We start from the raw sequence: 55,936 nt of genomic DNA, 5'->3' as shown, positions 1-55,936 counted from the left end.
AAGCTCACCGAAACCGGGCTGGCGCTCGTCGACGAGGCCCGCGCCGTCAAGAACGAGGTCGACCGCTTTCTCCTCAAGGCCGCCGGCCATGATGAGCGTATCTCTGGCACGGTGCGAATTACTGCGAGCCGGGTCGTCTCCATCTACATCCTGCCTGCCATGCTGGCGCGGCTCAAGCAGGCGGAACCCGCGATCGAAATCGAACTGGTGCCGGACAACGCCGTCGCCAACCTGATCGCCCGCGACGCAGATATCGCCATACGCATGGTGAGGCCGCTGCAGAATGACCTGATCGCCACCAAGATCACCGAGATACCGTTGGGGGCCTATGCCCATCAAAGCTACATCGCCCGGCGCGGCAGACCCGAGACCATTGACGATCTGAAACATCACGACGTGATTGGCTACGACCGCGAGGACCGAATGCTGGTGGCGATGCGAGAACTCGGCATTCCCGCCGAACGCTCCTTCTTCTCCATCAGGACCGACGATGAGGTGGCCGCCTGGGAAATGGTCAAGGCCGGCGCCGGTATCGGATTTGCGCAGCAACATCTGGCAGCCGACGCCCCGGGAATCGTCAGGGTAGTGCCTGACCTGCCGATCCCCACCCTTCCGGTCTGGCTTACTGCCCACCAGGACCTGCGGACGAGCCGCCGCATCCGACGGGTGATGGACTTCCTGACCGAAGAACTGAAGGCGCTGGCCGCAAGGATCTGAGGATCAGGCCTCGCCGGCCTGCGCCTCGATCGCTTCGATATCGTCGTCAGACAGACCGAAATGGTGGCCAATCTCATGGATCAGCACATGGGTGATGATATCGCCCAGCGTTTCTTCGTTTTCGGCCCAATAATCGAGAATCGGTCGCCGATAGAGCGAAATCCGGTTCGGCAATTCACCATTCTCCACCGAAAACCGCTCGGTTACGCCGCGACCCTCGAAAAGTCCCAGAAGGTCGAATGGCGTTTCGAGCGCCATGTCTTCGAACACGTCGTCGGATGGAAAATCGGAAATCTCGATGATGAGATCATTGCAGAGCGCACGAAAATCCTCGGGCAGCTGCCCATAGGCTTCGCGCGCCAGCTGTTCGATCGCTTCGAGCGAAGGGGAATAGCGGTCGCGCCATTCGTCGGTTTGGTCAATACTGGCCATGCAAACTCCTGTCGCGCCCTATATAGAGCGTGTTTCAGGTCTTTGCGAGAGCCGAATTTCGAGTTTTCCGCCGACTTTGGCCCTCAGGACTGTTTGATGATCCTGAGCAGGACCAGCAGGATCACCGCGCCGATCGTGGAATGCAGGATAGCCCAGAAAAAGCCGCCGCCAACCCCGAAGCCGAGCCGCGGAAACAGCCAACCAGCGATGAAGGCGCCAATGATGCCGACAACGATGTTGCCCAGCAAACCAAATCCGTAACCCTTGACGAGTTGCCCGGCGAGCCAGCCGGCAATCGCACCGACGATCAGAAAAACGAGCAGGCTTTCGATACCCATTTGGGTCTCCCTTTGAAACGCGTGGGCCGCCAGTATCGGCAAGCCCGTACGGCCCTGTTAATCTAGGCATTCAAGTTTCATTTGTGAACGCAGAACTTGGCCTTAGGTTCCATCATCGTTCATTTTGCAACCTTCCAACGGGACACCACCTCTGATATTGACCTTTGCCAACTTGAAGAAGCAAGACGACCGAGACAGCAATGACCGATCCATTGGAAATGCGCCCCGTTACCGCTGAAGGCGAGACATTCGAGATATTCGATGTCGGCGCAGGACGACCGGTGCTCCTCTTGCATGGGGCTGCCGGAGACTGGCGCACCCTTGCCCCGCACTGCCGCATCCTGTCGGCCGACCGCCGCGCCATGACCTATACCCAGAGGCATTTCGGCACCCGCGCCTGGAAAGCGGAGAGCCATCCTTTCGGCATCGAAACACATGCCCGCGATCTCATCGGGATCGCCGAAGCGCAGGCGCTCGGTCCCATTCACATTGTTGCCTGGTCCTATGCGGGTCATGCGGCCCTGCGCGCCGCCCAGTTGCGTCCCGATCTTTTCAAAGCGATGTTGATTTACGAGAGCGGCTTTCAGACCTTCATGACCGACCCGAAGGAGATCGATGCTTTCAAGACATCGATCGAGAGCATGTTCGGGCCCGTGTTCGAGGCCTACAGAACCGGCGACCATGTGGGTGCTCTCAAGGCGCTCGTCGATGGATCGGCAAATCGCCACGGCTTTTTCGATACCCAACCCGAAGAAAGCCGGAAGATCCAGCTCGACAATGCCCATACGATGGCACTCTTGTTGTCGCAGACGCCGCCGCCACGCATCACAGCGGAAGATCTGGGCAAGCTTGAAGTTCCCGTGACCATCGTCACCGGTGAACAATCGCTTCTGGCCTACCAGCTGGTCGCAGCCGCGGCGATGCGGGCAATCGGCGGCGATCATCACAGGAAATTGCCGGGCAAGAACCACTTCTGGCCTGATGAAGATCCCGAAGGCTTTGCGCGCTTCATCGCTGAATGGATGGACAGCAACTGAACGACGGACCCATCCTTACCGGGATTTTAACAATCAGCATCACATGGTTAATCGTCGTTTAACCCCTCGCCGATAATCTTCCGCCAACATGTCCGCAATCCACGCGGACCATCGGCAGCATGAATGGCGGGTTGAACGAACATGGCAAGAAGCATTTCGACGGATTATCAGGCGCATTCCGTCCGCTTCACGGTGACCAGCTTCCTGTGGCGGCAGGCCAAGGTGATTCTCGGGATCGGCCTGATCGGTCTTCTCGGGCTGGCAATCGCGGCGCTTTCGACCTGGAGCGTCCTCGATCCGTCCTATTCCAACGCAACATCGCGTGAACCCGATAACATCCTGGGCACCGGCGGCGCCTATTTCGCCGATCTCATGATGCAGTTCTTTGGCCTTGGCGCCGTTCTCGCCCTGCTGCCGGTATTCTCCTGGGCCCTGATGATGATCCTCAATGTGCCCGTCTATCGGCCGCTGCAACGTGCCGGCGGCTGGTTTGCCGGCTCCGTACTGGCTTCCGCTGCCCTGTCCTGCTTTGCCCCGCCGGCAACCTGGCCGATTCCGAATGGGCTTGGCGGCGTCTTCGGCGACCTCATCCTCAAGTTTCCGGCCCTTTTTCTCGGCAGCTATCCGGAAGGCATCGCCGCGATCGTTATCGGCTCTGTTCTGAGTGTCCCCGCACTCGGCCTGCTTGCCTTTGCCGCCAACCTGATTGCAACCTCCGAACCGCCGCGTCGCGAAGTGCCGCGCGAAGGACCGGTGATGCCGATCCGCACTGTCCGGACACAGGCTGCTGTGCCTGAGCCGGAGGAGGAAGAGGAACGCGATTCTCCCTTCGCGTTCGTGGCCGGCTATGCGACCCATGCATGGTATTCAGCGCAGGCGCGGCTGCGCCGCCTTACGGGTATAAAGGCCCGCCAGCCCGCCAGTCGTCATTTCGAGGCGCCTTACGACCTGCATGACGACGAATTCGGTCTTCGCAGCGAGGAGCCGACCGAAGATTACGACGACGATATCGACATCGATGATGGCGAAGCGCCCGTCGTGATGGCAGATCCGCGCCCGGTACAGGCGGCGCAGCCGGCGACACGCCGTATCGTGACCGCTCCCCCGATCGCGACGCACGATTTCGATGACGATCCGCCATTCGATATCGATGAACCGCTTCCGTCCGGTATCTTGCCGGAAGACGATGATGACGGCTGGATGGTCAAACCGGAAATCCGCAGCCCGCGCCGTCCCGCACCGAGCTTGCGTGCGCCGGTCGAAGCTCCGGTTCCGCCGCCCGTGGCCGGCGCCATGCCGCAGCCCGCCCGCCCGGGTGCCATGGTTGCGCGGCCGAAACCTGCCGCCGTTGAGCCGCCGCGCCAGGAACGCATTGCCGCACCGCGACGCGACGGCGGCTTCGACCTGCCTCCGATCGAACTCCTGAGCGAACCAAAGAAAGCCGCCAAGGATATGAGCCTCAGCAATGAGGCGCTCGAACACAATGCCCGCATTCTCGAGGGCGTGTTGGACGATTTTGGCGTCAAGGGCTCCATTCTGCATGTCCATCCGGGCCCGGTCGTCACGCTCTATGAGCTTGAGCCGGCCCCCGGCATCAAATCCTCGCGCGTCATCGGCCTTGCCGATGATATCGCCCGTTCGATGAGCGCGATCGCCGCCCGCGTCGCCGTCGTGCCGGGCCGCAATGCGATCGGTATCGAACTGCCGAACAAGAACCGCGAAATGGTGTTCCTGCGCGAAATGTTCGCATCGCGCGATTTCGACGGTTCGAAAGCCAAGCTGGCCGTGGCGCTCGGCAAGACGATCGGCGGCGATCCCGTGATCGCCGATCTCGCCAAGATGCCGCATCTGCTCGTCGCCGGCACCACCGGTTCGGGTAAATCGGTCGCCATCAACACCATGATCCTGTCCCTGCTCTATCGCATGACGCCGGAACAGTGCCGCCTCATCATGATCGACCCGAAAATGCTCGAACTCTCGGTCTATGACGGCATTCCGCATCTTCTGTCGCCGGTCGTCACCGACCCGAAAAAGGCAGTGGTCGCGCTCAAATGGACCGTCCGCGAGATGGAAGAGCGCTACAAGAAGATGTCGAAAATCGGCGTCCGAAACATCGATGGCTTCAATACCCGCGTCAACCAGGCGCTCGAAAAGGGCGAGGTGATCACCCGCACGGTCCAGACCGGCTTTGACCGGCAGACCGGCGAAGCGATCTACGAGACCGAAGAATTCGACCTGCAGCCGTTGCCCTATATCGTCGTCATCATCGACGAAATGGCCGACTTGATGATGGTGGCGGGCAAGGATATCGAAGGCGCTGTCCAGCGCCTCGCGCAGATGGCGCGTGCGGCAGGAATTCACGTGATCATGGCCACCCAGCGCCCGTCGGTCGACGTCATTACCGGTACGATCAAGGCGAACTTCCCGACGCGCATATCCTTCCAGGTGACATCGAAGATCGATAGCCGCACCATTCTCGGCGAACAGGGCGCCGAACAGCTGCTCGGCATGGGTGACATGCTCTATATGGCCGGCGGTGGCCGCATCCAGCGCGTCCACGGCCCCTTTGTCTCCGACAACGAGGTCGAAGAAGTGGTCGCCTTCCTCAAGACTCAGGGCTCGCCGCAATATCTCGATGCCATCACCGCCGACGAGGATGAGGACGGTGAAGGCGGTGGCGGCGGTCCGGCCGGCACTTCCAACCTCGCCGAATCGGACGATCCTTACGATCAGGCCGTGGCTGTGGTTCTGCGCGACGGCAAGGCATCGACCTCCTACATCCAGCGCCGGCTCGGCATCGGCTACAACCGTGCGGCATCGATCATCGAGCGCATGGAGCAGGAAGGCATTGTCGGCCCGGCAAACCATGCCGGCAAGCGCGAGATTCTCGTGCCGACGGAAGAAGATGTGCTCGCCCGTTGAGTGGCCCAGGCTTGGAATTGCCTTGAAGCCGCCCCACTTGAAGGCCATGAGACGGCAAAGACAAAAGGAGACCGGAATGAGCAATTTGGCTGAGAACAAGACCGCGATGACCCGCCGCCACCTTCTGGCCTGCGCCGGTTCGCTCGTCCTGTCGGCGGCTCTTCCGGTTCCCGCCGTGCTGGCGCAATCCAACCAGGTTGCCCAGAAGATCGCCGACCATTTTTCCTCGGTGAAGACGATGGCCGGCGAATTCGTGCAGTTCGGCCCGCGTGGCGAACAGACCGGCGGCAAGTTCTTCCTCGAACGGCCCGGCAAGATCCGCTTCAACTACGATCCGCCGTCGCCGCTGCGCGTGATCGCCGATGGCAAATCGGTGGTTCTCGGCAACCAGAAACTCAAGACCTGGGATCTTTACCCGCTGTCCAAGACTCCGCTTGCCCTGCTGCTCGATGACAAGATCGACCTCAAGGGCAAGATGGTGCGCGAGGTGAAGGAAGAGCCGGATCTCATCACCATCACCCTTGGTGACAAGACGATTTTCGGTGACCAGACCATCACCATGCTGTTCGATCCGGCAACCTACGAGTTGCGGCAATGGACGATCACCGACAATCAGGGCAAGGAAACAGCCGTGATGATCACCAATGTCCGCACCGGTCTTGCCTTCGACAAGCGCGTCTTTGAAATTCCCTATGAGCAGGTTCGCAACCAGCATTCCAACCCGCGCTGAGGCAGGATGACCGGCGACAATTCGCCGGTGGATTCTTGCCCATGCACCGGTTTTCGGGTTCTTCCCCCGCCACGAACTTGCTAAGGTCCCGCCGCAAGAGCGGAGAGACCTGATGACGTTGAGCCTGGCCACCTGGAATATCAATTCGGTACGGTTGCGCATGCCGATCGTGGAAAAGTTCCTCGACGAAAAGCAACCGGATGTCCTGTGCCTGCAGGAAACCAAGTGCCAGGACGATCTCTTTCCCGCCGAGCCCTTCGCGCAGAGGGGTTATGTGCATCAGGCCATCCATGGCCAGAAAAGCTATAACGGCGTGGCCATTCTCTCCCGCCTGCCGCTGGCCGAGATCGATAGCCGCGATCTTTGCGGCGTCGGCCATGCGCGGCATATCTCCGCGGTTTTCGAAGCCGGCGGCAAGGTGATTCGCCTGCACAATTTCTATGTTCCGGCCGGAGGCGACGAGCCCGACCGCGAGGCAAACCCGAAATTCGGCCACAAGCTCGATTTCGTCGAGGAAATGAAGCTCCTGCATTCGGAGGCCGAGGCCGGCCGTTCCTCGATCCTGGTCGGCGATCTCAACATTGCGCCCCTTGAGCATGATGTCTGGTCACACAAGCAACTCCTCAAGATCGTCAGCCATACACCAATAGAAACCGAAGGGCTGACGGAGGCGATGCGCAAGGGCAACTGGCTCGATCTGATGCGGCAGCACACGCCAGAACCCACCAAACTCTATACCTGGTGGAGCTACCGCTCGGCTGACTGGTCAGCCGCCGACAAGGGCCGCCGTCTCGACCATGTCTGGTCCTCCCACGATCTTGGACCCCATCTTGAGGCAATCGAGATTCTCCGCGAAGCCCGCGGCTGGGACAAGCCCTCCGACCATGTGCCGGTGATGGCGCGTTTCGCATTCTGAACAGGAGAGCATCATGCTGACCGGACGCGTCGATGAGCTCAAGAACAACAAGATCTATGGCTGGGCCTTCAATGCCGACAATCCGGATGAGCATCTCATCATCCGGGTGATGCGCGGCACCCAGGTGCTGGCAAGCGGCGTCGCCAACATCCTGCGCAAGGATCTGCCCGAGGCTGGCGTCGGCAAGGGTGACCATGCGTTCGAATTCGCCATGCCACCGAACATCACCTCTTTCAGCGGCCTGATGGTGATTGCCCAGTCGGTGCGCGCCGGAGAGATTGCGCTGCCGATCGCCAGCAATGACGAGCGCATGCTGGACGAGCTTTTTTCGATCTTCTCCAACCGCTATGACGAGGCGCTGATTGCCTTCAAGAAAGAGGTTGATGGCTTGAAAGCGCAGGTGGCCGATATCGATGCCGCCGGTCCGGCCACGCAGGCCAGCATTCCCGATGATCTCGAGGAGCGCCTGGCAAAACTGGAAGCGCGAATGGAAGCCACCGAAATCTTCGTCATGCGCATCGATGAAACGATCCGCCGCCTGGAGGAGACGCAGAAGGCGGGAAAGCGCAAGCGGCTGTTCGGCCTGTTCTGAGGCGCGCCGATGAACATCCTTTTCGTCCATCCCTATTTTCCCGGCCAGTTCGCCTCCATCGCCCGCCATTATGTCCGCAGCGGCCAACACCGGGTCGTGGCGCTTCATCGCGATCTCAGGGATGGTCGGGAAAGTGCTCCGATCCCCGGCGTCGAACTCGTGCGCTATGGAACCGAAGTGGTGGCCGACCGTCCGTCACAGCATGTGCTCTATGGCACCGAGCAGGTAATCCGCGAGGCCGGCAGCGCAGCAATTGCCGCCGATGGCCTGCGCCGCTCCGGCTTCGAGCCTGATCTTGTCTATAGTCACAGCGGCTGGGGCCACGGCGCCTTCCTGCAGGATGTGTTTCCCAAGGCCCGCTTCGTCAAATATTGCGAATGGTTCTACAACAATGATCCTGCCAGCACGGAGTTCCTCGCCCCGGCGAAGGGTTTCGAGCAGCGGATCATGACCAGCCTTCTCAACTGGCCCGTGCTCGCCGATCTCGCCCGCGCCGACCGGATGATTGCCCCGACCGAATGGCAGCGAAAGCAGTTTCCGGCCGCCATCCAGTCCGATATCCGGGTCTGTCCCGACGGGATCGACACCGATCTCTTCTGCCCCGATAAAACTGCCCGTTTCGAACTGCCGGGCGGCCGGATCGTGACTTCGTCCGACCGTATGGTCACCTATGTCACGCGCGGCGCCGATCCGTTTCGCGGCTTTGGCCGGTTCATCGCGGCGCTTGGCCAGCTGCAGGCGGAAGATCCTTCACTGGAAGCGATCATCGTCGGCAGCCGCACCGCCTTTTACGGGCCGACCCATGGGTCCGAACGGCATTTCGAGACGGTGATGGCTGAGGCCAGGATCGACCCTGACCGCACCCATTTCACCGGCACCCTGGCCTACGAGGCCTATCGGAGGGTGCTGCAGATTTCTGCCGCGCATGTCTATCTCACGGTACCCTTCGTGCTCTCCTGGTCGGCGCTTGAGTCGCTCTCGACCGGCGTCGCCTTCGTCGGTTCCGACACCGCACCGGTGCGCGAATTCGTGACCCACGGCGACAATGGCCTGCTGGTGGATTTTTTCGACAGCGACGCATTGGCCGGTGCGATCCGCACTGCCCGTGCGGGTGGTCCTGCCATCGACGCGATGCGCGCGAAAGCGCGCCAGACGATCATCGAACGCTGGTCGCTCGACCACGCTCTGGCCATTCATCTCGCGCTGATCGATGACTTGATGAAGCCTCCTTATAGAGGGAGCTAATTTGGAAAATCTATCGAGTCTCGCCTTCAATCTATTTAGAGCAACGCATTGTAATTCACAAAAGGCGGGGCACTCAATATGCTAGGTATTAGGTTTTCTTTTTAGGTTCTCTTTTTAAAAAATTTCGTGGCGTTAAATATAAATAGTTGCTATTTCCACATAACATCACGAGGGTTTTTCTATGCCAGAAGATTTTGATCCAGAAAAATTCACAAAAGATGATCAAAAGGAGTTTTCGTCCGAAACTGCAATATTTATTGCACTCTCCGTTTCTTTTATTTGTTTTTTTGTTGTTCCTTTTGTTTCTAGCAAAGAATTATTCCCCTGGATTGAATTTTTAAATAAATATCAAACTTTAATTGGCGGGGTATTAGCCATTTTTGCAGCGATCCTTACAATTGGGCAAATGAGAAAAAGTGATGAAGTTAATCAAAAGCGACATGATCAACTAATCGAGTTAAGCCTGAGAGGCGAACATTTGCAGGTTGCGAGAGCGATAAACCCAAGCCTCCCGAGATTTTCTTCATCTCTGAGAGAGCTAAAGAACATATACCTAAAAATGGAAAATAACTTCGAAGGAATTGAAGGGATTATATATAGTTATTGCGAAGAAATTAGCGACCCACTGTTTGAGATGATTTATATATTTGAAAGCGAGTCATTTAAAATGGGGAAAATTCATCTATACGGAGAAACGTTGTTTTTGATTGATTTAGTAGAGAGAGGATCAAGACAAATTTTAGATTTAATGGGATTTAACAAAGAAAATTCCTACAACATAGATGATATGGACAAAAGAAACGCTTACATTATTTACCCTGTACTTCAGATATTGATAAATAATTTATCGAATTTGGTTGATGATTTAAATGATATAGAAAAAGAATTCAACTTAAAAAGATTTCGAAGGAAGCAATATGTTTTCAAACCGATAGAATAATATACATGAATACATTTATTTAATACCTGATATTATTTATCAAATCATAAACAGGCTCGTCTAGAACTGGAACTATTTTAGAACTTGCCAAACATCATAGCCGAAACGCTTGAAATCCTCGCCATAGATGGAACGGACGAGCGCTGCTTCCTCCGGACCGTAGTGGCTGGCGATCTGTTCGGCCGCGCAGGTCGAATGGGCCGGCGGGCTCGGCGTCCGGTCGATACCAAGCCGGTCGCAGACATACTCGAGATCGGCATCGAAACGCTCCATCCGACCGATGAAATCGTAGGGGACATGGTCAGGCTGGAGCAGCCAGGCCTGCGGCGCCCAATGCACATCATGGTCGGGAACGGGCGTTACGGCAATCGCTTCGAGGAAGGTCCTGAAATCGGGCACACCCGCTTTCGGGTCCAGTCCGAGAATCGGCAACAGACGCATGCGTTCGGGAATGGAGTTGACGATCTTGTCGAGATAGCAGGACAGAACCCGGACGAACGGATTGCGCACGAAGGTGAACCGGAACCAGCCCTCGCCACTGCCCGGTTGACCATTCATGACCGCATCAAAGAGGTCCGGATCATCCAGCGGCGCCAGCAGCGGCGACAGGACAGGATTGTGTTCGTCGCCGTAACGACGATAAGTGAGCCGTCCGCCCAGTTCGGCCTGCTGCAGCATATGCTTGATGGCGGTGCAGCCCACTTTCGGCGTCGCGACATAGAGCAGGCGGTGCCGGCGTGACAGGTGGCAGAGGTAATTGGCAAGCCGGAATGGCAGGTTCATCCGTTCGCCGACGGCCGCCCGAATGGCGATACCCTCCGCGGAACTCGCGTCGAGATAGGCAAAGTCGTGCGTCTGAACCGATTGCTGCAGGTCCCGCCGCGCGCCCAGCATCAGAAAGGCGTCAGCCAGATCGGGCTCACTGGAGAGTTCGCTCCGCAAAGTCAGAAAAACATCTTCGGCGGAGGGGCGTTCCTGCCCATTGAACAGGGCCAAAAGATTTGGGTATCGTTCGGCGAATGCCTCATCCCCCAGCGCACCGCGAACGCGGCGCATGATTTCTGTGATCTGAAGCAGCTCTATCATCGGCGCTCGCGAAACGTCACGGTCCGAAATAGAAGCGGCCATAGGCTTCGAAAAGATCGGCCACATCCGGTATCGGGCGAGAGGGGCGGAGTTCGAGCAGGCTCCGATCCGAAATCACCTTTGCCATAGCGTCCGCCAGCGAAGCGGGATCGGAACTGTCGGCCAAAATGCCAGTGCCGTAGCGGGCAAGGATTTCCGGGGCACCGCCATGCGGATAGGCGAGAACCTGGCGCCGATTGTAGAGCGCCTCATAGACGACGAGCGGGGCATTTTCCCACCAGATCGACGGAAAGACCAGGCAATCGGTGCGAGCGATCAGGCCCGCCATCTCGTGGGCCTGATACTGGCCGAGAAAACGGATCCGGTCACCAAGCGTCTGGCGCGATGCCTGCATGCGCTCGTAAAGCGGCGCATCCTCATAAAGCTGGGCGCCATGCACATGAATGCGAAAATTGTTGATCCCGCGCGCCTTGAGCAGATCTGCGGCATCGAGCAGATCCGGCAGCCCCTTCACTGCCGAGATATTGCCGAAATAGCCGAACACGACCGTATCCTCGTCGCGGAACGCGGCCTGATGACCGGCCTCCACCGGCTGGCCGATATAGCCGTTCTCCACCACCTCGATGCAGCCCAGTCCCGGCATGGCCTGCTCGAACTTCTGCTTGAGAAATTCCGATGGCGATACCAACCGGTCGACGCGTGAAAGCGCGTTCCGGATTGTCAGGGCCCGTTGGGCAAAATCATTCGGGCTGCGCTCGGGAAAGCATTTGAGACACTGATCGAGCGTCGGACCGGGACAACGCGTACGGCTCTCATGTTTGAAGAGCTGGCCGTGGTTGGCGCAGATCAGGTAGAAATCATGCAGCGTCATGACAATCCGCGCAGTCGGCAACATCTTGCGCAACGCAAACAGCCCTTCGAGGCCGAGGCCGAGCACATGATGGACATGGACGACATCGGGTTTCAGCCAGGCGAGATAATTCCGGAATTCCCTGAGAATGCCGTAATAATCGTCCTGTGCCAGTTCGAAGCGACGAAAGCCGCTGGCAAACAGGGCAGCCTCGCGCTGGTCGTCCGAAAGCGCCAGCATCTGGGTTCCCGCATTCGCCTTCGTCTGGCTGTCGTCGAGCGTGCCCAAAAACCAGCTGTCATGCCCAAGCGCCAGCGCCTGCCTGTGCAATGCCAGGGCTGTCAGTTCGGTCCCGCCGGGATGATAGCGGGGATGGTTGTGGGCAAGCTGCAGAATGCGCTTGCCGTCGCGCGCCGCCCCTCCCGTCTCCGCTATCGGCCCGCCAATCATATCAGCACCAGATCCTGGAACCATGGGCCGGGCCCGCCCCGCCAGCGGCCGGGACGGATATCGGCCTTGCGGCCGGTACAATCCTCGACCAGCGCCGCAAAATAGCTTTCCTTGAAACAGACGGCGGCAAGCGGCGGAAACCCGTCGACATGCCAACGGTGCGGATAGTTGGGATCGCTGATATTGAAGGCAAGATGCGGCCAGGCATTTTCAGCCGGAGCGTCGCCGTCGAAAAGATAGGCGGTGGCGAAGATGCGTCCCGTGGGCTTCACCACGCGCTTCAATTCCCGCAGATAGGCGGCGATTTCCGGTTCATAGAGATGGGTGAAGACCGAAGTAAGGACGGCAAGATCGGCGAACGCATCGTCCGCCGGAAAGCGGAAACGGGTGGCGAGCACACTGCCTTCCGGCCGGTAGAGTTCGTTATAGAGATCGACCCAATGGAAGGAAAAATTCGGCTTGTCGGCATAGGCTTTGACGCACCAGTCGATGCCCGGCCGCACGGGATCGAAGCCGATATAGCGTCCCTGCTCGGGATCGAGATAGCGGCTGAGACCCGCGGCCATGCGACCGATGCCACAGCCGACATCGAGCACGTTATGCGACGGTTCGAGACCGGCAATTTCGACGAAGTAACGCAGGAATTCCTGTGAAATCTGGAGATAGTCCCCGCCGCCCACAAAGGCTTCTTCGGGCGGTGGCGAAGGCGCCAGACCTGCGCGCAGATCGCTTTCGGCCTGTTTGAGACGGTCAAGCGACATCGATGACTTCTCCGAATTGGCGCATGAGTTCGACGATCCTCTCCGACCAACGGGCACTGTGGAGCGCCCGGTTGAAGACGGTGGATCCATTGTCACTCTGGGCCTGGTTGCTCGCCATGGACTGGCGCTCGAAATGAAACAGGGTAACCGAAGGCAGGTAGATGCAAACACCCCCGCGTTCGCGCAATTTGAGGCAAAGATCGCTGTCCTCGTAGTCTCCCACCACATAATCGGCGGTGAAGCCGCCAACATCGCGATAGGCGGCACGATCGAGGATCATCAGGGCGCCGGTCACTGCCGGCACCTCGCGCTCTGTCAATGCCTCTGGAAAATCGCGACCATAGCCTTTCCAGTAATGCATGTTCTGCCAGTAGCCCTGCGCGAGCTTGAAGAAGAACATGCCGGCATGCTGAAGCGAATGATCGGCATAGAGCAACCGGGCGCCGATGACGGAAGCATATGGAAGTTGGTCCAGACGCGAAAGCGCTGGTTCGAGCCAGCCCGGCGCCTCCGGCACCACATCGGAATTCATCAGCACCAGCCGATCGCCCGAAGCCGCCTCGACGCCGAAGTTATTGGCGAGCGCATAGCCGCCATTGCGGGCGAGCGTCACCATCAGGATGTCGAGCGCATGGAGATAATCCAGCCCGCCAAGAATATAGTCGACCTCGGACTGGATAAGCGGATCATCGACCACATAGACGATCTCGCAATCGGCTGCGACCATCGGATCGATGGCAAAGGCCATCAGCTGGGCGCGCATGAAAGCCGTCGTGCCATAAAGAGGAATGATGATCGAAACCTTGCGATTGCCCTCGCGACCGAACCGCTTTGTCGCGGCGATCGATTGCAGGCTGTTGATCCTGCTCTGAAGATCAGAGAGCGCCGGTCGATAGCAACGATCGCGCAAGGCATCGTCGAATGTGCTTTGCGAGAGCGCATTGAGGATCGCTTGCCGTTGCCCCAATCGGTCCTCGCGGGACTGGGGCAGACGGAACCGGTGTCGTTCGCCATTGACGAGCATGAGGTCCACGGCGGCGGTCAAGGGCGTGAGACCATCCGTCTTGCGCGGCAGAAAGGCCGTGAAATGCGTCGCCGTGGCCAAGGAATTGCGAAACTCCACCCGGCCCGGATGCGTGATCCAGCAGGCAGAAAGATCGGTCTCCACCAGCGTATGATGGATCACCCGAACCGTCTCGATCCGGTGGTCGGGATCGCGAAACCAGCCTTTGATGAAGGTGCCATTTTCGAGCGACACCGCTGTTTCGATCCAGAAATGGATATCGCTTCCTCGAAGACGCAGGCCACTTTCACCCGTCTCTCCGCGCGAAAGAACATCCAGCGCCGAACGCGCTTCGTTTGAATGGCGGTAGAAGAGCGAGAAAAGATCGGGCTCGTCGCGAAAAGTCGCGGCATGAAAGGCGGCGGGATCGGCGTGATGATCCACGGTGATCGCCATGGCTGCTAGCCCTGCGCCGGTGAGAGCCAGGCCCACGCCGGTTCGCGGCTGCCCCTGAAGCATGAGCGCCACGAGTTTGACACCGGCAAGACCGGGATCGATCGGGCGTACCGTTTCGGCGACGGACGCTACATCAAGACCCGCCTCGGTTCCCAGAACCAGGAGATCTCCGTCCTCGATCGGCATCCGCTCGGAGACGACCAGAACCGCGGTGGCCTGACCTGCCACCGAGACAAGTCGACCGGAGCCACGTGGCAGGTTTCCGCCTATAAGCAGGTCGCGCAACAGAGGCTCAAGCGTTGTCAGGCGCTGGCGCCCGAGCATCGGCAGGAAGGTTCCGAACAATGATTTGAGAAACGAAGCCTGTTCTTCAGGCGAAAAATTGCGAGCGGCAAAGAACTGCGCCAGCGCGGTAAAACCCCGATCTGCCCCCACAAGAGCCGCCGGATCACCGACATCATTCATAAGCCAGAGATGAAGCTTGCTGCCGGACCAATCGAAGGCGAGTGCCCGGCGCGATGCCTGATCGATCTCTGCGATCACACCTTTATCAGCAGGAGCGCCATCAAGACCCAGCAGGCAATCTTGCGCCAGTCGGCAAAGAAACAGAGGGCGAGCACCGCGTTTCATCGGTCGCGTCATTGCTCACGGAACGCGCGGTTGAAGCTGCGCCGCAACGGTTCGGCGAGATAGTCGAGCGCTGTCCGGTTGCCGCTGACCAGATAGACCTCGGCCGACATGCCCGGATAGAGGAAGAGATTGGGCTGCTTGGCCATCTCCTTCTCATCGATTGTCGCCCGGAAGGTAAAATAGGATTCCCCGGTCCGCTCGGAAACGACGCTGTCGGGTGCGATAAAGGTGATGTTGCCGTAAAGCGGCGCATATTCATCGGCGCCAAAGGCGGAGAGATGGATTTCGGCGCGCTCACCGACATGAATCGTATCGATATCCATGGCCCGAGCCTGCCCCTCGACGATCATCGGCTGGTCATCGGGAACGATGTCCATGATCGGCGATCCGGAAATAACCGCCGAACCGGGCGTCCGCACGCGGATATTGGCAACAAGACCGGTCTGCGGCGAGCGGATGACGGCTTTGGCAACGATATCTTCAGCAGACACAATCTGCTGGCGCAGACGTGCAATTTCAAGCTGCGCTGCCTGCGTCTGTTCGGAGATCTCGCGGAAATGCTCATTGCTGCGGTTGGTCAGCGCCAGTTCGAACTGCGCCTTCTTCTGCGCATTCTCAGCGATCGCTGCATTGGTCTCGGCAATCCGCGCCAGAACTTCCATCAGCTGCAGTTTGCGATCGTTAAGAGCGGCCTTGGTCGCCAACTGCTTGGCCTGCAACTGCGCAATGACATCGTGATCACGCTGGATGACGGCAGATTGCTCGGTATAGGAGCGCTGGCGTGCTTCCAGTGCCATCCGCTGGCTGTCGAGCTGGGAAATACCGGCGCGATCAGCCGCTATCTGATCCCTGTAGAGCCGCATTCGCTCATTGAAAAGGCGACGTTCGGTCGCCACCACATTGTCGGCATTCACCGGAGCAACGCCTTCCGGCACCGTCACATCGGGATCATATTGCTGCCGTTCGTCCTTTTCGGCGATCAGGCGTGACAGCCTCACGCTCGTGGCAAAGAACTGTTCGCGCAACTGGACGAGGCTGGATTGATTGCGCGTGGCATCGAGAAGGACGATCGGCTGGCCTTCGGTGACCTTTTCGCCCTCCTTCACCAGCAATGTCTTCAGCGAACCGCCATCAAGATGGGTCACCGTCTTGGTGTTGCTCTCGACGATAATCCGGCCATGCGCCAGCGACGCTGAGGAAACTTTCGTGGTCGATGCCCAGGCATAGAAGCCGCCAATACCGAAAATAAGCGTGAAAGCACCGAGCAGCATGGGGCCGCGCAGGCTGGCCACAGGCGCCTTTTGCTCCATAGATTGTTGGGTGCAGGCCTGATTGCTGGAGAGCCGGATATATTCGGCTGCCGAGAGCGTGACAGTGTCCTTCATCAAGTCTCACCCCTGCCGCGTGGCGCCCGTCGCCGCTTGTCGTCGGAGATCTTGGCGCGCGCATCCGGAGAGATCATCGAGATCACCTCCGTCTTCGGGCCGAACTGCTTCAGGACACCATTTTCGATCACCATAAGCTTGTCGGCGACGGCCATGACGGAAGGGCGATGGGCAATCATGATCACGATAGCACCCCGGGCCCGTGCCATCTCGATAGCGGCAATCAGGGCTTGTTCGCCAGCGGTATCGAGGTTGGAGTTCGGCTCATCCAGAATAAGCAGCTTCGGTTCGCCATAAAGAGCGCGCGCCAGCGCCAGCCGTTGCAATTGGCCGCCAGAGAGGAAGTGTTGCCCATCCCGCACCGGCGTATCATATCCGTGCGGCAGACGGCCGATCAGATCATGGATGCCGGCCTGCTGCGCAGCCCGGATCACATCGCGCGGATCGCCTTCCTGCATCCGCGAAATCGACTGGCGAATGGTTCCATCGAGCAGCGAAATCGCCTGCGGCAGATAACCCACCGCCTTGCCGAAGGATTCCCGCTCCCAAAGATAGGTCGAATGACCATCGAGATAGACGCCCCCAACCGTGGGCTTGATGATACCGGTAAGGCAGCGGGCCAAAGTGGATTTCCCCGCACCGGACGGTCCTGCTATGCCGAGGACTTCCCCCGGCGACAGCGTGAAGGAAATGCCGCGCAGAACCGGAATTTCACGCCCGTCCGGTACATAGGCAAGATTTTCCACCACGAGATCGCCGTCCGAAACCGGCGCCGGCATCGTCTGGCGACGCATGTCCCGGCTTTCGAGCAGGTCCCTGATCCGGCCCCATGCAGCGGCGGCATCCACCCATTCGCGCCAGCTCTCGATCATATTCGAATAGGGCGCAACAGCCTGCGAGGTCAGCACCATGCCGGCGAAAAGGACGCCCGAAGATATCTCCCCTGCCAGCACCAGAAAGGCACCCGTTGCCACGGTCGCCATCTGCAGCCCCTTCTGGACGCTTTTGGACAGGGCAAGGATCATTCGTGCACGCATGTCGGCTGCGTCCGAATAGGACAGCATGATGGCCTCGGACCGCCGCCACTGGGAGGCTAGCGCTGGCAACATGCCCATGGCCTCGATCACCTCGGCATAACGAAGGGAGCCTGCAACCTCCTGCGCATGCTTGAACTGCGCCTCGTTGGCCGCATTGATCGCAGGCCGGGTCAGAACGTCTGTGATGAAATTCAACACTAGCATGAACACGATGAAGCCGACGGCAACGATGGCATAGACCGGATGGATGAGGAGCAGCGCTGCAATGAAGACAATCGACCAGAGCGCATCGAGCGGCGTCGATATCGAGTGCCCCCCAATGAACCGGCGCAACTCGGTGATGTCCCGCATTACACCGCCGCCTGCGGTCGCCCCACCCTCGATCGACTTGAGAACGCCGGCCTGCAAGGCCGGCATATTGACCCGTTGCGCCAGGCCCTGCGCCATCACCGAATAAGCCCAGTTGCGCGTAAAATCGAGTAGGCCGAAAATGATGATGCCAACCACGCCGATCACGATCAGTCCATAAAGCGTATCGTAGCTCTTGGTCGGTATCACGCGCTGGTAAACCTGCAGCATGAAGATCGGGCTGATGAGAATGCTGAAATTCAGGAAGAAGCTCACGATCGCCGCAAAGCCGAAGCCACGCAGGAAGGACCTGCGGACATTCTGGAGCAGAATATGGGTCGGGGACAATGCGTTCATATGATTCTTGCCTTACGCGCTAGCCGTTTATAGCGTAACTGGCCTGTAGTTTTAAACCCGTTACCGGCGACGAATTCGCCACCCGAATCAATTTCTGTCTGAATCTGAAGCAGACAACCAGAACGGTAGCGGCGAATGGTAACGGGACAGCGCTGCATGTCACTGACGGCAATCGCAGCCGAATGACTTAACGGATTTACCAGCACGAATTCAGGACAAATTCCCAGGTGTTACTTTTTTGGTTCGTACGAATTTCAAATATTCATCCGAATAAACCTCCCATTCTGGATACTTAATTCCGCAGGATCTCTTCAAATGGAGCCGTTACAATAATTACGTTGTCGTTTTTCATTTTTTTACACAAAAGGAGATTTTTAAATTGTTATTACTCAGAGTTTTCTCGTACGACTAAGTTTATATCGAGCGAAAAAGAATTTTTTTCACGTCGAACTGAAGCGGAATCTCAATTTCGGACAGCGAATACAAATGATTTATTTCGATACATTCGAAAGGAGTATAAATATTGATTCTCTGAGAGGAAATAAAAAACAAATATGACTAAATTTGCCTTCGTATATTTGATGTTTTTAATAATTATATAATTTTTTAACCAAGGATAGAATCGATCTCTAGCCCATATGAGTCGTGTCAAGAGTTAATTAATCTTCATAGCAAAGCTACAAGAATTCACGGGTTGCGTGAATCAGTCGCGCATGAGAAAAGAGATTCGGCGTAATTTGTAAGTTCTACACTCTCAAGGGGTCCCCACATGGCAACGAATATTGGTACCAACGCAGTCGATACGATCAACGGCAAGTCCTTCGCGGATCTGCTGTTCGGTCGCGGCGGCAACGACATTCTCAACGGCAATAACGGCAACGACTATCTCGATGGCGGCAAGGGCAATGACAAGCTCTTTGGCGACGCTGGCAACGATGAAATTGAAGGCGGCGCTGGCAACGATACGATCGATGGCGGCCTGGGCAACGATATCCTCTCGGGCGATGGCGGCGCCGATACGTTTGTTTACAAGACCGGCTACGGCAAGGACACGATCGAAGATTTCGAAATCGGCACAGACAAGATCAAGCTGACTGCGGGTCCCAAGTTTGACAATCTCAAGGAAGTTGCGGCCAATGCCAAGCAGTCCGGCAAGGACGTCGTCATCAAGCTTGACGCCAACAACACGCTGACCATCAAGGGCATGACCCTCAAGGATTTCAAGGCCAACATCAAGGACATCATTTCGTTCTGATCGGTTTATATCGTACGAAAAAGGCGCCCTCGGGCGCCTTTTTTGTTTGGGAAGATCGGTTCGATCACATATGGCCGGCACAGAACATCGTATGCAGCGCCCGGACCACAGTGACGATCTCGGCACGCGCGATGGAATAGTAGATCTGCCGCCCTTCCCGCCGGGTCTTGACGATCTCCTCGGCACGCAACCGCGCCAACTGTTGGGATACGATCGCCTGTGGCTGCCTGACTTTCGCTTCCAACTCGCTCACGGTCTTCTCACCTTCTGAAAGAAGGCACAGAATCATCAGCCTTGTTTCGTGCGCCAGCGCCTTGAGAAAATCCGTCGCCTCCTGCACATGGCTGGAGAACTCACTGATGTCTTCTCGAGACAGACCATCGAGATCGATCGTTTCCTGCATCATCATCCTCGAAAACTACCCTGTCGCCTATATGTAGCAAAAACCATATATAGTGGCAAAGAGATGGCGATCCAATTGCGATCGTCAATTTCGACGATGGAATTTTCAGATCGCGTGCGCCGGAACTGATAAAGCAATGCCGGCGTTTCGAAAAGATGGGCGTTCAATCATTTCGCCAGACGCATAATGCGGTCGGCAAAAACAGCGATGTCAGCCTCGCTGACATCCCGAATCGTGGATCGCCGCATGGGCTGGTTTTCCGGCGCCAGCATTTCGCGCGCAAGATCATCCCAAGAATAGGCCGCAAAGGCCGCGGGAAGGCGCCGCTCGATCGCGCAGGCGTCCATTAACCCGCTGACAAAGGCCGGCAAATCGAATGCATCAGCAAGATCACAGGCCCAGGCGGCCTCTTCCAGATCTTCCGTCGGCTGTTCCACCAGCCAGCCGATCGTTGCCTCAAATCCCAGCGCCGTTGCATGGCCATGATGGATCGGCGCAAGACCTGCCAGCGCGTGGCTGACATTGTGGGCGATCGCGGTTCCACAATTGTCGATCGCAATGCCTGCATAGCAGGAACCAAGGAGGACATGGCCGCGCGCTTCGAGATTGCCGCGTTCCTTTACGGCCGTTTCGAGATTTTCCGCGATGAGGCGCATGGCTTCATGGCCGAAAAGCTTCGCGGCGGTATTTGTGTTGCGGTTCGTGCTCGCCTCGAACGCATGGATGAAGGCATCCATACCACACCAGGCCGTCAGATTGGCTGGCAGAGAGACGGTCAGGCCCGGATCGAGGATCACGAGATCGGCCTTGCTTTCGGCACCCCAGATCCAGAGCTTCTTGCCGGCTTCCCCGGTAAAGATGTTCGTTGCCGATGTCTCCGAACCCGTTCCCGCCGTCGTCGGCACCATGATCTTCTTCAAGGGATTGCGGGGCAATGGATTGGCGGCCAGGGCATAATGCATCGGATCTTCGCCGGAAGCGGCCGTGCAGGCGACGATCTTGGCAATATCGAGCGCCGAACCACCACCGATCCCGATGACCAGATCGGCACCCTTGGCAATCTCGGTTGCTGCCCGCAGGTGCACAAGCTTCGGCTCTCCGGAAAAATCGGAAAACAGACTACTCGCAATCTCGGCTTCGCCGAGCAGCGCCATCACTTTTTCTCCTAGACCAGACGAGGCAAGAAAGCTGTCCATCACGATAGCCGCACGACCGACACTCCCGAGGGATCGTGCGTGCGGGCCCAACTGCTCGATTTCATCTACGCCAAAGCGGATATCGGGAATCGTGGACAGGGAAAACTTCATCGGGCGCTCCAACCGGTTCTGACGGCACCGTTCGGGCCGTTCCGGTGGGAAACTAGCGCGATACGGGCGCCATTTCAGCGATCAATTGCGACATAAAACCAGCAAGATCGGGGGCAAAAAACAAAGCCCCCGCTTTCGCGAGGGCTTCAAATCAGTGCGATCATCGAGGCTCAGGCTGCGACAGCCGAAAGACCCTTGAGATCGGAAATCAGCTGCTGGATCTTGGTCCTGCCTTCATCGCTCTGGGCATTGGCCAGATCAGACTCCGCAAGCGCCACGCGCTTCTCCAGCACGGCCTTGGTGAAGTCGGCCATTGCATAGGCTGATTCGGCCAAAATGGTGCAACCGCTTGGCAGCACATCGGCAAAACCGCCGAACACCACATACTTGCTGGCCTGTCCGGCAGCATCCTTCACCGTCAGGACACCCGGACGGATCGTCGTCATGAAGGGCGAATGATTGGCCATGACGCCCATTTCGCCTTCCGTCGCCGGCAGGACGACTTCGGTCACCTTCGCCGAAACGAGCAGGCGTTCGGGGGAAACCAGTTCAAAATTGAAGCTATCAGCCATGGTCTACCACGCTTTCATACAGGAGACGGGTGGACGCGGAAATATCCGCGCCCGAACCCTGTTCATCAGGCGGCTTCGGCAGCCAGCTTCTTCGCCTTCTCGACGGCTTCTTCGATGGTGCCGACCATGTAGAAGGCGGCCTCCGGAAGATGGTCGTATTCGCCGTTGACGAGGCCCTTGAAGCCCTTGATCGTGTCTTCGAGCGAGACGAACTTGCCCGGTGCGCCGGTGAAGACTTCAGCAACGTGGAACGGCTGCGACAGGAAGCGCTCAACCTTACGGGCGCGGGCGACGGTCAGCTTGTCTTCTTCGCTGAGTTCGTCCATGCCGAGGATGGCGATGATGTCCTGGAGCGCCTTGTAGCGCTGCAGCGTAGTCTGCACCTTGCGGGCGACTTCGTAGTGCTCTTCGCCGACAACCATCGGGTCAAGCATACGCGAGGTCGAGTCAAGCGGGTCAACGGCCGGATAGATGCCCTTTTCAGCGATCGAACGGTTAAGAACGGTCGTTGCGTCAAGGTGAGCAAACGAAGTTGCCGGTGCGGGGTCGGTCAAGTCGTCGGCCGGAACGTAAATGGCCTGAACCGAGGTGATCGAGCCCTTGGTCGTGGTGGTGATGCGTTCCTGCAGAGCGCCCATGTCGGTAGCGAGCGTCGGCTGATAGCCCACGGCCGAAGGAATACGGCCGAGAAGAGCCGACACTTCCGAACCTGCCTGGGTGAAGCGGAAGATGTTGTCCACGAAGAACAGCACGTCCTGACCCTGGTCGCGGAAGTTTTCAGCGATCGTCAGACCCGACAGAGCGACGCGGGCACGGGCGCCCGGCGGTTCGTTCATCTGGCCGTAAACGAGGGCGCACTTGGAGCCTTCGCCGCCGCCCTTCTTGTTGACGCCGGATTCGATGAATTCATGGTAAAGGTCGTTGCCTTCGCGAGTCCGTTCACCCACGCCAGCGAACACCGAATAACCACCGTGCGCCTTGGCGACGTTGTTGATCAGTTCCTGGATGAGAACGGTCTTGCCGACGCCGGCGCCGCCGAACAGGCCGATCTTACCACCCTTGGCGTAAGGAGCGAGAAGGTCGACGACCTTGATGCCCGTGACAAGGATCGCGGCTTCGGTGGACTGTTCCACATATTCCGGAGCCGGCTGGTGGATGGCGCGACGGGCGCTGGTGGCAACCGGACCGGCTTCGTCAACCGGCTCACCGATCACGTTCATGATACGACCGAGCGTTTCATCGCCAACCGGAACCGAGATCGGAGCACCGGTGTCGCTGACCTTCTGGCCGCGGACGAGACCTTCGGTCGAGTCCATGGCGATGGTGCGAACAGTGTTTTCGCCGAGATGCTGGGCAACTTCGAGAACGAGGCGGGTGCCGTTGTTATCGGTTTCCAGTGCATTGAGGATCGGCGGCAATGCGCCTTCGAAAGCGACGTCGACGACGGCGCCGATGACCTGGGTCACCTTGCCTACGGAGCCTTGAGCTGCATCAGCCATTGTGAATTCCTCTTTCTTTCGATCAGAGCGCTTCCGCGCCCGAAATGATTTCGATCAGTTCCTTGGTGATCTGCGCCTGACGCTGGCGGTTATAGCTGAGCGTCAGCTTATTGATCATCTCACCGGCATTGCGTGTCGCATTGTCCATGGCGCTCATCTTGGCGCCCATCTCGCCGGCGACATTCTCGAGCAGAGCCCGGAAGATCTGTACCGTGATGTTGCGCGGAATGAGTTCGCCGAGAATGGCGGAGGCATCCGGCTCGTAATCGTAGATCGCCGCACTTTCCTGTTCGCCAGCCACTGCCGGCGCACTGGCCGGGATCAGCTGCTGAGCGGTCGGGATCTGCGAGATGACCGACTTGAACTCGGAATAGAAGAGCGTGCAGACATCGAACTCGCCTTTTTCGAACAAGCCGATAACCTTGCGGCCGATCGATTCAGCTTCCGCATAACCGATCTTCTTGACTTCGCGCAAATCAACGCGGTCAATGATCAGGCTGTTAAAGTCACGACGCAGAATATCGTAACCCTTCTTGCCAACCGTAACGATCTTGACCGTCTTGCCCTGAGCAAGAAGCTTGCGGGTATGATCGCGCGCCAGACGCGCGATCTGGGAGTTGAAGCCACCGCACAGGCCGCGTTCAGCCGTGCAGACCACCAGAAGGTGGACCTGGTCCTTGCCGGTGCCCGTCATCAGGGCCGGAGCATCACTGTCACTGCCAACCGCCTGGGCGATGTTGGCAAGAACGGCGCCCATGCGCTGCGAATAGGGCCGGGCGGCCTCGGCCGCCTCCTGCGCACGCCGAAGCTTCGCCGCGGCGACCATTTTCATCGCCTTGGTGATCTTCTGCGTCGCCTTGACGGAGGCGATCCGGTTTTTCAGATCCTTGAGAGAAGGCATCCGTTTTCCGTCCTAGCTTGGGTTCGATCAGGCGAAGGTCTTCGAGAAGGTGTCGAGAGCTGCCTTCAACTTGGCCTTGGTGTCGTCGGTGATCTGCTTGTCGGTGCGGATCGCATCGAGGATCGCCTTGCCTTCCGTGCGGAGGTAAGCGAGCAGAGCCTGCTCGAACTTTCCAACAAGGTTGACGGCGAGCTTGTCGAGGTAGCCGTTGACGCCGGCGAAAATCACCGCAACCTGCTCTTCCGTCTTGAGCGGCGAGAACTGCGGCTGCTTGAGAAGTTCGGTCAGGCGCGCACCACGGTTCAACAGACGCTGCGTCGCAGCATCCAGGTCCGAACCGAACTGGGCGAAGGCGGCCATTTCGCGATACTGGGCGAGTTCACCCTTGATCGAGCCGGCAACCTGCTTCATGGCCTTGATCTGGGCCGAAGAACCGACGCGCGAAACCGACAGACCGACGTTAACGGCCGGACGGATGCCCTGATAGAACAGGTCGGTTTCGAGGAAGATCTGGCCGTCGGTGATCGAGATCACGTTGGTCGGAATGAAGGCCGACACGTCGTTGCCCTGGGTTTCGATGACCGGAAGAGCGGTCAGCGAGCCGGCGCCGTTGTCGTCGTTGAGCTTGGCAGCGCGCTCGAGCAGACGCGAGTGCAGATAGAAAACGTCGCCCGGATAGGCTTCGCGGCCCGGCGGACGGCGCAGCAGAAGCGACATCTGGCGATAAGCAACGGCCTGCTTGGACAGGTCGTCATAAGCGATGAGGGCATGCTTGCCGCTGTCGCGGAAATATTCGCCCATGGCGCAGCCGGCGAACGGTGCGAGATACTGCATCGGAGCCGGGTCCGAAGCGGTTGCTGCAACGATGATCGAGTACTGCAGCGCGCCGCGCTCTTCCAGAACCTTCACGAACTGGGCGACGGTCGAGCGCTTCTGGCCGACAGCGACGTAGACGCAGTAAAGCTTGTCACCTTCCGGACCATTGTCGTGGATCGACTTCTGGTTCAGGATCGTGTCGAGCAGGATAGCAGTCTTGCCGGTCTGACGGTCGCCGATGACGAGCTCGCGCTGGCCACGACCAACCGGGATGAGGGCGTCGATAGCCTTGAGGCCGGTCGACATCGGCTCATGAACCGACTTGCGCGGGATGATGCCCGGAGCCTTCACGTCAACGCGAGCGCGCTTGGAAGCGTTGATCGGGCCCTTGCCGTCGATCGGATTGCCGAGCGCGTCGACGACGCGGCCGAGCAGTTCCGGTCCGATCGGAACGTCCACGATGGCGCCGGTCCGCTTGACGGTGTCGCCTTCCTTGATGTCGCGGTCCGAACCGAAGATAACCACACCGACATTGTCGGCTTCGAGGTTGAGCGCCATGCCACGGATGCCGCCCGGGAATTCGACCATTTCACCGGCCTGAACGTTGTCGAGACCGTAAACACGGGCGATACCGTCACCAACGGACAGCACCTGACCGACTTCGGAGACCTGAGCCTCCTGGCCGAAATTCTTGATCTGGTCTTTGAGAATTGCGGAAATTTCCGCGGCCCGGATATCCATCAGCCGACCTCTTTCAGTGAAAGCTTAAGGGTAGAGAGTTTCGTACGAAGCGACGTGTCGATCTGACGCGAGCCGACCTGAACGATCAGGCCGCCGAGGATCGACGGATCAACGGTAAGGTTGATGGTTACGTCTTTTCCGGTGACGCCCTTCAGCGCCGCCTTCAATTCCTGTTCCTGCGCCGAAGACAGCGCATGCGCCACGGTGACCGAGGCCGATATTTCGCCGCGATGACGCGCATGGATCGCCTTGAAAGCGGCGATCATGCCCGGAACCGCAAACAGACGGCGGTTCGATGCGGCGACCTTGATGAAATTTCCTGCGAGGCCGGTAATGCCTGCCTTGTCCAGAATGGCGCTGATTGCGTTCAGCTGATCTTCCGACGAGAAGACCGGGCTCTTGATCAGACGCTTGAGATCGTCCGAACCGTCGATCATTCCCTGAACAGCATCGAGCGACGCTTCAACTTCGGCGACGGCGCCGCCCTCAAGAGCGAGCTCGAAAAGTGAAGCGGCATAACGCTCGGCCACGCCGGAAACGGATTGCGAAGAATCTGCCACGCCTTGAGTTTCCCTGATCTTCACAAAATCCTAGTGTTACGCTCTTGCGCTTCACTAAGACTCTGAAATTGTTGCATTTTAAATGGACGCGAAAGACCCCTTGTCCATGCCCCCATAAAACCCGCTTGCCGTCTAGCATAGCTCGTTTGGACTCGCAACACAGGAAATTGGCGAATATCGCCTCACTTTCGCATTTCTTTGCCATGGGAAAGCATCGAAGATTCCCGCTCGCGCAAAATTATTTCGCAGGGGCGTTCAAAACGCGATTACATCATCGAGGAAACATAACGGACAAAGATTGCCGCAACGACAACCTGAAGAAGAAGTGCGGCCAATCTGTAACCGTAGTAGCCGCGATCGAAAATCAGGCCGACCAGGCGGCCGACGACGGCCAGCAGAAGTGCACCCGCCATCCCGAGCTCTGCCATCGGATTGGCAAAGAGAAGACCCGAAAACGCCAGACCGACGAGGAATCCACCGCCTGCCCGGATCGAGGACAGCCGCACCGCTTCTCCTCCTTCACCCACGAGGCCTGTTGCTCGGGCGGCAATTCCGGGCGCAACCAGCATCAGCAGGCCGAGCGTCACAAGCGCCCAATAGGCAAAGAAGACCAGCAGTGCAGCACTTTCTGCCGGCATGATGATCGCCTGCTCAGGATCGTAGATATCGAAGAAGGATTGAAGTGCGGCAACAGCCAGGCCACCCTGCAGCACAAGCATAGCAAGGTCGGCAACGGGCGTCTGGCGATCGATGATAAGCGAGACCATGCGACCAAAGAATGACGCGGCTAGCGCGCAGCCGACGACCACATAATTTACCGGCTGATCGAACATCAGGGCGATGAGGCCAAGCCCCAGAATCAGGGCGCCTGCAGCCCGAAATTCGCTCATGCCGGTAAAGGGTGGCAGACGGCGCTCCAAACCGACGAGACGCCCGAACAGGCCCGGCACGACCAGGAGCAGAAGTCCGATCACCAGCAACAATCCCATCGCGATGAAAGCGACCTGCGCGCCTGTCTCATCCGGAAAGACCGGCAAGGAAATTTCCATCGGCGACCCTCTTAAATGCCCGATTATCCACTCTATATGGCATAGAGCCAACCAAGGGGGAATCTCTGTTGCGTCGACCTTTGCAAATTCTCGCAAGCATCGTTTTCGTTCTGACGACGATGTCCATCGCCGCCGCCGCCATTCCGGGACCCCAGCGGATGTTGGCGCCACAGCTCTACGGAATGACCGAAATCGCACCTGGCGTCTACGCCGATCGACCGGAACGATCTGATGAAAAGTTAGCGGCGATCCGCTACGCGGAAGAAAAGATGCGGGGATTTTTCGGGACGCTAAAAGCCTCACCACGCTATGTTCTCTGCAGCGAAATGGGCTGTGAGAAGACCTTCGGCTTCAATGGCAATACGGCGCAGGCCTTCGGATGGCAGATCGTCCATTTGCCACCGCGCGCCTTTGCAGAGAGGGGGCTCGACCGGATCCTGATGACCCACGAACTGTTTCACGCCGAGTTACTGGTCCGTTGGGGCCCGACGGCATTGTGGGATGAAAAGATCCCCAACTGGTTCAACGAAGGCATGGCCTCCTATCTGTCTGGCGACCACCGGATTTCGCTTTTCCATGATGAGGAGACCAAGGCCTGGATCCGCAAATCCCGCGGTTTCTATGATTGGTCGACATTCCTGGCTGATCGCGGATGGAAACGCGCCTATGGCGCCGCGGCCGCCAATGTAGCCGATATTGATCATGCCATCGGCAAGGACGGCCTTCTGACATTGATCGACCGCACTATTGCGGGTGAGGATTTCGATACCGTGCTCACTGAGATGAAAGCACATCGGAGCCGATGAAAAGGAGATGTGTCCCCGACTACAAAAAACTCTGAGGATCGATGTCGATCTGGACATGGAGCGAGGCGCGCTCCTTCGGACCATTCTGGATCATGGTACTGACGAAGCCCTGCATATCTGCGCCACGGCGGCCGTGAACCAGCAACCGGAAGCGATAGCGACCGCGCACCAGCGCCAGCGGCGCCTCTGCCGGACCCAGGACCGAGATGCCCGATACCGGCGGTGCTGCCTGACGCAGCCCACGGGCATGCGCTTCGGCATCGGCGCGACTGTCTGCCGAGATGATGATGGCCGCCAGCCTTCCGAACGGCGGCATCAGCGCCTTTTCCCGTTCGACGATCTCGCGTTCGTAGAACATTTCCGGATCACCTGAAACGATCGCCTGCATGACCGGATGCAGCGGCTGATAGGTCTGGATCAATCCGTGGCTCTTGAGACCTGTTCGACCAGCACGACCCGTGACCTGCGATAGTAGCTGGAACGTCCGTTCAGCCGCGCGTGGATCGCCGTTGGCGAGGCCGATATCGGCATCGACGATGCCCACCAGCGTCATGTTCGGAAAGTTATGACCCTTGGCAACCAGTTGCGTGCCGATGACGATGTCGGCCTCGCCTTTGGCAATCGCCTCGAGCTCCAGCCTCAATCGTTTGACCCCGCCGGACAGATCCGACGACAGCACGATGATGCGGCTTTCGGGAAAGGATTTTTCCACCTCCTCGGCGATCCGCTCGACCCCCGGACCGCAGGCAGCCAGATGATCGAGCGTCCCGCATTCTGGGCAGGCATCCGGTGTCTTTTCGTTATGGCCGCAATGATGGCACTGCAAGATGCCGCGAAAGCGATGTTCGACCAGCCAGGCCGAGCAATTGGGGCATTGGAACCGGTGCCCGCAAACCCGGCAGAGCGTTAGCGGCGCATAACCGCGCCTGTTGAGGAACAGGAGCGATTGTTCGCCGCGTTCGCGCGTCTTTTCCATCGCGCGCAGCATGACGGGTGAAAGAAAGCCGCCACGCGCCGGCGGATGGCGCCGCATATCGACAAGATGCAGATCGGGAAGCGCGGCTCCACCGAAACGGCTGCGCAGATGAATGTGACTGTAGCGGCCCTGATCGGCATTGACGCGGCTTTCGACCGATGGTGTTGCCGACACAAGGACCACCGGAAACTGACCGATGCGCCCGCGAACCACCGCCATGTCGCGGGCGTTATAGAAAATCCGGTCCTCCTGCTTGTAGGCAGGATCATGCTCTTCATCGACGATTACAAGACCGAGATTGTCGAACGGCAGAAAGAGCGCCGAACGGGCGCCTGCCACCACGCGGACCTGGCCTTCGCCCACCTGACGCCAGACTTTTTCGCGGGTACGCGGCGCGAGATCGGAATGCCATTCGGCCGGCTTGGCGCCGAAGCGGTCCTGAAAACGCTCGAGAAAAGCTGGGGTCAGCGCAATTTCGGGCAACAGGATCAGAACCTGGCGCCCGAGCTTGAGAGCCTCGGCCACCGCCTCGAAATAGACTTCCGTCTTGCCCGAGCCGGTTACCCCGTCAACAAGAGAAACGGAAAAGCTGGCCGAACGGACCGCAGCAACCAATTGATCAGCCGCATCCCGCTGGTCGCCCTCAAGCGGCGCTGCGCCATAATCGGGATCCGGCAAGGCGGTGACCGGTGGTGGCGGCAGAAAGACCGGCTCGAACACGCCCTGCGCGACGAGCCCGTCGATAACGGATGTCGAGACGCCGGCAGCATGGGAAAGGCCGGAACGTGTCCAGGCGGGTGCCTCTTCGGCAAGCGAAATCACCCGCAATCGGGCAGGTGTCTGCCGCTCGGGCCGCTGGTCGGTGAGCCGCAACCCTTCGATCATCGGCTCCGGATCGAAGGCCGCCGGTGCCCTGAGCGCCATGCGTGCAACAAGGCCGGGCGGCGACAGCGTATAGGAAGCCACCCAGTCGAGAAAACTGCGCATGTCTTTGGTCAGCGGATGGCAATCGAAAGCGGCGGTAATCGACTTGAGTTTCTTCGGATCGACCTTGTCGTCACTTTCGCCTGCCCAGACGACCCCGAACACCTGACGCGGACCGAGCGGCACCTGCACGATGGAGCCGGCCTCCACATGCATGCCATCCGGCACCACATAACTATAAGGCTTGGCGACCGGCAATGGCACCATAACCGGCACCACCCTGACCTCACGCGGGGCGCCAAACAGATCGAGCGAATCTTTTCCCATGGCTGGCGACCTTGCACTTGCTTTTGACGAAAGAAAACCGCAAAGAGGTTTTAAAACGATCCAATAGATAGGGAGTGCACGGTCATGAAATTCTTTGTCGACACCGCCGACGTGAAGGACATCAAGGAACTCAACGACCTCGGCCTTCTGGATGGCGTGACCACCAATCCGTCGCTGATCCTGAAATCGGGCCGGGACATTCTGGAAGTCACCAAGGAAATCTGCGGCATCGTCGAAGGCCCGGTTTCCGCTGAAGTGACGGCCATGGACTATGACGGCATGATGCGCGAAGCCGCCGTTCTCGCAAAGATCGCCGACAATATCTGCATCAAGCTGCCGCTGACGCTCGATGGCCTCAAGGCCTGCAAGAACCTCACTTCGGACGGTCACAAGACCAACGTCACGCTCTGCTTCTCGGCCAACCAGGCCCTGCTGGCCGCCAAGGCCGGCGCGACCTTCATTTCGCCCTTCATCGGTCGTCTCGACGATATCGCAATCGACGGCATGGACCTAATCCGCGAGATCCGTCAGATCTATGACAATTACGGCTTCGAGACCGAGATCCTCGCCGCCTCGATCCGCACCGTCAATCATGTCAAGGAAGCCGCCCTGATCGGAGCCGATGTGGCCACCGTTCCGCCGGCAACGCTCAAGGCTCTGGTCAAGCATCCGCTCACCGACAAGGGTCTCGAGCAGTTCCTCGCCGATTGGGCCAAGACTGGACAGAAGATCGGCTGATCAACCGACATAGCGCATAGACAGGAAACCCGGATGGTCGCCATCCGGGTTTTTTCATGCCCTGGGAGAGCGTTCGAACTGGCAGGAAGTGCTCTAAACTTGGACAGGAACGATTCTTAGCCGAGCGTCGCTTGTCACATCAAGCCGAAGCGAGAGATAATTCGGAACCGTGCCATGCATGGTATCGAGCGGATGCTGATGGGTCGCGGTTATGACCATGACATCGGCGCCGGCCGCTTCGGCCGCCGCAATACCCGCCGGCGCGTCCTCGAACACCAGGCAATCGTCGATTGCCACGCCGAGCCGTTCAGCGCCGAGAAGAAAGCAATCCGGTGCCGGCTTGCCATGCACCACATCCTCACCGCTGACGATCGTTTTCGGCGGATGAATTCCCGCAGCTGCCAGACGCTTCAAGGCAAGATCGCGTGTCGCCGAGGTGACGATCGCCCAGCGGTCTTCTGGAATCGCGTTGAGGAAATGCATGACCCCGTCGATTGCAAGGATACCGTCTGTATCCTCCATTTCGCCGCGCGTGACCCATTCCACCTCGAGATCGAGATCGATATCGGGCAGGTTCTGACGCCGGATGGTTTCCCTTGCCTTCACGCCGTGAATGGTCGGCAGGAAGGCAGCCACATCCAGACCATGGCGTCGCGCCCATTCCCCCCAGACACGTTCGGCTGCCGCGATCGAACTGAGCAGGGTGCCATCCATGTCAAACAGGAAGGCGGAATAGGATTTGCCGGCCAGGAGTGCGTTCATCGATCGATCCTCGTTAGGGCTTCCGATTGGCCCTCGAACTGAAAAATGTCAAGCCCGGGCACTTTTTCGAGCCCGGCCGGACGCCTGTTCCCGAAGTGACAGCGCGTGGACTGCGAATATGGGACAAACACATCAACAGAGGGCGTTGATCCAGCCCGGATCGCCCGGCAAACCTGAGGAGAATGTCATGAAAAAGTTCCTGATCGCCGCTACCGCAGCCGTCATCGGCACCCTGTCTTTCGCATCCGTTTCGGAAGCCGGCTGGCGCCACCACCACCGTCACCATGGCCATTTCGGCATCGTTGTCGATCTCGGACCGCGTTACATCGTTGACGCCTACCCGACCTGCTTCGTCAAAAAGACCGTCCGGTTCGATCGCTGGGGCAACCGTTACATCAAGAAGGTCAAGTACTGCAACTGAGACCGATAGCACACGGTCATCCCCAGACCCGAAGCTTCAAGACAAGGCCCGAGACCTCCAGCTCGGGCTCTTGTCTTTTCAGCGTTGCATAGGAGCCTGGCGCATCCGCTTTTCGACCTGGCGAAGAATGAGCGAGAGGCCGATCGTCAGCACCAGATAGACATAGGCCACGATCGAATAGGTCTCGAAGAAGCGAAACGATCCCGATGCATAGACCTTGCCCATCTGGGTGATATCGGCAACGCCGAGGACGGAGACGAGCGAGGAATCCTTGACCATTGCCACGAAATCGTTCGAGAGCGGCGGAAAGATGACCCGCAGCGCCTGCGGAAAGATGATAAAGCGGAAGCGCTGGAACCGGCTGAGACCGAGCGCCTTGGCCGCCTCGATCTGCCCCTTGTCGACAGACTGGATACCCGCACGGAAAATCTCTGCAATGAAGGCGGAATAGGCAATCATCAGCGCGATGATGGCGCGCCACATCAGCGACACGTCCCGCACCAGAAGCGCATCCAGATATCCATGCGCGATCAGCGGCGCAATGGCCGCGTTATAGGCGTAGACGAAGCCCGGCGCGCCGACGAAGGCGATGTAGAACAACAGCACCAGGACCGGAATGCCGCGGATGACTTCGACATAGAAGCGGGAGAACTGTCTGAGGACGAGATAGTCCGACAGGCCGAGAAGGGCGATCGCCAGCCCGAGCGTTGTCGCCAGAACGAAGCCGACGAGCGTCACGAAGATGGTGATTCCCAAGCCCTTCGCGACGGTATTGAAGACCTGCACGTAAAGATCGCTCGCAACGATGGCGAGGCCGACCCCTGCGAACAACGCGATAAGGGCGATCAACCACCATGGAAAATCGCCCTCGGAAGACTGTTTTGAACCGTGTTGCACGGCCATTGCTTAGGGCCGCAAGCCCTATTGGCCCATCTTGTAGTCCAGGAACCACTTCTTGTTCAGAGCATCGATGGTTCCGTCAGCCTTCATCGAAGCAATTGCCGCGTTGATCGGCGCGACCAGATCCGAGCCCTTGGGGAAGATGAAGCCGAAATCTTCAGTGCCGAGAGGCCCACCGACCAGCTTCAGGCCGCCGTCAGACGCATCGACATATCCCTTGCCGGCGGTTCCATCTGTCAGAACCACGTCGACATCGCCAGCCTTGAGAGCCTGAACAGTGGCGCCGAAGGTCTCAAACAGCTTGATGCGCGAATTCTGCTCGTTGCCATCCAGCACCGAATAGACTGCAGTGTAAAAGGGTGTCGTGCCGGGCTGGGCACCAACGAGACCATCCTTGAATTCCGCAAAGGTCTTGGCATCGCTGAAGCGGCTCTCATCGCCACGGACCAGCATGAACTGCTCGGAGCGCATGTAGGGTTCGGAGAAATCGACCTTTTCCTTGCGGTCTTCCTTGATGGTGATGCCGGTCATGCCGATGTTATACTGGCCATCGGACACGGACTGGATCATCGCATCCCAGGAGGTGTTCTGATATTCGACCTTGAAATTCAGCCGCTTGGCGATTTCGTTCATCGCATCATATTCCCAGCCAATCTGCTGGCCGGTCTTGGGATCGACGAACTGCAGCGGCGGGTAGGCATTCTCGGTCACCACGACCACCTTCTTGCCGCCGAGATCGGGCAGATCGGACGCAAAGGCGGCAAAGGGTGACAGGGCGAGAAGAGCAAGACCGGCAAGCATGCCGCGGCGAAGGATCATGATACTGACTCCGAATTTTTTGTGGCGAATGAAACTGTCACAATCATCCGCGCGATTGCAAGGGAAGATTGGTTCGAATCTCCGGCCATTTCCGCACTGTTTTTCCCATAGGCGAGAAGAAACCGAAAAGGACCTCAGCCAACCCGGCCTGTCAGCCGTGTTACATGGCCCATCTTGCGACCCGGACGCGGCTCTGTCTTGCCGTAGAGATGGATGAGCACATCCTTTTGCCGCGCCCATTCCTCGACTGAAAAGATGTCATCGCCGATCAGATTCTGCATCACGCAGGCGCTGTGATGCGACGGATCTCCCAGCGGGAGGCCTCCGACAGCGCGGATATGCTGCTCGAACTGCGAGATCACGCAGGCAGCTTCCGTCCAGTGGCCGGAATTGTGCACTCGCGGTGCGATCTCGTTGGCGATCAGGCTGCCATCCTTGCCGACGAAGAATTCGATGCCGAGTACGCCGACATAGTCGAGGGCGGCAAGCAGACGTTCTGCAGCCGAACGGGCCTCGTCGCGCACAGACTGCGGCACCGAGGCGGGCACGGTGGATGTGTGCAGAATGCCGTTTCGATGGACATTCTCGGCCGGTTCGAAGCAGGCAATGCTGCCATCGACCGCCCGCGCGGCAATTACCGAGATTTCACAGGCAAACGGCACAAAGCTTTCGAGAATCATCGGCACAGAACCGAGCGCCGCAAAGGCGCCATCCGCCGTATCGCCCTTGCGAAACACGCGCTGGCCTTTGCCGTCGTAACCGAGCCGTCGGGTCTTCAGGACGCCCTCTCCGCCAAAATCGGCCAGGCCGGCTTCAAGGTCTGCCTGGCTGTCGATAGCGTGAAAGCGCGCCGTCATAATGCCGGCAGCATTCAGGAATCGCTTCTCGACAATACGATCCTGCGCAACTTCCAGCGCCTTGGACGGTGGATGAACCGGCTTCAGGCCCTCAAGAAAACGCGCCGCTCTGACCGGGACATTTTCGAATTCGTAAGTAATGACGTCGCTGAGATGGGCAAGCTCGGCGAGTGCAGCTTCATCATCATAGGCCGCGACGATCTGCGCATTGGCCAGCTGCGAAGCCGGGCAATCGGCCTGCGGTTCAAGCACAATGGTGCGGAAATTCAGGCGGCTTGCGGCAATCGCCAGCATGCGGCCCAGTTGGCCGCCGCCAATAATGCCGATGGTCTTGATGGTCATGTCAGTTATCCACGGGATAGTCGGCAACCGAAGCGGATTGCTGATCGCGCCAGTCGTCGAGGCGGTCGGCCAGGTCTTCGTCATGCAGCGCCAGAACAGCAGCAGCAAGGAGCGCCGCATTGACAGCGCCGGCACGGCCGATCGCCAATGTGCCGACGGGAATGCCGGCCGGCATTTGCACGATCGAAAGCAGGCTGTCCTGACCGGAAAGCGCCTTGGACTGCACGGGAACGCCGAACACGGGAAGCGGTGTCATGGCAGCCGTCATGCCCGGCAGATGTGCAGCACCACCAGCACCGGCAATGATCACCTGAAACCCTTCGTCGCGTGCCGTCTTGGAGAAACTCACCAACCGGTCGGGCGTGCGGTGCGCGGATATGATTCTCGCTTCGTAAGGCACTTCCAGTGCATCGAGCGTGTCGGCCGCATTCTTCATGGTTTCCCAGTCGGACTGGCTGCCCATGATAATGGCAACAGGCGGCTTGCGATAATCCATAACGGCAGCCTCAGGCGATGATGTCGGGAATGATCTGGTCTTCGATCTTGCTGAGCTTGTCCTTGATGGCAAGCTTCTTCTTCTTCATCCGCTGGATCCGGAGCGCCTCACAGCCAACGGCAATCATGGCATTGATGGCAGCATCGTAATCCTCATGCTCCTGCCGCAGTCTTGCCGCATTCAATCTGAGTTCAGCCTGTTCCTGATCCGCCATCTGGCACTTTTCCCCTTCTCCTGTCGGCATGCAACTGCGTGATGTGCTTGCCGTCGCATCATCCTGCTCCTATCACATAATTTCCGTTTACGGGAAGTTTTCCTTTCGTGACATTTAAGCTTCGCAAACCTCTAATATCATGGCACACTCCCCCTGTTACAGCCTGAGACATCCGGCGGATGGATGGCCGGATGTGGGCAGAAGGGAAGGAATCGTCTATGACCATTGAGGCTCATATCTCGACGCTCGAAAAAAAGCATGGAGCGCTGGAACAACAGCTGCACAACGCAATGCTACATCCCTCGACTGGCGACACATTCATCGCCGAACTCAAGCGACAGAAGCTTCGTCTGAAGGATGAAATCGAACGCCTTCGTAACAATACCGAACATTGAAAATAAGTGAGGATGGGTCGCCGGCGCTCGGGCTCTTGTGTCGATCGTTGCTGAGCCGGGCGTTGCCGGCGACCGTTCCATTCAGGACCAGAACTGGTCCAGCCAATAGCCGATCTTCTGGAATCCCTGAGGGTTGACCGCGTAAATCCTGCGAGTCCCCTGATTTTCCACCGTAACCAGATTGTTATCCAGCAGCGCCTTGAGATGCTGCGACACGGCCGGTCGGCTGACTGGCAACAGCGACGCCAGTTCATTGACAGTGCGGGGGGAGCGTCGCAACTCCTCAAGGAGAAAGCGGCGGTTCGGATCGGCTATCGCGGCAAAAGGATCTGCACTCATGACCGGAAGCTAAGACAGGACTGTGAAACCGACAAGCGTTTTTGTGCAATGCAAATTCACTTTTTTGCGATGCCGCATAAAACTTAAGTATGAAAATCCGACTGGACATCCCGGAGATGGCCAGCTTCACCGGAATTCGTCTGACCGGAACGGATTTCGGGCGTGATTCGAATGGCACGGTTGATCCAGGCCTCGTCCCGGTCTATCGGAGACAGAGGCAGACGGTCGCCGGAACCGCTGCGCTGCGTGACAAGCCTGCCGGCACAAGAGGATTGGGCGGAACCACCATGTCTAGAATTGAAAAGCGATGCCGCCTGGTCCTGATCCTGCCGGATGTCGGTGAGCCAGAAGAGATCACGCGTTGGGTCGGTGATGCCTTGCGCGGCGGTGACGTGGCCTCCGTGATCATTCCTCAATATGGCCACGATGATTCGCAGTTCCAGAAACGCGCTGAAAAGCTGGTTCCTGTGATCCAGGACGCCGGAGCTGCGGCTCTGATTTCAGGCGACAGCCGCGTCGCCGGTCGCACCCGTGCCGATGGTCTGCATATTGCCGGCAACAACGAAGAACTGGCCGATGCGATTGAAAAACACGTTCCCAAGCTCATTGTCGGCGGCGGCAATGCACAGGATCGCCACAAGGCGCTCGAGATCGGCGAGTTGCAGCCCGACTATATCTTCTTTGGCAAGATCGATGGCGATATCAAGCCGGAGGCACATCCCAAGAATGTCGCGCTTGGCGAATGGTGGGCCTCCATGGTCGAGATTCCCTGTATCGTGATGGGCGGGACCGATCCGGCATCGGCACTCACGATTGCGCAGTCGGGAGCCGAATTTGCCGCCCTCAGGCTGGCAGTCTTTTCCGAGCCCGAGCGCGCTGGTGCGATCGTGCAGGAAATTAATGCCCTGCTTGACGAAAAAGCGCCACGCTTTGACGCTTAACAGGCCGTCATGACAATCATCGATCGCCGCATCCGCATCTTCGCCCTGCTGTCGGCAGCCTGCCTGACGGGGCTGTTTGCCTGCGGGACTGCGGCGATTGCAGACGAGACAGCCTCGGACAGCCCGCAATCGGTGGTCAAGCGCGGTCGCCTGATGCAGGCCGTGGAGAAGGGCAAGACGCCCAAATTCGCCCGTCCCGGCGAAAGCCTCATCAACGAATCGAATGCCGGGCTTGACCTTTATGCCCGCATGGGCGCCGAGCTTCCTGATCTACCCCCGGAAAAGCCGTTTCTCGGCAAGGTGCAGCGCGCCTTTGGTGCTTACCAGCGCGGTTTCTACAAGACAGCGCTCGATCTGGCGTTGCCGGATGCGCAGAAAGGCGATGTGGCTTCGCAAACACTTGTCGCCGAACTGATGATGAACGGGCTTGGTACAAGGCGCAATCCCACCGATGCGTCCTTCTGGTTCGAGCAGGCGGCCAATGGCGGAGACCCCAACGCGCAATACCGCTTCGCCCTGATGCTGATGGAAGGCAAACAGGTCAAGCGCGACATGAAACGCGCCGACGAACTGATGCGCAAGGCCGCCGAAGGCGGCAACAAGGAAGCCCAGTTCAACCTTGCCCAGGTTCTCGTCGCCGCGAGCCCGGGCGAAAAGGGTCTGTTGGATGCACTCCCCTGGTACGAAAAATCGGCCAAACAGGGCGTTCCAGATGCGCAATATGCGCTCTCGCAGCTCTATTCCAGCCTGATCCTACCGCCTGAAAAGCGGGAGCAGGCGCGCTATTGGCTGCAAAGAGCCGCCCTCGCCGGCTTCGACACGGCGCTCTACGATATGGGCGTCTGGCTGGTGAATGGCATCGGCGGCGATCGCAACTACGAAGAAGGTTTCCGCTGGATGTTGCGCGCTGCCATTCGCGGCAATATCGCCGCACAGAACAAGGTGGCCCATCTCTATGTCAACGCGATCGGCACCCGACCCGATCCGGTCGAAGCCGCCAAGTGGTATGTCCTGTCGCGCCGCGCCGGCTATGCGGACCTCGATCTCGAGGATTTCTTCCTCGGCATCAATGACGAACAGCAGCAGGAAGCGATCAAAAGGGCGGACGCCTTTCTGGCAAGGTGAGCCGTTGCGGCGTCCGATCGTCGAATTGGCTTGAAAAATGCCCATTTTTATGGTCTTGAGCGGCCAAACATCGCTTCCGGACCCCTGAGGTCCCGTAACTACGCTCACGGCCCCGCTTGGGGCCGCTTCACTTTGAAGGATTTCCGCCGATGGCCCGTTCCGCCCTCTTGAATGTCATGGTCCAGGCAGCGCTGAAGGCCGGCAAGTCGCTCGCTCGCGATTTCGGCGAAGTGCAGAACCTGCAGGTCTCGCTGAAAGGCCCCGGCGATTACGTGTCGCAGGCCGATCGGAAATCGGAAAAGATCGTCAAGGATGAGCTCATGAAGGCCCGTCCGACCTATGGCTATCTCGGCGAGGAAACCGAAGGCGAGATCAAGGGCACCGACGGTGCGCATCGCTGGATCGTCGACCCGCTCGATGGCACCACAAACTTCCTGCATGGCATTCCGATGTTCGCGGTTTCGATCGGCCTCGAGCGCAATGGCGAGATGGTTGCCGGCGTCATCTACAATCCGGCGACGGATGAACTCTACACTGCAGAAAAGGGCGGCGGCGCCTATGTGAACGACCGTCGTCTGCGCGTTTCCTCGCGCCGTAGCCTGTCCGATTGCGTGATCGGCACCGGAATCCCGCATCTCGGCCGCGGCCAGCACGGCAAATATCTGATCCAGCTTCGCCATGTGATGGGCGAAGTTGCCGGCGTCCGCCGCATGGGCAGCGCGGCACTCGACCTCGCCTATGTTGCCGCAGGCCGGATGGACGGTTTCTGGGAAGAAGGCCTGTCAGCCTGGGATATCGCGGCCGGCATCGTGATGATCCGCGAGGCGGGCGGTTTCGTCTCCAATCTCAGCGGCGGCACCGACATTCTGGAGTCCGGCTCCATTCTCGCCGGCAACGAACATACCCATAAAGCACTTCTCGACGTCGCCAACCGTCCGATTCCCAAGGCCTGACAGAAGGCCCGATCGGCCGGATCCATATTGCGGGGCCTCCCCGCAATATGAGCATCAGTCATAATTTCGCATATCGAGTGATTGCCTTCCCAATCCGCTTCCATAAAATGGTTGCGGAAATGGGAGGAATTGCTGGTGGATTGTGATGTTCTCGTCATCGGCGGCGGACTGGCCGGCCTCGTGGCAGCAGCAGAAGCTGCCGACCGAAATCTGAAAGTCATCGTGCTCGACCAGGAAGGCGAGCAGAATCTCGGCGGCCAGGCCTTCTGGTCGCTGGGCGGACTTTTCTTTGTCGACAGTCCCGAGCAGCGGCGCATGCGCATCCGCGATACTCTGGCGCTTGCCCGCCAGGACTGGATGGGATCGGCCGCCTTCGACCGTGCCGAGGATCATTGGCCACGCCTCTGGGCCGAAGCCTATCTCGATTTTGCAGCCGGTGAGAAACGTAGCTGGCTGCACCAGCAAGGCATGCGTTGGTTCCCGGTGGTTGGCTGGGCCGAACGCGGCGGCGCGCTGGCCAGCGGCCATGGCAATTCGGTACCGCGCTTCCACGTCACCTGGGGCACGGGCCCGGGGGTGTTGGCCCCATTCATTCGCCGGCTAAAAGATCATGAAGCCAACGGCCGGGTCGAGTTCCGTTTTCGCCATCAGGTCGACGGCTTGACCGTGACGAACGGCACGGTCACCGGTGCGACGGGTTCGATCCTCAAGGCGGATCCGGTCGCGCGGGGCCAGAAGAGCAGCCGCGATGTGATCGGCGCCTTTGATCTTTCTGCCGGTGCCGTGATCGTTGCTTCCGGTGGCATCGGCGGCAACCATGATCTGGTGCGCAGGAACTGGCCGGTCGAACGTCTGGGCAAGCCGCCTGGTTTCATGGTCGCCGGCGTTCCGGCCCATGTCGATGGCCGCATGCTGGCCATCACGGAAGCCGCCGGTGGCGCCATCATCAATTCCGACCGGATGTGGCACTATACCGAAGGCCTGCGGAACTGGGATCCGATCTGGCCCAATCACGGTATCCGCATTCTGCCGGGACCATCCTCGCTCTGGTTCGATGCCGAGGGTAATCGCTTCCCTGCACCTTACCTGCCGGGTTTCGATACGCTTGGAACGCTGAAGGCGATCATGGCGACCGGATATGACTATTCCTGGTTCATCCTCACCAAGGCCATCATCAAGAAGGAATTTGCCCTGTCCGGCTCGGAACAGAACCCCGATCTGACCGGCAAGGATATCGGCCTGTTGATGAAACGGCTCGGCAAGAACCCGGCGCCGCCTGTGCAGGCCTTCATGGACAAGGGAGCCGATTTCATCGTTCGCGATCGGCTTGAGGATCTGGTGGCGGGCATGAACGCATTGCCTGATGTCAGGCCGCTCGATGCAGGAAAGATCCGTACCCAGATCGAAGCGCGCGATCGCGAGATCGACAACAGGTTCAGCAAGGATGCGCAGGTGACCGCGATCCGTGGCGCGCGGAACTATCTTGGCGACAAGATCATGCGGACTGCCAAGCCGCACCGTATTCTCGATCCGTCAGCCGGCCCGCTGATTGCGGTCAAGCTCAACATCCTGACTCGCAAAACCTTGGGCGGATTGCATACCGATCTTGAATCACGCGTGCTCGATGGAACCGGAAACCCGGTTCCCGGCCTCTGGGCAGCCGGCGAAGCGGCGGGCTTCGGCGGCGGCGGCGTCCATGGCTACAATGCGCTTGAGGGAACGTTCCTCGGCGGCTGTATCTTCTCTGGCCGCAATGCGGGCCGCAGCGTCGGCCGCTGAGCGGCCTCGTCCCTAAAGGGGAGCACTCTCGCCTATTCGGCGAGAAGCCGCTCCTCCCGCGCCGCATTGAACTGCAGATGGGCAAGGCGGGCATAGATGCCGCCCTTTTCCACCAGGCTCTGGTGGGTGCCCTCCTCAACCACGCGACCCTGATCCATGACGAGGATACGGTCGGCCTTGAGAACCGTCGCCAGGCGATGTGCAATAACAATGGTGGTACGACCCGCCATCAGCGTATCGAGCGCCGTCTGCACCAGCGTCTCGCTTTCGGCGTCGAGCGCCGAGGTGGCCTCGTCAAGCAACAGGATCGGCGCATTGCGCAGGATCGCGCGGGCAATCGCGATCCGCTGGCGCTGGCCGCCCGACAACATGATGCCGCGCTCGCCCACTTCCGTATCGAACCCATTTTCCAGCCGGAGAATGAACTCCTCCGCATGGGCAGCGCGCGCCGCAGCCTCGACATCGGCGCGCGTGGCACCGGTAGCGCCAAAGGCAATGTTGTCATGGATGGAGGCGGCGAAAATATTGACATCCTGGGGTACGATGGCAATGCGGGCGCGGAGATCTTCCGGATCGGCCTGGGCGACATCCACACCGTCAATCAGCACCTGACCGGAGACAGGATCGTAGTAGCGCAGGATCAACGCAAACAGCGTGCTCTTGCCGGCGCCGGACGAACCGACAACGGCGACGCGCTCGCCGGGCTTGATGGTCATGGTGAGACCGTTGAGAGCGCTGACGGTAGGGCGAGTCGGATAGGCGAAATTGACGCCAGCAAACTCCACCTTGCCGAGCGGCGGCTCGGGCAGCCGCACCGGTGCCGCCGGCGCTCGGATGGCCGGCACTTCGGCCAGAAGCTCAACGAGGCGGGATGCAGCACCCGACGCATGGCTGATTTCGCTCCAGACTTCAGACAGGGCCCCCAACGCACCTGCTGCCATGACCGAATAGAGCAGGAACTGGCCGAGCGTACCGCCGCTCATCGTGCCTGCGAGAACGCTTTGCGCGCCGTACCACAGCACCGCCACGACCGATCCGAACACCATGGTAATGGCAAAGGCGGTGAGGAAAGCCCTCTGGCGGGTGGATGCACGCGCAGCATCGAACGCTACTTCGGCTGCCTGCCCGAACCGGCCGCGCGCCAGTTCACCGGCATTGAATGCCTGGACCGTACGGATCGCACCGATCGCTTCGGATGCATAGGCCGTTGCTGCAGCGAGCTGATCCTGGGCGGTGCGCGAACGCTTGCGCACCGATCGACCAAAGCCCACCAGTGGGAAAACGATCAGCGGCAGCGCGATCAACACCAGCCCGGACAGTTTGGGGCTGGTATAGACCATCATCGCCATGGCGCCGAGACAGAGAATGAGATTGCGTAGCGCAAGCGAGGCCGATGCGCCGACAGCGGATTTGATCTGCACGGTATCTGCGGTGAGACGCGACACGATCTCACCGGTCTGGTTGACGTCGAAAAAGGCGGGCGAGAGACGGGTCACATGGGCAAAGACATCGCGCCGGAGATCCGCCACGATACGTTCGCCGAGCGTGATGACGAAATAGTATCGCAGGGCCGAAGCAAGTGCCAACACCACCGCAAGCGCCATCAACATCATGAAATAGGTATTGATGAAGCTGGAATCGGAATGGGTGAACCCATGGTCGATCATGCGCCTTACGGCGAGCGGCAGGATCAGCGTGGTGGAGGCCGCAATCACCAGAGCGACGATCGCACCGGCGACCAGCTTGCGATATCGCAGAATATAGGGGAACAGTTTCGTCAACGGGCGGAACTTGTTGCCGCCCGACCCTTTGTTTTCTTCCGACACCGGCGATCGCCTCCAGTTTGACGTCAACCCGCGAGGAATCCTGACCGCAGGCACTTGTTATCATGGGCCGCTTCATGTATAGGCCTCGCCATCAAACGGAGCCGTATGCCAAAACGGAATGCGGCTTCATGTATTCGTTTGGCTCCGAAGCTGCAAGCCATGCGGCAAAAGACCACTGACCTCTGCAGGACAATGTCATGAAAGCCCAAATTCATCCCGACTACCACATGATCAAAGTGGTCATGACCGATGGCACCGAATATATGACCCGCTCGACCTGGGGTTCCGAAGGCCAGACCATGAACCTCGAAATCGATTCCAAGTCGCATCCGGCATGGACCGGCGGCAACCAGCAGCTGATGGACCGCGGCGGCCGCGTCTCGAAGTTCAACAAGCGCTTCTCGGGCCTCGGCATCTGAGCCGACCGATAGCGACTGTTTTGAAAGCCCGGCTCGTCCGGGCTTTTTTATGCTCGCTTTTGTTGAGCCTACCGCACCTTCAGGCCGAGTTCGGCCAGGAGCTGGCTTGCCTGATCCCGCGAAATCGTAGCACCCCTGAAACGACAGGCATCGTTGAGGCGGATACCGCCAAGATCGGCGCCTCTGAGATCGGCTCCGTCGAAACGGCAATCTGTCAGGTTTGCATCCTTGAGACTGGATTGTTTGAAGATCGCATCGCGGAAATCGCAGCGAACGAGATCCGCATTGCCGAAATCGACCCTGTCGATCACATCCTTGCGGAAATTGAAACCGATCAGTCGCGCATTGTTCAGAAGCGTTGCGGCGAAGCTGGCGGAAAGAGACTTGGTTTCGGTGAAGTCCGCGCCGGTCAATTTGCAATCGCGAAACGCAGCGCCGTTCAATGATGCACCGATGAAGCTCGAATTGTTGAAATCCGAACTCTCGAAGCGGCTTTCAGACAGATCCGCTCCCATGAAATTGGCAAACGCGCCGCGACAACCGGTAAAAGAGGCATCCTCAAGCCGGGCACCGTTAAACCGCGTCTGCTTGAAATGACAATCGCGAAATTGCCAGTTCACAAGCGACAGGTCAGAAAGATCGACACCGTCGAGATCGCAATTGAGGAGTTCGACACCCCCAAAGCGAAGGCTCAGATCACCAACGGCACCACGATCAAGCTGCTGGTCCTGGATAATGGGCCTCGTATTCAAGTCGGCCTCCCTGCGCCATGAACGAACGCTCTGAAAGCGGAAAAGAAAAAGGCGGCACCCGGAGATGCCGCCTTTCGAACCGGAAGACCGGTTGACCTTATTCTTCGGTCTTGGCTTCAGCAGCTGCGGCTGCAGCAGCTTCAGCAGCGGCCTTTTCGGCAGCCAGAGCCTGGGCGGCAGCGATCTTTTCAGCTTCGATGCGAGCCTTCTCGGCCTGGGCAGCCTGACGCTCGCCTTCATTGAGCTTGCGGGCACGGGTGTTGGTGTTCTCGATGATGCGGGCCTTCTTGCCGCGCAGGTCGCGCAGGTAGTAAAGCTTGGCGCGACGGACCTTACCACGACGAACGACTTCAACGCCTTCGACGAGCGGCGAGAAAACCGGGAACACGCGCTCGACGCCTTCACCGTAGGAGATCTTGCGAACCGTGAAGCTTTCGTTCAGGCCCGAGCCGGAGCGAGCGATGCAGACGCCTTCATAGGCCTGCACGCGGGTACGCGTACCTTCGACAACGCGGACGTTGACGCGAACGGTATCGCCCGGGGAGAAATCCGGAAGGGTGCGCTTGGCGGCGATCTTGGCGGCCTGTTCGGCTTCCAGCTGCTGGATGATATTCATGTCTTCAACCTCATTTGTGGTTCGACAGCCAGAGCGCTCGCGGAGAACCTTTGGATCAAAGCCTCGGGTCCGGCCTTTCGACTGGAGCGGATACGTCCGTCATTCATTGCTGGTTGATGGGATAGACCCATTCCGCGCGCGGACATACATGAACAAAGCGGCCTTGTCACCCCCTCACCGGCCAAAAGCTTCATATCTTGCCACCCGGGATCCGAAAAGATAAGCCGATAGCCTGCTCAAGCACCGGATCACACCATGTCGCTGTCACTCATCGCCCTCATGTTCGTCGCCGCCTTCCTTTCCGGCGCCATCAATGCCATCGCCGGCGGCGGCACATTTCTGACATTCGGTGTGCTGACGCTCATCGGCCTGCCATCGGTGACAGCCAATGCAACCTCTTCGATCATCCAGTTCCCCGGCTACATTTCCTCTTCGCTCGCCTATCTGAAGGAGATCCGCCAATTCTGGAAGGGCGCGGTCGCATTGGCAATCGTGTCGATTGTCGGGGCTCTGTGCGGCGCCCTGTTTCTCATGTCGCTCTCCAATCCCTCGTTCCGCCGGCTGGTGCCCTGGCTGCTGCTTGCCGCAACCGCCGTCTTTGCCGCTGGCCCCTGGCTGAAGCCGAAGAAGACCGGCGATCACCCGGCCACACCGCTCGGCCTCTTCATCCAGACGCTGACAGCCTTTTATGGTGGCTTCTTCGGCGCCGGCATGGGCATCATGATGCTGGCGTCGCTCGGGCTTGCCACCGGCGGCGATTACCACAGACTCAACGCGCTCAAAAATTTCCTGTCGATCATCATCGCGCTGGTCGCGATCATCGTCTTTTCGACGGCGGGTGCCGTATCCTGGCTGCATGCGTTGATCATGATTCCGGGCGTAGCACTCGGAGGCTGGGCAGGCGTCCATGCGGCCCGCAGAACTCCACAGGCCTTCTTGCGCTGGATCGTGGTCGCTGCCGGGCTTGGGCTGGCGATCTATTACTTCGTCACAGGCTGAGGAAGCAAGTCCGGTCGGCGTTCAGCGGTCAACTCAAGTGATCGCTCTCGCCGCCATTTGTCGATGAATGCGTGGTTTCCGGACGTTAGCACCGCAGGGATCTCCTGCCCTTCGAATACTTGCGGCCGCGTGTAATGCGGATGTTCGAGCAGGCCATTCTCGAAACTTTCATGGGTTCCGGATTGCGGATTGCCCATGACACCGGGCAGAACACGCACGATGGCGTCGAGAAGGATCATCGCCGCCGGTTCGCCGCCCGACAGGATGTAATCCCCGATCGAGACTTCCTCAAGCGCGCGTCCATCAATCACGCGCTGGTCGACACCCTCGAAGCGGCCGCAGACGATGACGACACCGTCGCCAGCCGCCAGTTCGCGAACCTTCGCCTGGGTGAGCGGTCGACCGCGCGGACTCATCAACAGGCGCGGACGCGGATCGTCAGCAATGGAATCGATTGCCCGGGCCAGCACATCGGGCCTCAGCACCATGCCGGCACCGCCGCCAGCCGGCGTATCATCGACGCTCCGGTGACGATCGGTGGCGAAATCGCGGATCTGCACCGTCTCGATCGCCCAATCGCCGCGCGCAAGCGCCTTGCCGGACAGGGATTCACCCAGGAAGCCCGGAAACATCTCCGGATAAAGCGTCAGCACCGAAGCCTTGAAGGCCATTATTCGTCCCCGTCACCGGGTTTTTCTTCGGTGTCGATTAGACCGGCCGCCATCGGATCGATCAGGATCGTGCCGCCCTCGAAATCGATCTCAAGCACCGACTGTTCGGAAAAGGGAATGAGCTGCGAGCGCTTGCCCGGCCGCGTGAGTTCGAGAATGTCGCCGGCGCCGAAATCGAAGATACCGGAAATGATGCCATAGGAATTACCGTCCGCATCGAGCGCTTCGAGCCCCTCGAGATCGGCGTAGAAATATTCCTCTTCGTCCAGTTCCTCATCCGGAAGGCTGTCGCGATCAACGAACAGTTCGCGGCCATTCAATGCCTCTGCAGCATTGCGGTCGTTGATGCCGCGGAAACGGATCACCACCATGTTCTTGTGCTCGCGCGCATCGAGGATCTCGTAGGCGCGACCCTCGGCATCATAGAGCGTACCATAGTCGGAGATTGCCATGACGTCGTCGGTGAAGGATTTGACCCGCACTTCGCCGCGCAGGCCCTGTGCTCCGCCGATCACGCCCATCAATACGGGATTTTCGAGTTTGGTTCGGGGTTTTCCGTCCACCATGCCTATCGTCCGCTTTACAATCTCTGGCCGTTCTTTTCATTTTTGCCGGAAAAAAGAAAGTCCCCCGCGCCGGAACCGGCACGAGGGACCCTCATATTCCGTCGAAAACGGATTATTCAGCAGCAGCTTCGGCAGCCTTGGCAGCCTTTTCCTTGGCACGTTCCTGGGCCTTCTTGCCCGGGGCAGCCTTTTCCGGGTTGTTGCGGGCTTCGCGAGTGGCAAGGCCGGCGTCGGCGAGGAAGCGCAGAACGCGGTCGGTCGGCTGGGCGCCGGCAGCAATCCAATGCTGGATGCGTTCGTTGTTCAGGCTCACGCGGCTGGCATCATCCTTGCCGAGCATCGGGTTCCAGGAACCGAGCTTCTCGATGAAGCGGCCATCGCGCGGCGAACGGGCGTCGGCAACGACGACATGGTAGTACGGGCGCTTCTTGGAACCACCACGGGCGAGACGAATCTTCAGGGACATCTTATTCTCCTTGGGTCACTGTGTCTGTTTTCTGTTTCGGGCCGCCTCATTGCGAGGCGGTATTCTCTCAATCCGCCATATCGGCGGCGATGGCTTCGTGATGCCGGATCACTTCCTTGATGATGAAGTTTAAAAACTTCTCGGCGAAATCCGGATCGAGATCGGCATCCCGCGCCAACTGGCGCAGACGGCTGATCTGGTATTCTTCCCGAGCCGGATCGGCCGGGGGGAGACTGTATTTGGCCTTGAGAACACCCACCGCCTTGGTGCAGCGAAAACGTTCGGCCAACATATGGACGAGTGCCGCATCGATATTGTCGATCGACTGGCGATACTGGGCGAGTTCCGCCTTGATCTGCGGATCAACCATGGTTTCTCATCCTCACTTCTTCTTCGGCAGGCCGGGAAGGCCCGGAAAACCACCGCCAAGACCCGGCAGCTTGGGCGCACCCAGACCGGGAAGACCACCACCCGGCTTCAGGCCAGCAGCTTCGGCCTGCTTGGCGAGCGCTTCAAGCTGCTTGGGATCCATCTTCGAAAGATCGGGCATGCCGCCCATTCCACCCATGCCGCCAAGACCCATCTTGCCGGCGAGGCCGCCCATCATCTGCTTCATCAGGCCGGCACCCTTGCCGCCGCCCATTGCCTTCATCATGTCGGCCATGCCGCGATGCATCTTGAGAAGCTTGTTGATTTCCGCAGCATCCGTACCGGAACCGGCTGCTATGCGCTTCTTGCGTGAATGTTTGAGAAGATCCGGATTGAGCCGTTCGGCCTTGGTCATCGACTGGATGATGGCGATCTGGCGCTTGATGGTCTTGTCGTCGAAGCCGGCGCCGGCCAGCTTGTCCTTCATGCCGCTCATGCCGGGCATCAGCCCCATGATGCCGCCCATGCCACCCATCTTCTGCATCTGCTTGAGCTGCTCGGCGAGATCGTTGAGGTCGAACTTGCCCTTGGCCATCTTCTGGGCCATGGCCGCCGCCTTTTCGGCGTCGATCGTCTCGGCAGCCTTCTCGACCAGCGAAACGATGTCGCCCATGCCGAGTATGCGGTCGGCGATACGACGCGGATGGAATTCATCCAGATCCGTCATCTTTTCGCCGGCGCCGATGAGCTTCACCGGCTTGCCGGTGACGGCACGCATCGAAAGCGCTGCACCGCCGCGGCCATCACCGTCCATGCGGGTCAGCACGAGACCGGTGATACCGACGCGATCATCGAAATTGCGGGCGAGATTGACGGCATCCTGACCGGTCAGCGCATCGGCCACCAGCAGGATTTCATGCGGATTGGACTTGCGCTTGATCTCGGCCATCTCGAGCATCAGAGGCTCGTCGATATGGGTACGACCGGCGGTGTCGAGGATCACGACATCATGGCCGCCGAGCTTGGCAGCCTGAACGGCGCGGGCGGCGATATCGACCGGCGACTGGCCGGCAATGATCGGCAGCGTATCGACGCCGGTCTGAACGCCCAGCTGGCGCAACTGCTCCTGTGCGGCAGGACGGCGCGTGTCGAGCGAGGCCATCAGGACCTTCTTGCGCTCGCGGTTAGTCAGGCGCAGCGCAATCTTGCCCGTGGTCGTGGTTTTACCGGAACCCTGCAGACCGACCATCATGATAACGACCGGAGCTGCGGCATTGAGATCGACCGACGAGCTTTCGGCGCCCAGCATCTCGACCAGTTCGTCATGGACGATCTTGACGACCATCTGGCCGGGCTTGATCGATTTCAAGACTTCGGCGCCGACGGCCTTCTCGCGAACGCGATCGGTGAAAGAGCGCACCACTTCGAGTGCGACGTCGGCTTCCAGAAGCGCGCGGCGAACCTCGCGCAGCGCCGCCGAGACATCGGCCTCGGAAAGCGAACCGCGGCCGGTCAGCCCGTTCAGAATGGCGCCCAAGCGCTCCTGGAGATTTTCAAACATCCATTTATCCTCTTGCCCAGGGAGTTTCCCGGAACATCGGTATCCTTGCCGCCGAAAACAAGGGCATAAGCCGAAAAGCACCCGAGGGCGCAACGCGCTGTCGGATGTTGACCTCCGGGATCGACGTCAAGACGCGTCCCGGTCGGCTGCTGTCACCTGTTACGGACGGGCAGATTGGCGGGGGGTAAACATCAAATGCCCGCCAATGTCAAGCCTTGCAGCATTTCGGCTCAGAAACTGTAGCCGAAAAGATCGATCACCAGCCGGTCTCGACGGGCAACCAGATCGCGAAGTTCATCGCTGTAATAGTCACGGTAAGAGGCAAGACTACGTTTGGACAGGTTCTTGTGATCGGCGGCCATTCGGTCAATGATCGCCACCGCATTGGGCTTGAACCCGAGAGCCGGACCATTCGTTTCCGCCAGACGGCGCAGATCGTCATCAAGTGTTTCAGTCTTGAGGACGCTGTCATACATCGCCCACCGCTTCTGAAAAGCGATCGCGCCATCCATCGAGCGGACAAAAGGCCATCGCAGCAGGATTTCCGGCGAAGGCAACGTCACTTTCATGAATCGATAAGTGTAGAAACCCATGAAAGGGGTCAAGCCGGTGCGCGGCAACCTGAACTTCTTGAGCGCTACGGCGAGAAAAGCGGGATCATGGATTGACCGCAGCCAGTCGGAGAATGCAGCTTTCGGATTGTCGGTATCGTAAAGAGCGGCGTGCCTCTCAGGCCCGAGCGCATCGAGAATATGTTGGTAGAGCGGGTTTTCCGTTGTGTGGCCATAGGCCCACATCGAGACATACCAGTCCCACGGATTGCGGACCGTCGCGAAGGTAAATTTGCCCGGCTTGCCAAAATTCAACAGCCCGCGCCGCAACGGAGAATGCCTGCTCTTCGTGACCGCGCGCCCCGCTGTGACCCGCTTCAGGAGATCGACGACATGAGTACTACCCGTCTTGTAAACATCCAGATAGATGAAGTTTTCGTACTCAATCATGCGCGACACCATTGGAAACAGCCGGCGGCGTACCATATGGCCAAAAGACGCGCAATCGCGGGACAGCCAACTCCGAGAAAGTCGACGCCAGCCCATGACAAACGAGACCGTCCGCAACCCATATTATCAAGGGCCGAAAACCGACCATTACAACGGCACCCGCTTCTTCAACCCGGGCGGGATTCGACCAGCCGGTTTTCGCGATCTCCTCAAATGGCAATTTGGTGATCGAGGCACGAAATGGCCGTCGCGGATCGATAGCCCCTTTCCAAATTCCAAACCGGAAAGCCGGCTAGATGCGGCTAACCTCAGGGTCACGATGATCGGCCACGCCAGTCTGCTGATCCAGACGGCTGGCCTCAACATCCTCACCGATCCGGTCTGGTCAAACCGTGTCAGCCCCTTCGCCTTTGCCGGACCGAAGCGCTTCAATCCGCCGGGAATTGCCTTCGATGATCTGCCGCCGATCGACCTCGTTCTGGTGACGCACAACCATTATGATCATCTCGACGTCGCGACTCTGAAGAAACTGCAGGCGCGGCACAAGGCGCCGATCATCACACCGCTTGGCAACGACACGATCATCCGCAAGGCGATACCGGATGCGGCGATCACCGTCACCGACTGGGGTGACGCCACCCGTTTCATGGATCGCATCACGATCCATACCGAACCGTGCCATCATTGGTCTGCGCGCGGCTCCCGCGATCGCCGCATGGCACTGTGGGCGGCCTTCGTGATCGAAACCCCTCATGGCTCCATCTATCATATCGGCGATACCGGTTTTCACGAAGGCATCAACTATCGCGCCGCAGCGGAGAAACATGGTGGCTTCCGGCTGGCGATTCTTCCCATCGGCGCCTACGAACCCCGCTGGTTCATGCAGGGGCAGCACCAGAATCCGGATGAGGCCGTCCAGGGAATGAAACTCTGCAATGCCGCCCATGCCGTTGGCCACCATTGGGGAACCTTCCGCCTCACCAATGAGCCCTGGGACGAGCCGCGTGCCGCGCTCGCAAGAGCCCTGAGCCACCATGGTGTCGAAGTCGAACGGTTTCGCGCAATGCATCCGGGCGAGTGGCTGGATATACCCGCCCTCTAGGCCGGAAAACACTGGAAATCGGGCGCCTTTTGCTCCATATACAGGCGAAATTCTGACGACTGGACACGAGATGGCCGAGACTGCGCAATTCGCCAAGATGAACGGACTGGGAAACAAGATCCTGGTCGTGGATATGCGCGGCCGCAAGGACAAGGTCGCCCCGGCAGCGGCGATCGCACTGGCCAGCCAACCCGAGACCAGCTTCGATCAGATCATGGCGATCTACGATCCGCGCGCGGAAGGCACCGATGCCTGGATCGACATCATCAATTGCGATGGCTCGCTCGCGCAGGCCTGTGGCAACGGCACCCGTTGCGTGGTGCAGGCGCTCGCCGCCGAAACCGGACGCAAGCGTTTCACTTTCCTCACGATTGCCGGAGTTCTCAATGCCGAGGAACATGAGGATGGGCTGATCTCGGTCGATATGGGCAAGCCGGTTTTCGAATGGAACCGCATTCCTCTGTCGGAAGAGTTCCACGATACGAGCCGCATTGAATTGCAGATCGGGCCGATCGATGCACCGGTGCTGCATTCGCCTTCAGTCGCATCGATGGGCAATCCGCATGCGATCTTCTGGGTCGACAAGGATGTCTGGGACTATGACCTCGGTCGTTTCGGACCTTTGCTCGAAAATCATCCGATGTTCCCGGAACGCGCCAATATCTCGATTGCCCATGTCCGCTCGCGCGAAGCGCTCGATCTCAGGACCTGGGAGCGCGGCGCTGGCCTGACGCTCGCCTGCGGCTCTGCCGCCTGTGCGACCGCTGTTTCAGCCGCACGGACAGGCCGCACCGGACGGCAGGTGACTGTGACAATGCCGAGCGGCGGCCATCTCATGATCGACTGGCGCCAGGACGACCATGTGGTGATGACCGGCCCCGCCGAATGGGAATGGTCGGGGCTTCTTGATCCGGCCACCGGAAGCTACCGCCGCGACCAGAGCGAGGCTGTGGCGCGGTGAAGGATGTCGAAGTCATCACCTTCGGCTGTCGTCTCAACATCTATGAATCCGAGATCATCAAGGCCGAGGCCGGCAAGGCAGGGTTGGAGAACGCCCTGATCTTCAATACCTGTGCCGTCACGGGCGAAGCGATGCGGCAGGCGCGTCAGGCCATCCGTCGTGCCCGGCGCGAAGATCCCGACCGGCGCATCATCGTTACCGGTTGCGGCGCCCAGACGGACGGCGCCGGCTTTGCCGCGATGGCAGAGGTGGATGCCGTGCTCGGTAACGAGGAAAAGCTCACGGCCCAATCCTACCGCGCGATCCCGGATTTCGGCGTTGCGGCCGAGGAAAAGCTGCGCGTCAACGATATCATGAGCATCCGCGCCACCGCGCCCCAGATGGTTGATGTGATCGACGGGCATGTGCGCGCCTTCATCCAGGTCCAGAATGGTTGCGACCATCGCTGTACCTTCTGCATCATTCCCTATGGACGCGGCAATTCGCGATCGGTGCCGATGGGTGCGGTAGTCGAACAAGCCCGTCATCTCGCCGAAAACGGCTACCGCGAAATCGTCCTCACCGGTGTCGATGCCACGAGTTATGGTGCCGACCTGCCCGGCCGGCAATCGCTCGGGCAACTGGCGCGCGCCATTCTCGACCATGTCCCGGAGATCGCACGCCTCAGATTGTCATCGATCGACAGTGTCGAGGCCGATGATTACCTCTGGGCGCTGATCGCAGAAGAACAACGGTTCATGCCGCATCTGCATCTATCGCTGCAGCATGGCGATGACCTGATCCTCAAGCGCATGAAGCGGCGCCATTCTCATGACGACGCGGTCAAATTTGTCGAACGGGCCAGGATGCTTCGTCCGGACATGACCTTTGGCGCGGACATCATCGCCGGCTTTCCGACCGAAACCGAGGCGATGTTCGAAAACTCGGTCCGGCTGGTGGAGACCTGCAACATTACCAGACTGCATGTCTTTCCCTATTCGCCGCGTCCGGGCACACCGGCAGCCCGCATGCCGCAACTCGACCGTGGCGTGATCAAGGAACGGGCCGCAACACTGCGCGCCCTTGGCGAACGGCTCCATCATGCCCATCTGCAGAGCATGATCGGTTCACGCCAGATGGTGCTTGTCGAAAACAGCGGTTTGGCGCATACGGAAAACTTCACCCTGGTGGAGGCCAAGGGCCTGGCCGCCGGGACGCTGACGGAAGCGGCCATTACCGGCCACAATGGCAGACACCTTCTCGCCCGCTTTGCCCACCAGAGCGCGGCCTGAGACTGAGGACGAAAAGTAATGGCGCTCGGCTTCATCAAAAAGATCTTTTCCTTCGGCAAGGACGAGCCCTCGCCCGGCAATGAGGCACCGGCAGTGCCGGAGAACGACGGCGCGCCGGAATTCACTGCGGAAACGACCGAGGCGCTCTCAACACCGGAACCGCTGGAAGCCGAATTCGGCGGCGAACCGCCGATTGCCGATGAGAGCCAGCAGCACCATCCCCAGACCATTGCCAACGAGGCGGAGGCAGACGGCGATGAGATAGCGCAGACCGATCTCGACATGACCGAGACCGTGCTCGAAGCCCTGCCGGAACAGGCCGAGACCGACGAGAACCCGCCAGTTGCAGAACGCGAGCCGGTTGCCGGCATTACGCCAGGCGAGCGGCCGAGCGCACCCGAAGGTTTCGCCTTTTCGACCGGATCGAAAGAACCGGAACCGGTTGCGGAAGAGCCGGCCAGGAAACTCTCCTGGCTGCAGCGTTTGCGACAGGGGCTTGCCCGTTCCTCCGCCCAGCTCGGCGCCCAGATCGCCAGCCTCTTCACCAAGCGAAAGCTGGATGACGACACGTTGCAGGAGCTTGAAGATCTGTTGATCCAGGCCGATCTTGGCGTCGAAACGGCCATGCGGATTTCCGACACGCTGGCCGCGGAACGTTATGGCAAGGATGTGAGCGGCACCGATGTCGCCCGCATCATGGCCAGCGAAATCGGCAAGGTCCTGCAGCCGGTTGCCCGTCCGCTGGAACTCGATCTCAATCACAAGCCGCATGTCATCCTCGTTGTCGGTGTCAATGGCACCGGCAAGACGACGACCATCGGCAAGCTGGCGGCGAAACTGTCGCGCTCGGGCCTCAAGGTCATGCTGGCGGCCGGCGATACGTTCCGCGCCGCGGCCATCGAACAGCTGCATATCTGGGCTGACCGGACCGGATCGGACATCGTATCGACCAAGCTCGGCGCCGATGCGGCGGGCCTCGCCTACGATGCGTTCGAAAAGGCGCGCGCCAAGGGCAGCGACGTGCTGATCATCGACACGGCCGGTCGGCTGCAGAACAAGACCGAACTGATGGCGGAGCTCGAGAAGATCGTCCGCGTGCTCGGTAAGCTCGATCCGGACGCCCCGCATACGGTGCTGCAGACGCTCGATGCAACAACCGGCCAGAATGCGCTCAACCAAGTAGAGATCTTCCGCAACATCGCCGGTGTCTCCGGTCTTGTGATGACCAAGCTCGACGGCACTGCCCGCGGCGGTATTCTGGTATCGATCGCCGCCCGGCACAAATTGCCGGTCTATTTCATCGGCGTTGGCGAAGGCATCGATGATCTAGAACCCTTCGACGCCCAGGATTTTGCCGAGGCGATTGCCGGCCTTTCGGCTGAGAACAGATAAACTAATGCCGCCATGGCGCGGCGAAATCGGCCTTGTGCCGCGTAGTGATTGGACCAGTCCCAGATGAGCGGAAACAGCGACAGCCAGAGCCAACCGGCCGAACATAAGGAAAATCCGGCGCTGAAACTGGCGCTTGAGCTTGGGCCGCTTCTCGTCTTCTTCTTTGCCAATTCCTATGGCGACAGGCTTACGAAGCTCCTGCCGGCGCTGACATCGCTCGGCGGCCCGCTTTTCATCGCCACCGGGCTTTTCATGGCCGCGACGGTTGCCTCGCTGATCGCCTCGAAGATCCTGACCGGCAAACTGCCGCTGATGCCGATGGTGTCTGGCGTCATCGTGCTGGTGTTCGGGGCGCTGTCGATCTGGCTTCAGGATGAGGTTTTCATCAAGATGAAGCCAACCATCATCAACAGCCTGTTCGGTGTCGTGCTCCTGGGCGGCATGTTCTTCGGCAAGTCGCTCTTGGGCTATGTCTTCAATTCGGCCTTCCAGCTTGATGCGACCGGCTGGAACAA

The 55,936-nt window shown here is 59.2% G+C and carries 57 protein-coding genes (2 of these 57 running past the window's edge); 24 read left to right on the top strand and 33 right to left on the bottom strand.

From position 1 onward, the window contains the following. On the top strand, nt 1-717 hold the 3' portion of the coding sequence (locus Q4481_RS13595) for a LysR family transcriptional regulator (protein ID WP_304376915.1). The gene continues 174 nt to the left of window position 1, outside the view; the window shows 717 of its 891 coding nt (coding positions 175-891); its start codon lies beyond the left edge, outside the window; its stop codon occupies nt 715-717. Between the two features lie 3 nt (nt 718-720). On the opposite strand, the gene Q4481_RS13590 is transcribed toward Q4481_RS13595, so the two are convergent. Further along, nucleotides 721-1,149 (bottom strand): metallopeptidase family protein, encoded by a 429-nt coding sequence (locus tag Q4481_RS13590; RefSeq protein ID WP_304376914.1) that lies wholly within the window; start codon nt 1,147-1,149, stop codon nt 721-723. An 83-nt stretch (nt 1,150-1,232) separates the two neighbouring features. Then, a complete protein-coding gene (locus Q4481_RS13585) occupies nt 1,233-1,487 on the bottom strand; it encodes a GlsB/YeaQ/YmgE family stress response membrane protein (RefSeq protein ID WP_304376913.1) in 255 nt (84 codons plus the stop codon). Nucleotides 1,488-1,687: 200 nt separating this feature from the next. Between Q4481_RS13585 and Q4481_RS13580 the strand changes: the two genes are divergently transcribed. The 7 genes from Q4481_RS13580 to Q4481_RS13550 all read left to right on the top strand — a co-directional run bounded on the left by Q4481_RS13580 (nt 1,688) and on the right by Q4481_RS13550 (nt 9,869). After that, nucleotides 1,688-2,524 carry an alpha/beta fold hydrolase gene (locus tag Q4481_RS13580; RefSeq protein WP_304376912.1) on the top strand — a complete coding sequence of 279 codons (837 nt, stop codon included), beginning with the start codon at nt 1,688-1,690 and terminating at the stop codon, nt 2,522-2,524. 141 nt (nt 2,525-2,665) lie between these two features. Then, nucleotides 2,666-5,446: an FtsK/SpoIIIE family DNA translocase gene (locus Q4481_RS13575; protein WP_304376911.1), complete on the top strand. Its 2,781-nt coding sequence runs from the start codon at nt 2,666-2,668 to the stop codon at nt 5,444-5,446. Nucleotides 5,447-5,522: 76 nt separating this feature from the next. Beyond that, entirely contained in the window at nt 5,523-6,176 is a 654-nt protein-coding gene (locus Q4481_RS13570; protein ID WP_304376910.1) for a LolA family protein, read from the top strand. Nucleotides 6,177-6,288: 112 nt separating this feature from the next. Further along, complete coding sequence (xth, locus tag Q4481_RS13565; RefSeq protein ID WP_304376909.1) at nt 6,289-7,092, top strand: exodeoxyribonuclease III; 804 nt, start codon at nt 6,289-6,291, stop codon at nt 7,090-7,092. A 13-nt stretch (nt 7,093-7,105) separates the two neighbouring features. Beyond that, nucleotides 7,106-7,684 (top strand): hypothetical protein, encoded by a 579-nt coding sequence (locus tag Q4481_RS13560; RefSeq protein WP_304376908.1) that lies wholly within the window; start codon nt 7,106-7,108, stop codon nt 7,682-7,684. 9 nt (nt 7,685-7,693) lie between these two features. Continuing rightward, the gene (locus Q4481_RS13555; protein ID WP_304376907.1) at nt 7,694-8,929 is read left to right on the top strand and encodes a glycosyltransferase; all 1,236 of its coding nucleotides are present in this window, start codon (nt 7,694-7,696) and stop codon (nt 8,927-8,929) included. Nucleotides 8,930-9,110: 181 nt separating this feature from the next. Beyond that, complete coding sequence (locus Q4481_RS13550) at nt 9,111-9,869, top strand: hypothetical protein (protein WP_304376906.1); 759 nt, start codon at nt 9,111-9,113, stop codon at nt 9,867-9,869. A gap of 72 nt (nt 9,870-9,941) precedes the next feature. Here the strand turns inward: Q4481_RS13550 and Q4481_RS13545 are convergent, their stop codons facing one another. The 6 genes from Q4481_RS13545 to Q4481_RS13520 are packed head-to-tail and all read right to left on the bottom strand — an operon-like array spanning nt 9,942 to nt 18,232. Next, on the bottom strand, nt 9,942-10,955 hold the full coding sequence (locus Q4481_RS13545) for a sulfotransferase family protein (protein ID WP_304376905.1): 1,014 nt from the start codon (nt 10,953-10,955) through the stop codon (nt 9,942-9,944). Nucleotides 10,956-10,971: 16 nt separating this feature from the next. Next, nucleotides 10,972-12,255 carry a glycosyltransferase gene (locus tag Q4481_RS13540; protein WP_304376904.1) on the bottom strand — a complete coding sequence of 428 codons (1,284 nt, stop codon included), beginning with the start codon at nt 12,253-12,255 and terminating at the stop codon, nt 10,972-10,974. Further along, the gene (locus Q4481_RS13535; protein WP_304376903.1) at nt 12,252-13,016 is read right to left on the bottom strand and encodes a class I SAM-dependent methyltransferase; all 765 of its coding nucleotides are present in this window, start codon (nt 13,014-13,016) and stop codon (nt 12,252-12,254) included. The genes Q4481_RS13540 and Q4481_RS13535 overlap by 4 nt, the downstream gene beginning before the upstream one ends. Next, a complete protein-coding gene (locus Q4481_RS13530; RefSeq protein ID WP_304376902.1) occupies nt 13,006-15,105 on the bottom strand; it encodes a glycosyltransferase family 2 protein in 2,100 nt (699 codons plus the stop codon). The genes Q4481_RS13535 and Q4481_RS13530 overlap by 11 nt, the downstream gene beginning before the upstream one ends. An 8-nt stretch (nt 15,106-15,113) precedes the next feature. After that, nucleotides 15,114-16,490 carry an HlyD family type I secretion periplasmic adaptor subunit gene (locus Q4481_RS13525; protein WP_304376901.1) on the bottom strand — a complete coding sequence of 459 codons (1,377 nt, stop codon included), beginning with the start codon at nt 16,488-16,490 and terminating at the stop codon, nt 15,114-15,116. After that, complete coding sequence (locus Q4481_RS13520) at nt 16,490-18,232, bottom strand: type I secretion system permease/ATPase (RefSeq protein WP_304376900.1); 1,743 nt, start codon at nt 18,230-18,232, stop codon at nt 16,490-16,492. Before Q4481_RS13520 ends, Q4481_RS13525 begins: the two co-directional genes overlap by 1 nt. 769 nt (nt 18,233-19,001) lie before the next feature. On the opposite strand from Q4481_RS13520, the gene Q4481_RS13515 reads away from it, so the two are divergent. After that, nucleotides 19,002-19,487, top strand: a complete 486-nt coding sequence (locus tag Q4481_RS13515) for a calcium-binding protein (protein WP_304376899.1) — start codon at nt 19,002-19,004, stop codon at nt 19,485-19,487. A 64-nt stretch (nt 19,488-19,551) separates the two neighbouring features. Here Q4481_RS13515 and Q4481_RS13510 read toward each other — a convergent pair whose 3' ends face one another. The 8 genes from Q4481_RS13510 to Q4481_RS13475 all read right to left on the bottom strand — a co-directional run bounded on the left by Q4481_RS13510 (nt 19,552) and on the right by Q4481_RS13475 (nt 27,335). Beyond that, the gene (locus tag Q4481_RS13510) at nt 19,552-19,896 is read right to left on the bottom strand and encodes an ArsR/SmtB family transcription factor (protein WP_304376898.1); all 345 of its coding nucleotides are present in this window, start codon (nt 19,894-19,896) and stop codon (nt 19,552-19,554) included. 161 nt (nt 19,897-20,057) lie between these two features. After that, nucleotides 20,058-21,197, bottom strand: coding sequence for an iron-containing alcohol dehydrogenase (locus Q4481_RS13505; protein WP_304376897.1), 1,140 nt, complete (start codon nt 21,195-21,197; stop codon nt 20,058-20,060). A gap of 170 nt (nt 21,198-21,367) precedes the next feature. Next, on the bottom strand, nt 21,368-21,769 hold the full coding sequence (locus Q4481_RS13500) for a F0F1 ATP synthase subunit epsilon (RefSeq protein ID WP_304376896.1): 402 nt from the start codon (nt 21,767-21,769) through the stop codon (nt 21,368-21,370). Nucleotides 21,770-21,834: 65 nt separating this feature from the next. Further along, nucleotides 21,835-23,268, bottom strand: a complete 1,434-nt coding sequence (atpD, locus tag Q4481_RS13495; RefSeq protein WP_304376895.1) for a F0F1 ATP synthase subunit beta — start codon at nt 23,266-23,268, stop codon at nt 21,835-21,837. A gap of 22 nt (nt 23,269-23,290) precedes the next feature. Next, nucleotides 23,291-24,169 (bottom strand): F0F1 ATP synthase subunit gamma, encoded by an 879-nt coding sequence (locus Q4481_RS13490; protein WP_304376894.1) that lies wholly within the window; start codon nt 24,167-24,169, stop codon nt 23,291-23,293. A 27-nt stretch (nt 24,170-24,196) separates the two neighbouring features. After that, nucleotides 24,197-25,726 carry a F0F1 ATP synthase subunit alpha gene (gene atpA / locus Q4481_RS13485; RefSeq protein WP_304376893.1) on the bottom strand — a complete coding sequence of 510 codons (1,530 nt, stop codon included), beginning with the start codon at nt 25,724-25,726 and terminating at the stop codon, nt 24,197-24,199. Next, on the bottom strand, nt 25,726-26,286 hold the full coding sequence (locus Q4481_RS13480) for a F0F1 ATP synthase subunit delta (RefSeq protein ID WP_304376892.1): 561 nt from the start codon (nt 26,284-26,286) through the stop codon (nt 25,726-25,728). The genes atpA and Q4481_RS13480 overlap by 1 nt, the downstream gene beginning before the upstream one ends. Nucleotides 26,287-26,552: 266 nt before the next feature. Then, nucleotides 26,553-27,335 carry a hypothetical protein gene (locus Q4481_RS13475; protein WP_304376891.1) on the bottom strand — a complete coding sequence of 261 codons (783 nt, stop codon included), beginning with the start codon at nt 27,333-27,335 and terminating at the stop codon, nt 26,553-26,555. 68 nt (nt 27,336-27,403) lie between these two features. Here Q4481_RS13475 and Q4481_RS13470 point away from each other — a divergent pair, with 68 nt between their 5' ends. After that, complete coding sequence (locus Q4481_RS13470) at nt 27,404-28,141, top strand: hypothetical protein (RefSeq protein ID WP_304376890.1); 738 nt, start codon at nt 27,404-27,406, stop codon at nt 28,139-28,141. Between the two features lie 19 nt (nt 28,142-28,160). On the opposite strand, the gene Q4481_RS13465 is transcribed toward Q4481_RS13470, so the two are convergent. Next, nucleotides 28,161-30,368, bottom strand: coding sequence for a primosomal protein N' (locus Q4481_RS13465; protein ID WP_304376889.1), 2,208 nt, complete (start codon nt 30,366-30,368; stop codon nt 28,161-28,163). A gap of 84 nt (nt 30,369-30,452) precedes the next feature. On the opposite strand from Q4481_RS13465, the gene fsa reads away from it, so the two are divergent. Continuing rightward, nucleotides 30,453-31,106, top strand: a complete 654-nt coding sequence (fsa, locus tag Q4481_RS13460; protein WP_304376888.1) for a fructose-6-phosphate aldolase — start codon at nt 30,453-30,455, stop codon at nt 31,104-31,106. A 93-nt stretch (nt 31,107-31,199) separates the two neighbouring features. On the opposite strand, the gene Q4481_RS13455 is transcribed toward fsa, so the two are convergent. Beyond that, nucleotides 31,200-31,868 carry an HAD-IA family hydrolase gene (locus Q4481_RS13455; protein WP_304376887.1) on the bottom strand — a complete coding sequence of 223 codons (669 nt, stop codon included), beginning with the start codon at nt 31,866-31,868 and terminating at the stop codon, nt 31,200-31,202. A gap of 187 nt (nt 31,869-32,055) precedes the next feature. On the opposite strand from Q4481_RS13455, the gene Q4481_RS13450 reads away from it, so the two are divergent. Then, entirely contained in the window at nt 32,056-32,289 is a 234-nt protein-coding gene (locus Q4481_RS13450) for a hypothetical protein (protein ID WP_304376886.1), read from the top strand. A gap of 78 nt (nt 32,290-32,367) precedes the next feature. On the opposite strand, the gene Q4481_RS13445 is transcribed toward Q4481_RS13450, so the two are convergent. The 5 genes from Q4481_RS13445 to Q4481_RS13425 all read right to left on the bottom strand — a co-directional run bounded on the left by Q4481_RS13445 (nt 32,368) and on the right by Q4481_RS13425 (nt 35,917). After that, nucleotides 32,368-33,192, bottom strand: coding sequence for an amino acid ABC transporter permease (locus Q4481_RS13445; protein WP_304376885.1), 825 nt, complete (start codon nt 33,190-33,192; stop codon nt 32,368-32,370). Between the two features lie 18 nt (nt 33,193-33,210). Then, nucleotides 33,211-34,008, bottom strand: coding sequence for a basic amino acid ABC transporter substrate-binding protein (locus Q4481_RS13440; protein ID WP_304376884.1), 798 nt, complete (start codon nt 34,006-34,008; stop codon nt 33,211-33,213). 134 nt (nt 34,009-34,142) lie between these two features. Beyond that, nucleotides 34,143-35,207, bottom strand: a complete 1,065-nt coding sequence (locus Q4481_RS13435) for a 5-(carboxyamino)imidazole ribonucleotide synthase (RefSeq protein ID WP_304376883.1) — start codon at nt 35,205-35,207, stop codon at nt 34,143-34,145. A 1-nt stretch (nt 35,208) separates the two neighbouring features. After that, nucleotides 35,209-35,703, bottom strand: a complete 495-nt coding sequence (gene purE, locus Q4481_RS13430; RefSeq protein ID WP_304376882.1) for a 5-(carboxyamino)imidazole ribonucleotide mutase — start codon at nt 35,701-35,703, stop codon at nt 35,209-35,211. A 10-nt stretch (nt 35,704-35,713) separates the two neighbouring features. Further along, nucleotides 35,714-35,917: a YdcH family protein gene (locus tag Q4481_RS13425; RefSeq protein ID WP_304376881.1), complete on the bottom strand. Its 204-nt coding sequence runs from the start codon at nt 35,915-35,917 to the stop codon at nt 35,714-35,716. Nucleotides 35,918-36,135: 218 nt separating this feature from the next. Between Q4481_RS13425 and Q4481_RS13420 the strand changes: the two genes are divergently transcribed. Then, nucleotides 36,136-36,312 carry a YdcH family protein gene (locus Q4481_RS13420; protein ID WP_304376880.1) on the top strand — a complete coding sequence of 59 codons (177 nt, stop codon included), beginning with the start codon at nt 36,136-36,138 and terminating at the stop codon, nt 36,310-36,312. An 81-nt stretch (nt 36,313-36,393) separates the two neighbouring features. On the opposite strand, the gene Q4481_RS13415 is transcribed toward Q4481_RS13420, so the two are convergent. Further along, nucleotides 36,394-36,651: an ArsR/SmtB family transcription factor gene (locus Q4481_RS13415; RefSeq protein WP_304376879.1), complete on the bottom strand. Its 258-nt coding sequence runs from the start codon at nt 36,649-36,651 to the stop codon at nt 36,394-36,396. A 287-nt stretch (nt 36,652-36,938) separates the two neighbouring features. Between Q4481_RS13415 and Q4481_RS13410 the strand changes: the two genes are divergently transcribed. The 4 genes from Q4481_RS13410 (at nt 36,939) to Q4481_RS13395 (ending at nt 41,449) form a co-directional block, all read left to right on the top strand. Continuing rightward, a complete protein-coding gene (locus tag Q4481_RS13410; protein WP_304376878.1) occupies nt 36,939-37,592 on the top strand; it encodes a thiamine phosphate synthase in 654 nt (217 codons plus the stop codon). A 9-nt stretch (nt 37,593-37,601) separates the two neighbouring features. Further along, nucleotides 37,602-38,717 (top strand): tetratricopeptide repeat protein, encoded by a 1,116-nt coding sequence (locus Q4481_RS13405; protein ID WP_304376877.1) that lies wholly within the window; start codon nt 37,602-37,604, stop codon nt 38,715-38,717. A 149-nt stretch (nt 38,718-38,866) separates the two neighbouring features. After that, nucleotides 38,867-39,670, top strand: coding sequence for an inositol monophosphatase family protein (locus Q4481_RS13400; RefSeq protein ID WP_304376876.1), 804 nt, complete (start codon nt 38,867-38,869; stop codon nt 39,668-39,670). Between the two features lie 135 nt (nt 39,671-39,805). Beyond that, the gene (locus tag Q4481_RS13395) at nt 39,806-41,449 is read left to right on the top strand and encodes an FAD-binding dehydrogenase (RefSeq protein ID WP_377353798.1); all 1,644 of its coding nucleotides are present in this window, start codon (nt 39,806-39,808) and stop codon (nt 41,447-41,449) included. A 32-nt stretch (nt 41,450-41,481) separates the two neighbouring features. Here Q4481_RS13395 and Q4481_RS13390 read toward each other — a convergent pair whose 3' ends face one another. Further along, nucleotides 41,482-43,275 carry an ABC transporter transmembrane domain-containing protein gene (locus Q4481_RS13390; RefSeq protein ID WP_304376875.1) on the bottom strand — a complete coding sequence of 598 codons (1,794 nt, stop codon included), beginning with the start codon at nt 43,273-43,275 and terminating at the stop codon, nt 41,482-41,484. Nucleotides 43,276-43,472: 197 nt separating this feature from the next. Here Q4481_RS13390 and rpmE point away from each other — a divergent pair, with 197 nt between their 5' ends. Continuing rightward, complete coding sequence (gene rpmE / locus Q4481_RS13385) at nt 43,473-43,694, top strand: 50S ribosomal protein L31 (protein ID WP_304376874.1); 222 nt, start codon at nt 43,473-43,475, stop codon at nt 43,692-43,694. A 68-nt stretch (nt 43,695-43,762) separates the two neighbouring features. On the opposite strand, the gene Q4481_RS13380 is transcribed toward rpmE, so the two are convergent. Together Q4481_RS13380 and rplS are read right to left on the bottom strand one after the other, a co-directional pair. Beyond that, entirely contained in the window at nt 43,763-44,446 is a 684-nt protein-coding gene (locus Q4481_RS13380) for a pentapeptide repeat-containing protein (RefSeq protein WP_304376873.1), read from the bottom strand. Nucleotides 44,447-44,543: 97 nt separating this feature from the next. Further along, a complete protein-coding gene (gene rplS / locus Q4481_RS13375; RefSeq protein ID WP_304376872.1) occupies nt 44,544-45,062 on the bottom strand; it encodes a 50S ribosomal protein L19 in 519 nt (172 codons plus the stop codon). A gap of 255 nt (nt 45,063-45,317) precedes the next feature. On the opposite strand from rplS, the gene Q4481_RS13370 reads away from it, so the two are divergent. Next, entirely contained in the window at nt 45,318-46,061 is a 744-nt protein-coding gene (locus Q4481_RS13370; protein ID WP_304376871.1) for a sulfite exporter TauE/SafE family protein, read from the top strand. Here Q4481_RS13370 and trmD read toward each other — a convergent pair. From trmD to Q4481_RS13340, 6 genes are all read right to left on the bottom strand, one after another. Further along, nucleotides 46,043-46,732 (bottom strand): tRNA (guanosine(37)-N1)-methyltransferase TrmD, encoded by a 690-nt coding sequence (gene trmD, locus Q4481_RS13365; RefSeq protein ID WP_304376870.1) that lies wholly within the window; start codon nt 46,730-46,732, stop codon nt 46,043-46,045. The genes Q4481_RS13370 and trmD overlap by 19 nt on opposite strands. Further along, nucleotides 46,732-47,298 carry a ribosome maturation factor RimM gene (gene rimM / locus Q4481_RS13360; protein ID WP_304376869.1) on the bottom strand — a complete coding sequence of 189 codons (567 nt, stop codon included), beginning with the start codon at nt 47,296-47,298 and terminating at the stop codon, nt 46,732-46,734. Before rimM ends, trmD begins: the two co-directional genes overlap by 1 nt. Before the next feature lie 112 nt (nt 47,299-47,410). Further along, nucleotides 47,411-47,764 carry a 30S ribosomal protein S16 gene (gene rpsP / locus Q4481_RS13355; protein WP_304376868.1) on the bottom strand — a complete coding sequence of 118 codons (354 nt, stop codon included), beginning with the start codon at nt 47,762-47,764 and terminating at the stop codon, nt 47,411-47,413. A 67-nt stretch (nt 47,765-47,831) separates the two neighbouring features. Next, a complete protein-coding gene (locus tag Q4481_RS13350) occupies nt 47,832-48,134 on the bottom strand; it encodes a chorismate mutase (RefSeq protein ID WP_304376867.1) in 303 nt (100 codons plus the stop codon). 12 nt (nt 48,135-48,146) lie between these two features. Then, nucleotides 48,147-49,694: a signal recognition particle protein gene (gene ffh / locus Q4481_RS13345; RefSeq protein WP_304376866.1), complete on the bottom strand. Its 1,548-nt coding sequence runs from the start codon at nt 49,692-49,694 to the stop codon at nt 48,147-48,149. 230 nt (nt 49,695-49,924) lie between these two features. Beyond that, nucleotides 49,925-50,707 carry a sulfotransferase family 2 domain-containing protein gene (locus Q4481_RS13340; protein ID WP_304376865.1) on the bottom strand — a complete coding sequence of 261 codons (783 nt, stop codon included), beginning with the start codon at nt 50,705-50,707 and terminating at the stop codon, nt 49,925-49,927. 82 nt (nt 50,708-50,789) lie between these two features. Here Q4481_RS13340 and Q4481_RS13335 point away from each other — a divergent pair, with 82 nt between their 5' ends. The 5 genes from Q4481_RS13335 to Q4481_RS13315 all read left to right on the top strand — a co-directional run. After that, entirely contained in the window at nt 50,790-51,797 is a 1,008-nt protein-coding gene (locus Q4481_RS13335; protein ID WP_304376864.1) for an MBL fold metallo-hydrolase, read from the top strand. Between the two features lie 70 nt (nt 51,798-51,867). Beyond that, nucleotides 51,868-52,758 (top strand): diaminopimelate epimerase, encoded by an 891-nt coding sequence (dapF, locus tag Q4481_RS13330; RefSeq protein ID WP_304376863.1) that lies wholly within the window; start codon nt 51,868-51,870, stop codon nt 52,756-52,758. Beyond that, nucleotides 52,755-54,029: a tRNA (N(6)-L-threonylcarbamoyladenosine(37)-C(2))-methylthiotransferase MtaB gene (gene mtaB / locus Q4481_RS13325; RefSeq protein ID WP_304376862.1), complete on the top strand. Its 1,275-nt coding sequence runs from the start codon at nt 52,755-52,757 to the stop codon at nt 54,027-54,029. Before dapF ends, mtaB begins: the two co-directional genes overlap by 4 nt. 18 nt (nt 54,030-54,047) lie before the next feature. Then, nucleotides 54,048-55,421: a signal recognition particle-docking protein FtsY gene (gene ftsY / locus Q4481_RS13320; RefSeq protein ID WP_304376861.1), complete on the top strand. Its 1,374-nt coding sequence runs from the start codon at nt 54,048-54,050 to the stop codon at nt 55,419-55,421. 63 nt (nt 55,422-55,484) lie between these two features. Further along, nucleotides 55,485-55,936, top strand: the 5' portion of a protein-coding gene (locus Q4481_RS13315) for a septation protein A (RefSeq protein WP_304376860.1). 187 nt of this gene lie beyond the right edge of the window; 452 of the gene's 639 nt are visible here — the first part of the coding sequence; its start codon is at nt 55,485-55,487; its stop codon lies off the right edge, out of view.

Origin of the sequence: Fluviirhizobium alvei, from assembly GCF_030551875.1 — a bacterium.
Lineage (GTDB): Bacteria > Pseudomonadota > Alphaproteobacteria > Rhizobiales > Rhizobiaceae > Rhizobium_E > Rhizobium_E alvei.
This window is presented reverse-complemented; position numbering and strand designations above follow the sequence as displayed.

Bases quoted from the DNA above. Each gene is read 5' to 3' on its own strand.
- Q4481_RS13335 (WP_304376864.1), top strand. From the start codon at position 50,790: ATGACAAACGAGACCGTCCGCAACCCATATTATCAAGGGCCGAAAACC.
- Q4481_RS13410 (WP_304376878.1), top strand. From the start codon at position 36,939: ATGTCTAGAATTGAAAAGCGATGCCGCCTGGTCCTGATCCTGCCGGAT.
- Q4481_RS13545 (WP_304376905.1), bottom strand. From the start codon at position 10,955: ATGATAGAGCTGCTTCAGATCACAGAAATCATGCGCCGCGTTCGCGGT.
- Q4481_RS13570 (WP_304376910.1), top strand. From the start codon at position 5,523: ATGAGCAATTTGGCTGAGAACAAGACCGCGATGACCCGCCGCCACCTT.
- Q4481_RS13530 (WP_304376902.1), bottom strand. From the start codon at position 15,105: ATGAAACGCGGTGCTCGCCCTCTGTTTCTTTGCCGACTGGCGCAAGAT.
- fsa (WP_304376888.1), top strand. From the start codon at position 30,453: ATGAAATTCTTTGTCGACACCGCCGACGTGAAGGACATCAAGGAACTC.
- Q4481_RS13370 (WP_304376871.1), top strand. From the start codon at position 45,318: ATGTCGCTGTCACTCATCGCCCTCATGTTCGTCGCCGCCTTCCTTTCC.
- Q4481_RS13450 (WP_304376886.1), top strand. From the start codon at position 32,056: ATGAAAAAGTTCCTGATCGCCGCTACCGCAGCCGTCATCGGCACCCTG.
- Q4481_RS13525 (WP_304376901.1), bottom strand. From the start codon at position 16,490: ATGAAGGACACTGTCACGCTCTCGGCAGCCGAATATATCCGGCTCTCC.
- Q4481_RS13505 (WP_304376897.1), bottom strand. From the start codon at position 21,197: ATGAAGTTTTCCCTGTCCACGATTCCCGATATCCGCTTTGGCGTAGAT.
- Q4481_RS13580 (WP_304376912.1), top strand. From the start codon at position 1,688: ATGACCGATCCATTGGAAATGCGCCCCGTTACCGCTGAAGGCGAGACA.
- Q4481_RS13420 (WP_304376880.1), top strand. From the start codon at position 36,136: ATGACCATTGAGGCTCATATCTCGACGCTCGAAAAAAAGCATGGAGCG.
- Q4481_RS13500 (WP_304376896.1), bottom strand. From the start codon at position 21,769: ATGGCTGATAGCTTCAATTTTGAACTGGTTTCCCCCGAACGCCTGCTC.
- Q4481_RS13465 (WP_304376889.1), bottom strand. From the start codon at position 30,368: ATGGGAAAAGATTCGCTCGATCTGTTTGGCGCCCCGCGTGAGGTCAGG.
- Q4481_RS13475 (WP_304376891.1), bottom strand. From the start codon at position 27,335: ATGGAAATTTCCTTGCCGGTCTTTCCGGATGAGACAGGCGCGCAGGTC.
- Q4481_RS13425 (WP_304376881.1), bottom strand. From the start codon at position 35,917: ATGGCGGATCAGGAACAGGCTGAACTCAGATTGAATGCGGCAAGACTG.
- trmD (WP_304376870.1), bottom strand. From the start codon at position 46,732: ATGGCCTTCAAGGCTTCGGTGCTGACGCTTTATCCGGAGATGTTTCCG.
- Q4481_RS13400 (WP_304376876.1), top strand. From the start codon at position 38,867: ATGGCCCGTTCCGCCCTCTTGAATGTCATGGTCCAGGCAGCGCTGAAG.
- rpsP (WP_304376868.1), bottom strand. From the start codon at position 47,764: ATGTCCCTGAAGATTCGTCTCGCCCGTGGTGGTTCCAAGAAGCGCCCG.
- ffh (WP_304376866.1), bottom strand. From the start codon at position 49,694: ATGTTTGAAAATCTCCAGGAGCGCTTGGGCGCCATTCTGAACGGGCTG.
- Q4481_RS13540 (WP_304376904.1), bottom strand. From the start codon at position 12,255: ATGATTGGCGGGCCGATAGCGGAGACGGGAGGGGCGGCGCGCGACGGC.
- Q4481_RS13535 (WP_304376903.1), bottom strand. From the start codon at position 13,016: ATGTCGCTTGACCGTCTCAAACAGGCCGAAAGCGATCTGCGCGCAGGT.
- xth (WP_304376909.1), top strand. From the start codon at position 6,289: ATGACGTTGAGCCTGGCCACCTGGAATATCAATTCGGTACGGTTGCGC.
- atpA (WP_304376893.1), bottom strand. From the start codon at position 25,726: ATGGATATCCGGGCCGCGGAAATTTCCGCAATTCTCAAAGACCAGATC.
- Q4481_RS13340 (WP_304376865.1), bottom strand. From the start codon at position 50,707: ATGGTGTCGCGCATGATTGAGTACGAAAACTTCATCTATCTGGATGTT.
- Q4481_RS13555 (WP_304376907.1), top strand. From the start codon at position 7,694: ATGAACATCCTTTTCGTCCATCCCTATTTTCCCGGCCAGTTCGCCTCC.
- Q4481_RS13445 (WP_304376885.1), bottom strand. From the start codon at position 33,192: ATGGCCGTGCAACACGGTTCAAAACAGTCTTCCGAGGGCGATTTTCCA.
- ftsY (WP_304376861.1), top strand. From the start codon at position 54,048: ATGGCGCTCGGCTTCATCAAAAAGATCTTTTCCTTCGGCAAGGACGAG.
- Q4481_RS13350 (WP_304376867.1), bottom strand. From the start codon at position 48,134: ATGGTTGATCCGCAGATCAAGGCGGAACTCGCCCAGTATCGCCAGTCG.
- Q4481_RS13510 (WP_304376898.1), bottom strand. From the start codon at position 19,896: ATGATGATGCAGGAAACGATCGATCTCGATGGTCTGTCTCGAGAAGAC.
- Q4481_RS13515 (WP_304376899.1), top strand. From the start codon at position 19,002: ATGGCAACGAATATTGGTACCAACGCAGTCGATACGATCAACGGCAAG.
- dapF (WP_304376863.1), top strand. From the start codon at position 51,868: ATGGCCGAGACTGCGCAATTCGCCAAGATGAACGGACTGGGAAACAAG.
- Q4481_RS13520 (WP_304376900.1), bottom strand. From the start codon at position 18,232: ATGAACGCATTGTCCCCGACCCATATTCTGCTCCAGAATGTCCGCAGG.
- Q4481_RS13440 (WP_304376884.1), bottom strand. From the start codon at position 34,008: ATGATCCTTCGCCGCGGCATGCTTGCCGGTCTTGCTCTTCTCGCCCTG.
- Q4481_RS13585 (WP_304376913.1), bottom strand. From the start codon at position 1,487: ATGGGTATCGAAAGCCTGCTCGTTTTTCTGATCGTCGGTGCGATTGCC.
- Q4481_RS13575 (WP_304376911.1), top strand. From the start codon at position 2,666: ATGGCAAGAAGCATTTCGACGGATTATCAGGCGCATTCCGTCCGCTTC.
- rimM (WP_304376869.1), bottom strand. From the start codon at position 47,298: ATGGTGGACGGAAAACCCCGAACCAAACTCGAAAATCCCGTATTGATG.
- Q4481_RS13490 (WP_304376894.1), bottom strand. From the start codon at position 24,169: ATGCCTTCTCTCAAGGATCTGAAAAACCGGATCGCCTCCGTCAAGGCG.
- Q4481_RS13560 (WP_304376908.1), top strand. From the start codon at position 7,106: ATGCTGACCGGACGCGTCGATGAGCTCAAGAACAACAAGATCTATGGC.
- rplS (WP_304376872.1), bottom strand. From the start codon at position 45,062: ATGAATATCATCCAGCAGCTGGAAGCCGAACAGGCCGCCAAGATCGCC.
- Q4481_RS13435 (WP_304376883.1), bottom strand. From the start codon at position 35,207: ATGACCATCAAGACCATCGGCATTATTGGCGGCGGCCAACTGGGCCGC.
- atpD (WP_304376895.1), bottom strand. From the start codon at position 23,268: ATGGCTGATGCAGCTCAAGGCTCCGTAGGCAAGGTGACCCAGGTCATC.
- purE (WP_304376882.1), bottom strand. From the start codon at position 35,703: ATGGATTATCGCAAGCCGCCTGTTGCCATTATCATGGGCAGCCAGTCC.
- rpmE (WP_304376874.1), top strand. From the start codon at position 43,473: ATGAAAGCCCAAATTCATCCCGACTACCACATGATCAAAGTGGTCATG.
- Q4481_RS13415 (WP_304376879.1), bottom strand. From the start codon at position 36,651: ATGAGTGCAGATCCTTTTGCCGCGATAGCCGATCCGAACCGCCGCTTT.
- Q4481_RS13405 (WP_304376877.1), top strand. From the start codon at position 37,602: ATGACAATCATCGATCGCCGCATCCGCATCTTCGCCCTGCTGTCGGCA.
- Q4481_RS13590 (WP_304376914.1), bottom strand. From the start codon at position 1,149: ATGGCCAGTATTGACCAAACCGACGAATGGCGCGACCGCTATTCCCCT.
- Q4481_RS13550 (WP_304376906.1), top strand. From the start codon at position 9,111: ATGCCAGAAGATTTTGATCCAGAAAAATTCACAAAAGATGATCAAAAG.
- Q4481_RS13455 (WP_304376887.1), bottom strand. From the start codon at position 31,868: ATGAACGCACTCCTGGCCGGCAAATCCTATTCCGCCTTCCTGTTTGAC.